Below are 57,671 nucleotides of genomic sequence, written 5' to 3'. Positions count from 1 at the left end.
GATCAGTTGTTGGCTGAACTCCAGCCCCATGAGGATCAGGCCATTGTTGATGAGACCGATCATCAGCGCGCCGACAATCGTGCCGATCACCGTGCCGGAACCGCCGAACAGGCTGGTGCCGCCAAGGACCGCCCCGGCGATGACCGACAACTCGTCGCCTTGGCCGAGCTGGAAGCGTCCGGATTGCAGCCGCCCTGCATAGAGCATGCCGGCCAGCGCCGCCGCCATGGCCGAGATGATGAGGACGCGGAATTTGATCGACTTGGTGTCGATGCCGGAATAGCGCGCCGCGATCTCGCCGCCACCGGTGGCCAGCACGCGCCGGCCGAAGCTCGTTCGCCTCAGCACGACATGGCCGACAGCGCCCAGCACGAGCATCCAGATCAGCAGCACCGGCACCGGTCCGACATTGCCGCCGCCAAAAATCCAGGAATAGCTCTTCGAGATGATCGGTACCGCAGCCGTATCGCTGATCCACATGGCTGTGCCCGTGGCGATGCCCATCGTGGCCAGCGTGGTGAGGAACGACGGTATGCCGATCCGCGTTGTCAAAAGGCCGTTGAAGGTTCCGACGAGGGCGCCGGTGGCGAGCCCCGCCAACACACCGGTGAGCGGTCCTCCAGCGTCAATCGCCATCGCTGTCGTCACGGAGGCCAGCCCGGCCACGGCGCCAACGGAAAGGTCGATCTCGCCGGCCGAAAGCACGTAGGTCATGGCCGTCGCCATAACCGCGATCATCGCCGTCTGGCGCACGATGTTGAGCAGATTGTTGGGATTGAGAAAGCCCTTGTCGAACAGCGTGGTCGCGAAAATGATGAAGATGATCACGAAGCCGATATAGATGATGTTCTGCCGCCAATTGGTGAGGCCGAGCCTCGCCGTGAGCGAGGGTGCGGATGCGCTGGCACTAGTGGACATGTGTCCCTCCCTGGCTTTTGGTCAGAGCGTTCTGGATGACGATCTGCAGCTTGCGCTCGGCGGCCTGCAACTGCGCGACCGGATCGTCTTTTGGCGCCGACGGATCGTCGAGATCGGCACGGCTGATATCGTCCATGACACGCCCATCCGAGATAACGAGGATGCGGTCGCAGGCGGACAGCATCTCGGACAGCTCGGAGGAGATCATGACGATTGCCTTGCCGGCCTTGGCGAGCTCGCGAACCAGCATGATTATTTCCGACTTCGAGCCGATATCGATGCCGGAAGTCGGCTCGTCGAGGACAAGGATTTCCGGCTCGGTCGAAAGCCATTTGCCAATGACGACCTTCTGCTGGTTACCGCCCGAAAGCGTACGCACCGCGCTGTCGCGCGACGCGGTCTTGACCCGCAGTTTTGCGACCTGATCGTCGGTCACGTCGCGCACCTTTTTGTTCGACACGAACGTGTTGCTGCTCAACCGGTCGAGCACGGCGAGCGTCATGTTGGAGGCGACCGAATGGTCGGCGATGACGCCTTGGCGCAGCCGATCCTCCGGCACCAGCGCCACGCCGGCCTCGATAGCATCACTTGGCCTCGTGATCACCACCGGCTTGCCGGCGATGCGGATCTCGCCTTCGATGATCGGGTCGATGCCGGCGATGACGCGCGCGATCGCCGAACGACCGGAGCCGAGCAGGCCGGCAAGGCCGACAACCTCGCCACTGTGGACGACGATGCTGGCATTCCTGGGCTTCAGCGCTCCCGAAACATTCTCGAGCTCAAGCAGTGGCTTGCCGATACTCGATTCACCGCGCACCACATCCGACAGGCCACGCGAGCGTTTGCCGACGATGTGCTCGATCATCGCTTCGATCGGTAATTCCGACAGCGGTGCCGTGATGACGTGGCGGCCATCGCGCAGGATGGTGGCGCGGTCGGCGATGCGGGCGATCTCGTCCATACGATGCGAGACATAGATGATGGCGACACCTTCCGATCTCAGCTTGCGCAGGAAGGCAAACAGCCGCTCGACATCGGATACCGCGAGCGCCGTCGACGGCTCGTCGAGCACCAGCACCTTGGCGTTCTGCGAGATCGCCTTGACGATCTCGGTCAGTTGCCGCTGGCCGGCGCCCAGATTGCCGACCATCGCCTTTGGATCGACCTCAACCTTGAGCATGTCGAACAGGTCCCCGGCGCGCTTCTCGGCGGTGCGGTCATCGATCAGGCCGAATGGGCCCTTGGCTTCGCGGGTAAGAAACACGTTCTGTGCCACCGTCAGCGTCGGTATCAGGCTCATTTCCTGAAAAATCATCGCGATACCCGCCCGGCGCGAGGCCTCGGGCGAGATCTCTGTCAATGGCTTGCCGTCAACCAGAATGGTGCCGGTGTCCGGCACATGCACGCCGTTCAGCACTTTCAGAATAGTCGACTTGCCGGCACCATTTCCGCCCAGCAGCGCGTGGATTTCGCCCTTCTCTACCTGCAGGTCGACGTCGACCAGCGCCTTGACGCCGCCGAAAGATTTGGTGACGCCCTTCATTTCCACCGCATGAACAGGCGCCGCACTATTCATGACCGCACTGTGGTCCACAGCCCGGATTCACCGGATTCGATCAGCGCGTCGGCGACGCGCTCGGTCTTATAGCCATCCTCGAAATTGGGTGAAGGCTGCTTGCCCGAGGCGATGGCCGAGAAGAAATCGAAACACTCGACGATCTTGGTTTCGGAATAGCCAATGCCGAGCGCCGGGATTGGCCACAGGCCTGCCCCATAAGGGTGCGCCGGACCGGAATAGACAGTCCTGAAGCCGCGCGCATCGGCAGGATCATCGGCAAACATCACCTGCAATTCGTCGCGCCGTTCGTAGTTGAAAGCAATCGAGCCCTTGGTGCCGTGGATCTCGAAGGTGATGAAATTGTTGCGGCCATAGGCGTTTCGGGTGGCCTCGAGCGAGCCGATCGCGCCGTCGGCGAATTTCAGCAGTGTCACCACCTCGTCGTCGACATCGACCTCGGCCCACGCGGCGCCGGTGTTCTTCTCGGCTGCCCCCAGCCTGTCGAGATTGCCGCGCTGGATCGGCCGCGTCTTGTTGTAGGTGCGCACCAGCGCGCTGACCTCGGCGATCTCGCCAACCAGGTAGCGGGCAAGATCGACGACGTGGGTGCCGATATCGCCGATAGAGCCCGAGCCGGCGATCTTCTTCTGGAAGCGCCAAGACAGAGGCGAATCCGGATCGGCTGACCAGTCCTGCAGATATGTGCCGCGGAAGTTCAGGATCTTGCCGATCCGCCCCTCCTCTATGTACTGGCGGGCGAGCGCCACGGCCGGTGTGCGACGGTAGTTGAAGGCGACCATGTGGATGACGCCGGCCTTCTTCACCGCGTCGAGCATGGTCTTTGCCTCGTCGCCGCCGCGCGCCAGCGGCTTTTCGCAGATAATATGCTTGCCGGCTTCCGCCGCCGCGATCGCGATCGCCGCATGGCTGTCGTTCGGCGTGACGATGTCGACGACGTCGATATCGGGCCGCTTCACCACCGCCCGCCAGTCTGAAGACGATTCCTCGAAACCGTAGCGGCGACGCCCTTCGTCGGCCAGCGCGTCGGTGACGTCAACCACCACCTTGCGCACGGGAATGGCGGGCGCCGGCCAGAAGAACATCGGCATCGCCGCATAGGCAAGCGCATGGGCCTTGCCCATGAAGCCGCCGCCGATCATCGCCACGTTGAGCGTCCGGGTCATGATAGTCTCCTGTGGAACTGAAGTGGAGCGGCCGGCAGGGAGTGCGCCGGCCGTAGGGTGCGCTACATGCTGCCCTTGATCTTGTCGGTCGCCTCGGCGTGGTAGACGGCCTTCCAGCCCTCGAGCAGCGTGTCCTTGGTGACCGGGAGCGCCGGCAGGGCGACGAAGGCCGGAGCCGCCTTACCGAGCAGGCCGTAGCCGGCGAGCAGGGCTTCAGTGACGCCCTGGTCGAACGGACGCTGGGCGCCCAGGCCCTTGACGAAGCCGCCGTTCGCCATGTTGATGGCGACGTTCTCACCAAGGTCGCAAGTGGTGATGACGAGGTCGTCGCGACCGGCGGTGCGCGCCGCCGAGATGACGCCTTCGGCCGGCACGTCCCACACCGCCCAGATGCCGTTGATGGTCGGGTGAGAGGTGAGGATCGCCGAGGCCGCCTTGTCGGCGTCGCCGGTGAAGTCCGGCCCGCCAATGCCTTGTTCGGCGACGATCTTGATGTCGGGATAGTTGTCGGCGATCGTCTTCTTGAAGCCGTCATAGCGCTGCTTGGTGACGAAGAAGTCGGCGGCGTGGAAGACGAGGCCAATGTCGCCCTTGCCGCCCAGCGCCTTGGCCATCAGATGCGCCGCCGCGACACCATTGCCGTAATTGTCGGCGGATACGATGGAGACGTAGTCCTTGCCGGCGACAAAGCCGGTCGGCACATTGTCCATGAACACCAGTTTCACGCCCTTGTCGGCGACAGCCTTGTAGGCGGAGGCGGTTGCCGACGGATCGGTCGGGATTGAAACGATAATCTTGGGGTTCTGCGCCATCACCGTTTCGAGGTCGGCGACCTGCTTTTCCGGTTTGAAGCCGGAATCGGTGGTGGCGATCACCTCGATGCCCATCTTGCCGAACTGGTCCTTGAGCCCGGCGATCTGCGCGCGCGACCAGTCATTGCCCCCATAGTGCATGACGATCGCCGCCGTCGCCTTCATGTCCTTGATCTTTGCCAGTTCTTCGTCCGTCAGTTTGACGGATGCCGCCGACGCCGGGGTTTCGCCGTTCGGGCCCTTGGAGAGCACCGTCTTCTGCAATTCAGCCAGCGCCGAATCCGGGTCGGCGAAGGCGGGGGCTGCGGTGTAGAGGCCAGTGGCCAGCAGTGCGCCTGTGAAAGCTCCGGCTATTGTCTTGAAACGTGTCATTTAGGTCTCCTCCCTGTGACAGGCGCGCTATGCCCGTCGGTTCAACTCGGCCCTATGGCCTTCTTCAGATAGCTCATGCTCAGTTCCGCCCCTTGCCTGGGGTCGGGCCAGGCGTCGAGTTCGGTAGCGATCCAGCCGGAATATCCGGTGTCCTTGAGCGCTTTGACGATGGGCGCCATGTCGAGATCTCCACGATCGAGCGGCGTGAAGGCAAAGGGCTCGCGCTGCCAGCCCTTGAGATGCACGTAGCTGATGCGGTTCCTGAATTCGCGGATCTGCGCGGCCGGATCGCCGCCTGCGGCAGCCAGATGCGCCGTGTCGGGGCAGAAATCGATTGCGGTGTGCCCAAAGACCTCGCGGACCTCGTCGGGACCTTCGACGATGGTCGACAGATGCGGATGGTAGTGCGCACGCAGGCCCGCTTTGGCCGCGATGTCGATGACCATGTCGAGTGCAGCGCCGAGGCGCTTGAAATCGCCGGGCTGGCGGCCGTTGGCGCGCTTGGCGCCGCCGCCGACGACCAGATGTTCAGCGCCGAGTTCGGCCGCTGCACCCGCCGCACGTTCGATGCGCGCCAATTCCTCGCCAAGGATATCTTCAAAGACGAAGTTGGCGCCGGAATAAGCGGCAACAAGCGCGACACCGGACTGCTTCAGTGCACTGCGCAGCACACCATAGCGGCCTTCGTAGTCCAGAAGATTGCCATCGAAGAGTTCGGTGCCAATATATCCAGCCGCGCCGATCTCGCCGATCGCCTGCTCCATGTCGCCAAAGGTGCGATAGGTTAGCTGGGTGATCGAGGTGACACCGACGGCATTGCCACCGAGCGCGCCCCAGCAATTGGCATGATAGGCCAGCTTCACCTGCATGTCGTCTCCTCCAAGCATAGCCGATTGGCAACCACGCTGCGTGTGGATCCCGGCATTATCGGCTTGAAGAGATGCCGTGACTGCCCGTGCGGCAATCCCTGTCCTTGGCGTCGGGGCGTAGGCTCTCCTCCGAACCTCGGCCGAACTTATGCGCGGCTTACACGATACGTCAACATTTAAAATGCAAAAGTTGGCAATCTTTTGCTGATAAACGACAAAAGTTGCCACTTGATCCGTAAATGAGGTCACGTTACCCATGCCAAATGGCCTGACGACAACCATTAAAGCGATCCCTTTCTCGCGCGATGGAAGACGTGATGCGCCGGATCAGGGAACGAGACGCGGCAAGGATATGGACGAGCGCAGCACCGCAGACGGAGAGACCGCCCAGCCGCGTCGTACCGCCGGCCGGCCTCGCGCCAGCGAATCCGCGCATGGCAGTCTGGCCTCGCTGCTCAACCTCGTGCGGAACGGAGTGGCGACGACCCGCCAGGAGCTGGAGAACCAGTCCGAGCTTGGACGCGCCGTCGTCACCGATCGCCTAGCAACTCTGCTTCGTATCGGGTTGATCGAGGAAGGCGAACTCGGGCCGGCGATCGGCGGACGGGCGCCGCGCCATGTTCGCTTCCGGCCGCGCATGGGCATGATCCTTGCCGCCGTACTCGATCATTCCTCGCTGGCGGTCGGCATTTCCGATCTTTCCGGCCGTCTGCTGGCGGAGCATCACGAGGCCGTGGAGCTGGCGGCGGGACCCGCGCCGGTGGTCCAACGGCTGGCGACGCTGTTTGCCTGGATGCTGGAGGAACACGGTAGCGAGGGCGGCATCTGGGGTATTGGGCTGGCCGTGCCTGGTCCGGTCGAGAAGCCTGACGGTCAGCGCCTCTTTGCCCCGGCGCTGAGCGCCTTCCAGAACTGGGATGGATTTCCTTTTGTCGAGCAGTTGGCCACGCTTGTTGGCGCACCGGTCTGGGTGCGAAGCGGCGTCCAGACGATGACAATGGGCGAGCTGAAATCGGGCAGCGGCATCGGTCTGACCGATATGATCTTCGTCAAGCTCGGACGGTCGATCAGTGCCGGTGTTGTTTCGGAAGGCGCGCTGCACCGCGGTGCCCAAGGCGCTGCCGGCATGATCGGCTACACTTTCATCGACGGTGGAAACCTCGAGGCTGTCGCCGGTAGCGAGGCGCTGGGCCGCGAGGCCCGCCAAGCAGCCGAAAGCGGCCGCAGTCCCTACCTGACCGAGGTACTGGCGCGTGCTGGCGAGGTCACCGTCACCGATGCCGGCCATGGCGCCCAGTTAGGCGACGCTTTTTGCATCGACCTGCTCGGGCGCAGCGGCCGGGCGGTTGGCGAGGTGCTGGCGCCGATGGCCAATCTGCTCAACCCCGCGCTGATAGTGCTCGGTGGCAGCGTCGCCCAGACTGGGGATATCCTGCTGGCGGCCGTGCGCGAGGCGGTCTATCGCCAGTCGCATCCGGTGGTCACGCGCGACCTGCGCATCGTGCGCTCGCAGATGGGCGGTTCGGCCGGACTGGTCGGCGCCGCGCAGGTCGTGGCCGAAGCGCTGTTCGATACGAGATTCCTGCAGGGATGGATTACGCTGGGCTCGCCACGTGAGCATCCCGAATTCAAGGATTTTCTCTCACGGGCAGCACTCGACACCAGCGCCAGGCCGGCCAAACCCCGGCCACCGGGTGGGACGCTTGCATAATATCCGCAGAATCGATCGAGCGCTGCGAGCGCCTCAGGAGGATTGAGCAATGGCAATCACCGGCCTGGGGCCGCATGGCGAACGAGCGGTTCCGGCCGACCAGGTCGGCCTGTCGGATGCGGATGCCGATGCTGCCCGCGGCCGGCACTTTTCGGTCGCCGTCGTTCTCCACACCACGATGAGCGACTGGGCCAAGGAGGAACTGGCCGGGATCGTCACCACGCTTGGCCGCTATGGCGCGGCGGTGGTCGAGGTCATCGACTGCGCCTTCGATATCGACAGGCAGATTTCCGAATTGAAGCGGCTTGCCGGCGAAGCCGTGGATGCGGTGGTTTCCATTCCGATCGGCAGCAGCCGGGCCGCCGATGACCATCGTGCCATATCGGCGGCGGGAAAGAAGCTTCTGCTACTCGACAATGCTCCCACCGGCATGCTGCCCGGCAAGGACTATGTCAGCGTCATCTCGGCCGACAATTTCGGCCTGGGCCAGATCGGCGCGGAATTGCTGGCGCCGCACGTAACCCAAGGCGGCAAGGTCGGCGTGCTGGCCTATGGCGTTGATTTTTTCGCGACCCACGAGCGCGAGATCGCCTTCCGCAAATGGATGGCAGCCCACCGGCCTGACCTTTCGCTGGTGCGCGGCAAGTTTGCCGATGTCTCTCACGCGAAGGCTGCAACCGCAGGTCTGCTGCAAGCCAATCCCGATCTTGCCGGCCTGTTCGCTGTCTGGGACGTGCCGGCGACCGGCGCCGTCGCCGCGATCCATGATGCCGGAATGGCGATCCCGATCACCACCGTCGACCTCGGCAACGATGTCGCGGCCGACCTTGCCAGTGGCGGCTTGATCAAGGGCATTGCAGCGCAACTGCCTTACGACCAGGGTGTTGCCGCCGGAATTGCCACTATTCTCGGGCTTCTCGGGCGCCAGCCGCCGCCCTGGATCGCGCTTCCCGGCCTCAGCGTAACCGCGAACAATGTCGTAGAGGCATATCAGGTCGTTTGGCGCACGCCGGCCCCCGCCGCCCTGCTGCGGGCGCGCAAGCCGCGAAAAAGCATACCTTAGCGCAAGACTGCAGAACGCAGTTTACCTGCGATGCGATCTCTGCCCGTTGCGCCTAGCGGGGCCATGAGCCCCAGCTCAAAGTTCTGCTTTTAGGAAGTCAGTTGACCCAGTAAGATCAGCAGTATTCTCAAGCCCTCGGCTTACTGCTAACGCGCCTCAATGTACGAAACTTCCCGATACAACAAACCTGATCGCCACCAAAATATATAAAGCCATATTTCAGCGTCCTCTTCGCGCTGTCGGACGCCAAAATGTCTGTCGAGATGCAACGCCGCACCGCCTCGCAAGTTGATTTGAAAGGATTTTTTCTAGAATTCCATAGCGATTTGTATCACAGTTGTACCTCAGTCCGTATCGCACGACGCGGACCTGGCCACTTTGTAAGTCGCCCTTCTTACGAGGAGCCGAAACGACATTCAGCGTTGTCGTGCTTGCGCCAAGAGCTGTTCTCGCCGAGCCAACCCCCAAGTGTCGCGTTTGTGGGCCGGGAGCCGTCGGTTGCTTCGGATCAGCGGCTGGCCAAAGCCGACGTAGCTTGTCGGAAGCTCGCGAGCAAATGCCGGCTTCCTGATTTCCACGCCCGGAAGCGAACCGTCACAAATCCGCCATCTCAGGCATCACCTTGCAGACGGCCGGTTCGCCTTTTCGACGGCATAGGGTGTATGGAGCACCCGACGCCCCACCCCTACCTCTGAAAATGCCCCAACCCGTTCTCATTGAGATAGTCCACCGTCATCACCCGCGCGCGAATGCCGCCGGAGGAACCGACGAACTTCACCGATGACAGCGAGCCGGTCGGCGCGTTTTCTCCGCGGGGCGTGAGGGCGTAGGTGTCGCCGTCCCAGTGCTCGAGCGTGAACTGCATGGGCTTGGGGCCGAGTTCGAGCATCAGCTTGTCGCCATCGGCCCGCACGGTGGCGGTGTCGAAATAGCTGCTCGTATATTGGCCCTCGTAGAAGGATGGACTGCCCGCCTTGGCGGGGTTCGTCGGCTTGACCTTGCCGGCGAGGTCGCCCACCGGCTTGTAGTAGCCCATGAACCGCGGCTTGATGTAGGGATACCAGTCGCGGGTGACCTGGCCATATTGCACGATGTCCATGAAGCTGGCGGCGACCGCCTCGGCGGCGCCGACGGGGGAGCCGTTGGTGAGCACGACGATGCCCACATCGGCCGAGGGCAAGATCTGGAAGGTGGTGCCGGCGCCGAGCAGGAAGGCGCCGGAATGGCCCATGGTGGTGCGCCCATTGGCGTTCACCGCCACATTGAAGCCATAGCCATAGGAGCTGGCCCGCGTATCGGGCGTCTCGCCGCGGTAGGTCACGCTCTGCGGTGTGATGGCGGGCTGCAGGATCTTCGGGTCGATCATGGGCTGGCCGCTATAGGTGCCGTCGCCAAGCAGCAGGATCATCCACTTGGCAAGATCCTGGGCGCTGGAGGAGACGCCGCCCGCCGGCGCCTGCTGGTCGGGGTCGCGGTCATAGAGCGGCTCGAACACATTCTCCGCCACGCGCGCATGCAGCAGGGCGCGGTTCTTGCCGGCGGCAATGAAGTCCTCGTGCCGATAGCTGCTCGAGCGCATGCCGAGCGGATCGAACAACAGGCTCTCGGCCAGCGGCTCCCAAGGCTGTTTCTCGGCGTGGGCCACTGCCTCGGCGCCGATCGTCGTGCCAAAATTGGCGTAGTGATAGGAGATGCGGAAGGGATCGAGCGGCACCATCCACAGGCTCCCGACGATCTGCTTGCGCTGGAAGCCGAGATCCTCGAGTTCGTCGCCCGCCGCCATCGGCAGGCCCGAGCGATGGGCGAAGAAATCGCCGATGGTGGCGTTGCCCGAGACATAGTCGAGATTGAGGCGAAAGCCGTCCCAGACCTTGCCGACCGGGGTATCCCAGTCGAAGCTGCGGTCCTTCGTCATGGCGATCGCGGCCACCGTGGCCGAGATCGACTTCGACACCGAGGCGACCTGGAAAATGGTGGTGCTGCTGACCTTAGAAGTGTCGTCCCGGTTGTCGCGAAGGCCATAGCCCTCGTCAAAGATCATTTTGCCGCCATGCACCACAGCCACGGCGAAGCCGGGAACGTCGGATGCTTCCTTGACTTTCTTGACGATGTCCGGCAGCGCGGCCAGCGCCTTCTCGATACCGCCGGGATACAGCTGCACAGCATCCTGCGGCGGCGATGGCCCAAGCTCCGGCACGTAGGACTGGGCGGCTGCCATGGCGGGCAGCATGGTAACCAGGGAAAGCACGACGAGAGCAGCGGCCTTGTTCATTGCATGTCCTCAAACTTGCACGGCAGATGATCGGATCATACGCGGCAAGATGAAAGATGGTTACAGCTATTTTCTACTGATATGTTTAAGTCCAAGGATCGGACAGAGACGGCGGCTGCGTGTCATGTGATTTCGGGACCTGGCGAAGTATCCGCGTTACCTACGCGCCCGGCAATTGGATGGGATTGCGCGGGAGAACGTCAACTTTCCAAGCCCGAGCGGCAAATGGCATCCGATCACCAGTTGTTCGCCAACGGGCAGGCGGCCAACCAGAAAGTCATCGAAGCCGACTATATGAGGCAGATGGCCTGTACCCAAGGGTCCTAATGGCCGAGGGGCCGGGACGCTTCGTCTTCGCCGATCCTGCCTGCCGCACGAGGCCGGAGATCGGGATAGGAACCCCTCGCGGCGCCGCCTCTCCCACACCACCCGGCATACGGATCACGTATCACGGCGGTTCGACCGGATTAAGCTTGGACAGAGACATAGAGACGGGGGAGACCGAGCGACTCGAAGTGTTGGTTGGGCAGGGCCTGTTGGACTGCCGGGTGTCCTGACATGCGCCAGAATCCCGTCGGTGAACCGGCAGCAACCGCGGCCCGGAGCTTTGGCACGCCACGACGGCGCAACTCCTTGTAGCGGTTGTGGCCGTTCCCCATTGCCGCCAAAGATACCTACGCAATCTTCGGCGGGTCCACGCTTCCAAGTTGGTAAGCACCCGCGGGGTCTGGCCTGCAGCGGTCATTCTGCTGCTTCCTGGTGTCAGGGAAACGCATAGTTTCGCATCGATCGGTGATGTGAAGCCCGACGCGCTGTTGCCGCTTTGACGCCTGCGCATCGTCCTATCGATCAGACAAGTGTCCACACGACGTAACCGGTAGCCAGTGGGTGAGGATGTCTTCGTTCACATAGGGCGTGGCCACCGTTGTCGTTCAACTATGTCAACCTTACCCCTATAGACTTGAGACACGCGCCCTCTGCGTTGGAAAGCCATTTCCCGCTACCGCATCGCAGACTGGCCCAGCTTGATCTCAACCCTCATGCTCGCTTCCCGATCGAGATGGTCGCTCGCGTCATCAAGCTTTGTTGAATCTCGCCATCGCATGTTGCGCGGATGTGACCATTGTGAAGACCAACATCGAAAGCTTGGTCATCGGTCCGAAGATACGGACGCGTGCGGTCGAGCTTGTTCTCTGGCTCGACGGCGCAGAAACGGCCGAGGATTACTTCCAGACCAGAATTGATCGTTCGGTGTTCGGCTCGAGGATTGCTGCACGCACACACTTCGTCGGACCAAGGCCCTCGATCATCTACAAGGCAACCAGGGAAGTGTAGGAACTTTCAATTGTTCGCCGGTTCAAGTACGTTTATTCGATTGCCATGTCGAACGCGCGGCCAAGGAGGAGGAGGAAGGCATGCTTCGGATCGCCACTCTTGCGGCTTTCAGCATAGGGCTTGCCGTTTTCGCAACCATATCAGCGTCACAATCCCAAGCCGCACCTTGCGGTATCGTGCACAAGCAAGCCCGCCAGCCGCTGAGTGATCAAAATTTCTGGTTGCTCGCTGAACATGACGGCAAAGCTTTCGTCGACCAACGCACTTGCCTCGTTGCCCGGCTAGACAGGCTTGATCAACCCGCAACGCTGAGCGATGCGATGAGGTACTGCGCTACGCTCGGGCAAGGTGGGCCGTACGGCGACATGGGCTGGCAGCTTCCAACGATGGCGGAACTGACGAGCCTCGATTCGGCAGACTGGCCAAGGCAGCGCGAGGCCTTCGCGCAATACAAGCTGCCGCCGCTCGCACGTAGCGAAACCGAATACTGGACCCGCACTGAATGGCCGGGCCTGGCAGGGTCCTTTGCGGTCGTTGCGTTCAGTGCCCCTACCACTCTGGTGCGTCCGCTTGAAGCGTCCAAGAAGGCAGGCGTATGGTGCGTTTTTGGGGCGCCCGCCACGGGCTTGGATTAGCTGCCTGGCAGGCCGCGCAGATTGGTTGAGGTTAGGGCCCAAGGCCAGATCGTGACCTCCCGCATTCGAACCGTGGGCGCCGAACGATGCTTGGACGGGGCCAAGAGAGCGGAAAAGACAACTCTTTACGATGCGTTAACTGCATCAACACTTAGGCACGCATTTCCGTAACGGAATGCAAAAAGCCACGTGTATCGACAGACAAACCGTTCTATCTTACTTTAGCAGTGCATTTTAAAGCGAAGCTGAATTTGAATTGGCCACGCCTTCGGCGGCCAATTTCCGCTGTAGCGAACAAATACCAAAAGTAGCCTGCTAGCATATTGCCAGTAAAGAGCAATGAGGCCGCCGTTTCGACGGTGGGGGAGGCTTTTGTGCATTTTCCTTTGGTCGTTATGTTGAAGAGGTACATCTTCAATCGAGCGATCATCGTCGCGGCGTTTCTTGTGCACGGCGAAGGAATTGACCCCGCTGCAGCCCAGCAAATCTGCGGCCCCGCGCTATCGCAGTGCGACCTGCAGACCGACCCCGCATGCCTTGAACGCACCTATGCGTGCGGTGAATACGATACCGTTATCCAGTCGCTCTTCGTCGAGCGGTTCGAACCGACGCCCGACCAGAAATACTTCGTCGGCGCCTCATTCTACGGCCGCCACATTCGCGAACGTGCCGCCGGCGTGCAGTGCGAGATGGTGAAGTTCGCGCGCGAATACCTGACCGACTATCTGTCCGGCGTCGAGACCGAGTTCACCACCAGCGGCTCCTTCGGCACGGTGCGACAGATGGATCAAATCTATCATGCCGCGCAGATGCTGACCGACCTCGGCAGCGTAACCGGTTGCCCGGAATCGGCACTCACACGCGCCGCCGTCGAGGACATCGCCCGCAGTGAGGCCGTACGCTATGCGCGCTCGGTGTTCCTGCAGCCGCCGCCGGAAGCCCGTTCCTCGTTCGAAACGCTGCAAGGCGCGCTGAGTGGCTTCGTCAGTCGGGCGTCAGACCTCGAAACGGGCATCGCGCTGCGCCGCGTCGAGACTAAGTCGGCCGACACGCACTTGAAGGCGATCCGCGCCATTTTCGCGGAGATCTTCGGACCGGTGAGCGGTGCGGGCGCGACGCTGGTCGCCAACACCTCAATCCTCGACGGGTTGGCAGCGAAGACGACGCAGATGCTGCGCTCCGTCGAAGTTTCGGAGGAAGAGTTCAAGCGGGCGCTCGGCAACGTAACGCCTGAGCAATACGCCAATCTTAATCGCAAGACCGTCGCTAACGCTGAGGACTTTCTCAAAGTCTCCGCCTTCCACATCAATATGATCGGGGTGCTGCTCCCGACCGATCCGGCAAAGCCCTTCTGGCGACTGGATGCCGAGGTTCATGCCGACAACGCGGCACAGGGCGCATTCAATGATCTCACCAAGATTAAGGCGGACTGGAAGGCGCACGGCGCTGCGACCGGCATCTGCGCCCAGGCAGGCGCAGCCGACAGGGTGTGGTACTGCCGATGACAAGCTTCCGAGACATCGCGTTATTCGTCATCGTCAGTTGCGTGTTGGCCAGCGAAGCCGGCGGCGCATCGATTCTGGAGCGCGCTTACACATCGGAAAAACTTGACGGCTTCTGGAACGCCACGCTCTCGAACGCGACGCCCGAAACGACCCGGTTCAGCTTGCTCGCCCCCGGCCCCGTCGCCGTCGAACCGAGTCACGAGGCGACGCAGCCCGATTTCGGCCTGCCCTTCGCCGGCGAGGTGATCGGCGAGGCATCTGCCCCCTCGGGCGGCAGCCGCAGCGTCGGCTTTCCGGTCATCCCGCTTTCGGCCGACGACGCCTCGGTGCTGATGCGCCGCCTCGCCTGGGCGGAGATCTATCTCAGCCGCTACCGCTTCTTCGCCCCGGTCTCGACCGATAACGCTGAAGAACTCGCCGCCCTCGTCGGGCGACAATACGCAGCCGCGATCGAGGCTTACCTGATCACCGGGCGGCTTTACTTTTCCGGGGCCGACTTGCAGGAGAAATGCCGGCATCTGACGCGTATGAACGAGATCGATGCTGGACCTTTGTCGGGCGCAAGCGCGGATGCGCTGCCTGCTGCCTGGCGCCCGCTATTCCCGATCGTTGGGGCGGTGCGTGCACGGCTCGGCTCGGACGCGCTGGCAAAGCTGGTCTGTTCGGCCAAGCCAGTGCGTGGGCGGGCCGAGACGACCGGCCTCATCGAGACGCGGGTGCGCGAACAGATCGTCAAGGCGGTCAGGACGAAGGTCGACGACACGCTCAACCTGATGAACGCCGCTTCGACCCAATATCAGTCGCTGGTCAACGAGATGGACGTGACGATCAAGTCGGCCGAGGTGATGGAGTTGGAGCGAGTACTCGGCAACGCTCAGGCCAACATGGTGCTTGTCAAGGAGGACCAGCTGAAAGCAGCCGAGGCGATCGCCACGCTGCAGGCCGTCGATCTCTCCAGCCTCAACCAGCCGGATTCGCTGAAGGAGTTCGAGGACGGTAAGGCAAGGATGGCACAGATCGTCGGACAAATCGAAGGGGTGATGACGGCTCTGTCCGGCCTCGCGCATGTCGTCGACGATCCGACGATCACGTCAGAGCTTTCTTCCTGCGCAGGACTGGCCGGCGCGTATTCGACGCTCGACCTCACGCTGGACACCGGCGCGCTGACTGCGAAGATCAAAGGGCCCTACGAAGACTGCATCAATCATGCCCGGGCGGTGGTCGGGCGGTTCCAGAATCCTTCGCTTTCCAAGGCGCAGATGGCCGAACTTGCCCGGCACGTGCGCCAGATTTCCGAGGTTCTTCTGACGACGGGGCAGCCATGAGACGGTTTTTCCTGCTTTGCGGACTGGTTGCCGGCGTCGTCTTCGGCGCTGCGGGAATGGCGCGCGCACAGGACTGCATGGCGCTCGACGTCGACGCGGCGGCCGGCCATGCCGGCGAGCTGACGACCCTGCTGAAGATCGCTAATTTCCGCGCCGACGTAAAATATATGGGTGAAGTCGCCACCGAACTCGAACAGTTCCTGACGACCTGCGGCGACGAGGCGACCGGACGGCTGGCGATCGTGTGCGATTTCGACTGCCATCTGCAACTCGGGCGCTACCGCCTGTTCCTCGCGGCCGACATGCCCTTCCTGTCGTCGGCGAGCGGTGTCAGCCGAAACGATACGCCGGTTTCGCCGCAGGCGGCGCAGGAATTCGGCCGGCAAGGCATCGAGATCGTCGACAGGGGTCTTCGCATTCTCGCGCGGCAACAAGGCAACGACCAGGGAGCCGCGGCGGGAGCGGATGCGAGTTACCGCAGCTTCGTGCGGCAGTTGACGGCGCTGTCCTCGCTGAAGATCCAGTTGCTTATGAACACCGGCGACGTCTGGTACCAGACCCTCTCGGAGGCGCGCGTCAAGGCGCTCGACTTCCTGGTCCACGATACGTTGGGCGCTGTCGGAGGCGCCGGCCTCGACAGCCAACCCAACCTCTCCAAGGCCTACACCAATTACGAGGCCGCAATGTGGGTGCTGGTCGAGACGCAGATGGATATTCCGGGCGAGTCCACCTACGACGACTTGCGCGCCGACCTGCTGCTGCAGCAGAGCGACCTCGATGCCCGCATGGACAGCGCGCACAAGGGTTTCCTGTTCCTCAACATCGACCCCATGCAGTTCACGACGATCCCGTTCGAAGAACTGCAGCAGGCCTTGGCCGAAAGCGAACAGCGACTGACCGAGGTCGAGCGCAATGTCGAGGCGCTGGTTGAGCGGTGGTACGCGAACAAGGAAGGCCAAGCGACCCGCGCGATCGATGAGGAGCGGACGATCCGCAGCCAGGAAGTCAACCTGATCGCCCACAAAATCGGCAAGCTGGAGCACGAGGCACAGACCTTCGCCACCACTGTCCAGCAAGAGATCAACGCGGTCGACGCCGAGAAAGACACGTTCGGCTATCGCCAGCAGATCAGGTCGCTGGAGATCGAGCTCGGCACCAAGATCGCCGAGTTCGAGAACCAGCGCCGTCAGATCAATGACAGGCAGGAACTCGACCTCATCGTCCTCTCCAAGGAGGCCGAGGTCGAGCGGCGCAACGAACTGCGCTGGCTGCTGAATTGGGAAATGACGCAGATGAACCTCGATCTGCAGATTTCCTCGCTCGAGAGCCAGATCACCGAATATGCCCGCCAGACCGAGCGCAACGCCAACCAGCTCGAACAGGCGGTTCGCCAGCGGCAGATCCTCCAAACCCAGATCACCAACAACCAGGGTGCGATCGCCCGCGCCAACGACGCTATCACCGAACTGCAACTGCGCCAGACCGATCTCTATCAGCGCCGCCGGGCCGTCGACCGCGAACAGCTTTGCGGCATCGAGAACCAGCTCGCCCTGATCGGAGAGGCGCCGGCTCATCCATTCACCCCGCTGCTTGCGGGCGAACAGCCGTGCCAGACAGTGACGCCGGCCTTCACGCGCAACCAGTATGTCGCCCAGATGTGCGGCCCTGATGGACAGTCGGGCCTCAGGGCTCAGCTCTTGGCCACACAGACCCAGGCCAGGGCTTTCCTGATGAAGTGCGTCATCGGTGACGCCGATTTCGCCGACGTCGAGCCGCTGATGTCCGACCAGCAGATGATCACGTCGAACGTCTCGCTGCCGCAGGAACTGGCGAACGTCAGTTGCGGCTCGTTCACACAGACGGAAACCGACTTCGCCAAGAAGCTCTATGAAGCCGAGCGTGACGCCTATGCCAAGAAAAAGGCGGACCTTGAGGAAGCTCGCGACCAGGTCGACGGCCAGTTGACCGAAGTGATCGCCTGGTTCGCTGCGTTCAACGGCACGACGCAGGCCGCGCAGATCACGCTCACCGCCATCCAAGCCGCCTACGCGATCTCCGCGGCGATACCCGAGGTCAATGTCTGCGCCTGCGGGCTCGCCAGCGGCGCGGCGACCAAGATCGACACTTCCAAGGTCGTCAAGGCGTCGCTCGAAGCGGCACAGTCGATCTTGTCGACGATCATCGCGACCGGGCGGGTGACGCAGGAGAACATCAACCAGATCAACGGCCTGCAGCAGAGGATCACGCAGCTGCGCCAAGCGAATGAGGAACTCGACCTCGACAAGGCGCTCAAGGCCCGGGCGCTGATCGACACGCATTTCCAACTCGCCGGCCGGCTGGCGCAAGGGGCCGAAGAGATCAAGGAGCTGACACTGCAGGGCTCGATGGCGGCGGTCGACTGCCAGAGCCAGGATCTCGGCATCGACGAGCAGGTGGCGCGGCTCACGTCCGACCATGAACGAATACTTGCCGGACTCGATCTTCAGGCGCGCGAAAACGACATGCTCAGTTTCCAGATCACCGATCAGCAGCGTACGATCGACCGGCTGACCAACGAGATCGCGATCCTCAATCTCGAACTCGACAAGCTGTCCTTGTCGGAAGCTCAGCTCAACGAGGACAATGCACGTGTTGCCGAACTGGTCGCGGCAACCAACGGCCGCATCGAGCGCGTCCGCGCTGCGCAGACAACCGTCACCGGCCTCGCCGAGAGATCAAATGCCTCGACCAACCTGATCAACGAACTACGCGACAGGCAGAGGGACAAGATGCTGGCGCTGAACGATGCCGAACTCGCCTTCGTCGAGCAGCGCATCACGCAGTCGCGCGGCAACACCGAGGAACTCGTCGCGGGCCTGAACCAGGCCAAGGATCTCGGTCTCAAGAGCCGCGCGCTCCAGGACAGCATCCTGAAGTTCCAGGGCAATATTCAGGCGGAGGTGACGAAGCAGCAAGAAGACATGACCAAGCTCGTTACCCAAATCGACAATCCGGCGACGGGCAAGAATCTGTTCATCGCGACCCAGGACACCGTAGCCGACCTGATGAAGGGCATTCCCGAATATCTGGTGACCAAGCGGCGCGTGCTTGAGACCGCCAACCGGCTGATGCACCTGATGCGCCGCCGCTTTGAAGTGGTGCAGGCCTTCACCGGCGAGGCCGCGACTGTGCCCGAGGTCTATGTGCGCAACGCAACCCAGCTGCAGGCAATGATCGACGACATTGTCGCCAAGCGCTTTTTCGACGAGCGGCAGATCAATATCGATGTCGCCCAGATCGTAGTGCCCGCCAATTCCGGTTTCGCCCGCAAGCTGGCCCTAGACGAGAATGTCGAGTTCGAGGTTTCGCCCTTCGCATCGACCGACGGGCTGATGAAGGCGAACGGCTATTTCGCGCTATGGGCGCCCAACAAATTCCGCGAGCGCAAGAACCTAACCCTGATCGATGTCTTCGTCGGCACCGACTACCAGTGCACTGGCGCGCAGTGGAACCGCTTCGCCTTGCAACACCGCGGCAGCGGCTTCGTGTTTAAGCCGCTGACCAAGGGGTCGAACGAGGTCCGCGCCGACATTTCGGTCGGGCCGGAGCGGGTCGCCTTGCAGACCTTTTTCAACCAGGCCGACAGCGGCGACGAGATCAGCCGGATCATCCGCTACTGGGTTCAGGATCGCTACCAGGCGCGCAAGTTCCCGCGCGCACCCGGACCGTCGAACGACACCAGCCTGATCCTGCCCTATCTCGGCGCGCCGCTGATCGGCTCGTACCGGCTGTCGCTGCAGCCGAGCGACTGCCCCTTCGACGGCGCTGTGTTCACCCTCTATTTCATCTTCGCGAGCGCGCCATGAGAGCGATCATCGCCACAGCGGCGCTCGGTCTGGCGCTTGGCGCGACGGGAGCGGCCGCGCGCGACCTCTTCGTCGACAATCTTGCCGGCTATACGATCGAATCGCGTGTTCTCGACGCTCCAAACTGCGAGGGGCCGGCCATTCCGGACGGCACGCTGAAAACCTTCGAGCAAGGCCTCTGCGTCTTCCACCGCCCGGCCCGCAGTCCCGAAGACAGCCAACGCGCCGCCAATCTAATGCGGGAGGCGCAGACACGCGGACTGCCGCCCGTCCACCAGCAGCTTGCCGGGCTGATTTCAGGTCTGGCGACCTGCGCCGAGGCGACGCGTCACCTCGACGCCTACCGCGCTTCGGGGAACCAGAGCCGGATGGAGCAGACGCTGTTCTGCCGCGACCGGCGGCACAGCCAGGCTGACTTGAATGCAATCGAATGGAACCATGCGCTGTTCGAGTATGCCGACGGGCTCGCTTCGAACCGGACGCTCGATCAGAGACTGGCGGAGATGAGCGCCTGCCAGGCCGGGCCATTGAGCGCCGATTTCGACGCCCAGTGCGGCCTGATCTCCAATCTGTCTGACACCGAGATCAATGCCTTCGCCGACGGAGCGGCCGGCAAGGTGATCGAAAACTACTTCGCCAGCGTCGAGAGCCCGATTACGGCGATGTTTTCCCGCAAGCTGAAGCGTGCCGAGGGTCTGGTGCAGAGTTCGCGCGCCGGCATCGACGGTATCAAGGCGGGCGCCGACGCGGTGAACAAGGAATACGCTGCGCTAAACCAGGTTTACGAGGCGGCGCGCGACACCAAGATGGGGCCGATCTACAACGCCTACCGCGAAGCGATCCTGAGGGCGACCTCGATCCTCGACGAGTTCGACCGCTGGAAAGGCGGCCTGTTCATAACCTCGGAAAACATCAACCTGATGCCGAAGATCACCGAACGGTCGGGCGAGATCGCGGGCGAGAAAACTCGCGTCGAAGGCCTAGCATTCGCAGCCAAGGCGAGCGGCCTGATCACCGACATCAAGCGCATCATCAATGCCGACGCCGAGAACCGCGCCGCAGTCGCCGCGCTTTGCCGCATCTACTTCTGCGAACTGACCAACCGCCGGGCAATGGCCGACGTCATCCGCACCTGCCGTCGGCCGGCGCTCGCCAACAATCCGCTGTGCATCGGCCAGAACGGGCAGATGAGCAATGGAACTCTCAAGGTCGATTTCCAGGGGCCGCACTCGATCTCGGTCAAGGAGCTGTGCCAGTCGGCCGGCCTCGATCCGTTGATGACCGAAGTCAATATGGAGCCCACCCGTGCGGCAAGCTGCCTGAGCGAACTGAGATGAGACAGGCGGCCGCATTGCTCACCCTGTTTCTCGCCAGCACTTCGGTGGCCCCCGCCGAGCCGCAGCTTGACGCTTTCGTCACCGATCAGAACAAGGACGTCTATGTCGCGCTTTTCGACGGCAAGGCGGTGGAGCTTGCCGGCTGCGCCAGCGCCGGCCAGGCGAAGCGGCTGCTGCACCTGCCTGACACCGCTATCGTCTCGGAGGCAACGTTCGCCAAGCTTCAGACCGAAAACGGCTTCGGCGCGCAGCCGCGCTTGCCATGCCCCGGCACGGCCTTCGATATCGACTGGCCGGCGACGACCGCCATCTGGGCCGATGTCGAGGCATCGGGCAACTACTATCTCCCCGCCGTCTCGGGCAGCGGTTATTTCGCCGTCCCCGCCGCCTGCGCGGAGATCAAGGCAGCGCTCGCCATCCGCGAGCGGTTGCAACTCCCTGGCGTACTGCAGGGCTTCGTCGCGCCGCCCGATGTCGGGACACCCTTCGTGTTCGATTGCGGGCGCGCCGATCTTGGCGGCACATCGAATGTAGCGGTGGCGAGTGCGGCGCGCTGGAGTCTGCACCGGTTTGAAACCTTCCTCAGCGCCGAAAGCATTGGCGACACGATCTATGTCGTGCGCTACGCGCCGCCGGGCGAGGGTGCGCAGCCCTCCTACCTGCCGATTGTGCGCCTTGACGGCAAGGCGACGCGCGACATCATTGCCGATGCAGCCGCAGCGGAAGCGGCGGAGAAGAAGCTGCGATCATTCTTCGGCATCGCTGAGGCCGAGGCCGTAACCCTGCTCGGCGCCGACGCGGTGGCGGCGCTTCGTTCGGCGCCCTTCGTCGACCTGTGTCTGTCGAATTGCGATGGCTATCAGCGCGAGCACTCGACCTTCGCGCAGCCGGGTATCGACCTCGGCCTGACGCCGCTGTCAGCCGGCCTGTCCATCACCTCGCTTGACTCCCTCGGCAATGCGCGGCTGGATTGGATCTTCGCGGAGGGGCGAAGCCTGTCATTTACGGGTTGCCCGCGTCTGACGTTGGCGCTCGGCCTCTCCGCCCCCGGCATTGGCGACTGGATGGGCGAGACGGATCGCGCGCTGACAGCCGCTCCGGCGCCGGGTACCGGGTTCGACTGTCGGGGTTCGGCCGGCGATACGTGCCTTCGCCGCATCAATGATGGCGGCACGCTGACGCTGGCGCAATTCTCTGCCGAGGGCGATTGCGCCGGGCGGGCGAATCTCAGGCTCGAACTGCCCGCATCGGTCCAGATGCCGCAGACGCTAATCCTGAAGGGATTGCCGTTCAAGACCGTGCACATGGCGCCGGCCCCCGGCGTTGCCCGCACGCGGCTCGTCGGCACCGCCAACCGAGTGCCTGCCGGCACGTCGTCATGCATCCTGTCAGCCACAGGCGTGATCATCGTCGCCGATGGATTGCCGCGGCTCGAACTCGAGCGGATCGATCTGGCGCGGGCAGCCGCTCAAACGACCGACGAGGTCGTCGCCGTGATCGCGCAGAATGGCGCGGTCGCGCTCGACGATGTGACTATCGGCACCGTGGCGGACGGACTGTCGCCGATCGCGCGGGGCGCGTCGCTGTGCCTGGCGGACCTTTATGCGCGCGGGCTCAGGGTCGAAGCAGACATGCTGGCGATCCAAGGCGTTCGGGCACGGCTGCTGATCTCGGCCCAAGCGCCTGCCCGCTCCAGCATTGTGCGCGCACGCTTCGGCGCGGTGCTCACCTCCGACAGCCTGATGCGGATGGCCTTCACCGACATCGCCGCCGCTAATCCGCTAGTTCTGCGCGGCGCGGTCGTGGCGGGTCGCTCGGACGGGCTCGCGCCCATGGCCGCTGGCCTTACGGTCGGCTCCGCCATCCAGCTCGAGCGCGGTTCGTCGGCGAATTTCACCACCTCGACGGTGTCCGGCTTCCGCTGCGCGGTCAGTTTCGCCGACAGCGCCTCCAGCGCCAGTTTCCTGCTGCCGGGCAACGACATTGCACACGACAATACCAGCCGGGCCTGCGGGCCAGGCCGCTTCAGCCTGGTCGAATAGAGCGGAAAGGAGAAACCAGATGACCCGCATAGCCCGATCGCTGCTCCTGCTGGCGCTGCTTGCGGTGATCGGCGCCGGTCGGGCCCGAGCCGAGGAACCGAAGCTCGTTCTGTTGGAGGACCCGACGCTGAACGCCACTCGCTTGGACTATCCCCTGCTCATCTCCGAAGGACGCGGCTACCGCATTCGCTGCAGTGTTCAGGCGGACGAGGAAGCAGTGATCCGCGGACTGGGCTTAGTAACCGTCCCGTGGCAAATGCTGAGCGCCGTCGACAATGCGGTCATCGCGGCCGACCCAGCCGCCAATCCGCTGTTGTGCCCATCCGACGAGCACTACCCGATCAAGGTCTTTGCGCATGATAGCGGCAGCGGGCTCGTCTACTACCTGCAGTTCCCGACCGATTTCGGGTCAACATCCTTTTCCGACCAACTCTACATTCCCGGCTGCGCGCCGTTGGTCGAAGGGTTAAAGCTCAACCTCAATCAGGCGATCGAGGCCGACCCCACCCCTTTCTTTGCCGGAAAGGTCCATACCATCGCATGCCTGGCGGGCCCGCCGCTTGTCGGACGGCCGACGACCTTTGCCAGTTGGTGCATCAAGAACGACCTTGATCCTGCCCAGCAGACGACGGTCGAGGAGCTGCTCGAGCTGACACCCGGCGGTGCCTCCGCGTTGGGCAATCCGGCGGCATGCGCAAGCGCGCAGGACTTTCTCGCGTCGAGCACGACGCTCGACCTTGCCGGGCGACGGCTGACAAATCTCGAGCCGCTGGCGACACTTACCCATCTGACGCGCCTGACCTTGTCCGGCAATGAAATAGCCGACACGCGCGACCTGGAAAAGCTGACCAAGCTTACCTTTCTCGATCTGTCGCGAAACAGGATCAGCAACATCAACGTGACTGGCGTGATGAAGGATTTGGCCGACGCCGACCTCAGTTCCAACCAGATCGCCGACCTGCGGCCGCTCGCCTCGGCGCGGGCGCTGACGCGACTGGTTCTGGCCAGCAACAAGATCGCCGACGTGTCGCCGTTGCGGTTTCTGCAAGAGCTCACGGCGCTCGACCTGTCGAAAAACCGCGTCACGGATGCGCGCGCCTTGATGGGCCTTACCGAACTCACCTCTCTTAACCTGCGCGCGAACCGTCTGGCCACGGTGCAGTCCGTCAGCGCCATCCTGCCATTCAAGCCTTCGCTGGACGGCAATCCGGTCTGCATCAGTCGACCGGAGCAATCGACCGCGGCCACCGGGAAAATTTTCGAAGCCTGCATCACGGCGATCAAGGAGGGAGACGTGGTGCTGGCAAACATGCAGACCGGCAAATGCCTGGCAGTTTCCGAGGGGCGCCTCGACAACAACGCGCCGGCCGTACAGTTCAACTGCGACGGCGACCAGTGGCGCCGCTGGAAGCTGGTCGAGACGAATGACGGTTTTCAGTTACAGAACGTGCGGACCGGAAAATGCCTGACGATTGCCGGCGGTGTCAGCACCGACAACAACATACCGGCCCTTCAATTCGACTGCGACCGAGATCCGTCGCGGCGCTGGAAGCTGACCGCAACCGGCGACGGCTTCCAGGCTGAAAACATGCAGACGAGCAAATGCCTGACCATTGCCGGCGGGGTGAGCACCGATGACAACGTCCCTGCCCTCCAATTCAACTGCGACCGCGATCCGTCGCGGTTCTGGAGCATCCGGGCGGCCGACCCGGAAGTGTTGCTGGTGAACCGGCAAACCGAAAGGTGCCTTTCGGTCGCGGAAGGACGAACCGACAACAATGCACCGACGGTGCAATTCGACTGCGACGGCAGTCAATGGCAGCGCTGGAGGCTGGTCGAGACGGGCGATGGCTTCCAGGTGGCCAACGTCCGGACAAGCAAGTGCCTGACGATTGCCGGCGGAGTCAGTACCGAAGACAACATCCCGGCCTTGCAGTTCAACTGTGACAGCGATCCTTCGCGTCGTTGGAACCTTGTCGAGACGCGCGACGGAGTTCAGGCGGAAAACGTCCAGACAGGCAAGTGCCTGATCATTGCCGGCGGGGTTAGCAACTTGAACAACATCCCGGCCCTTCAGTTCACTTGCGATCGCGAGCCGTCGAGCTTTTGGACCATCAAGACCGCGGACGAGATGTAGCGCTGCCATTGGTTCGGGCTGATTGAGCCGCATCGATCAGCCTGAGCCTCGAAAGGAGAAACCAGATGAACCGCATCGGCCAATCGCTGCTCCTTGTTCTGGTCATGCTCGTGGCCGCCGCCGCCGGCCCGGCCCGCGCGGACGAGCCGAAGGTTGTGCTGTTCGAGGATCCGGCGCTGGAGGCGAACCGGCTGCATTATCCGTTGCTTATCTCCGACGGGCGCGGCTACCGCATCCGCTGCAAGGACCAGGCGGACGAGGAAGCAGTGATCCGCGGACTTGGCTTCGCGACGGTTCCCTCGGAGGTGTTGACCGCCGTCGACAGCGCGATCGTCGCCGCGGATCCGGCCGCCAATCCGCTGCTGTGCCCCTCGGGCGAGACATACCCAATAAAGGTGTTCGCGTACGATAATGGCAGCGGCCTCATCTACTACTTGCAATTTCCCTCAGACTTCGGCGCGACGACATTTTCCGACCGGCTCTACATTCCATCCTGCGCACCGCTGGTCACCGAGTTGAAGCTCAATCTCGACCAGGCGCTGAACGCCGACCCCACGCCGTTCTTCGCCGGCAAGATCCACACCATCACGTGCCTCTCGGGCGCGCCGCTGGTCAACAAGCCGACCACCTTCGCGAAATGGTGCATCAAGGGCGACCGCACGCCGGCTGAAACGGCGACCGTGATGGCGGTGCTCGATTCAACGCCCGGCGGAGTCTCCGCGCTCGGCAACCCGGCCGCCTGCGCCACCGCACAGACCTTCCTGGAATCGATCACGACGCTGAACCTGAGCGGCAAGGGCGTGCAATCACTCGAGCCGATTGCGGTGCTGACGAACCTCACCAGCCTGTCGATCGCCGGCAACAACTCGATCGCCGAACTCGGGCCGCTGGCCAAGCTCAAGACACTGACCTTTCTTGATATTTCCGGCAATCACGTCAGCAACATCAACGCCCTGGCGCCACTGATCGCGCTGACGCGGGCCGACGTCTCCGACAACGACATCACCGACATCCGCGCGCTGTCGGCGCTGGCGTTGCTGACGAACCTCACACTCGACGACAACAAGATCGCCAGCCTTGAGCCGCTGCAATTCCTGCAGGCGCTCTCGATCCTGTCCATCGCCAACAATGGCCTCACGGGCGACATGCTCGATCCGCTCAGCGCGCTCGGCGGCCTGACCAGTCTGAACCTCGCCAACAACAAGATCGAGACCTTCGCCAATCTCGGCAGCTTCCCCTCGACGCTGGCCATCAATCTCAGCGGCAATCCAATCGTGGCGAATGGCGGGCAGAGCTTCGTTGACCTGTGCGTGCTGCACCGCGACGCGGCGACCCCGCTTGGGCAAACCATACGAGCCATGGTCGAACTGGAGGGTGGCGGGACGTGCTTGGTGGTCGGCAACAAGCTGCTGGCGACCACCGCACTCGATCTGTCGTCGAAGATCGTCAGCGACCTGCGTCCGCTCGCCACCTTACCGCAACTCACCTCGCTCAACCTGTCCAACAATGCCATCACGGACGTCTCGCCGCTTGCCGGCCTGACCAATCTCGGCACACTCAACCTGTCGAAGAATTCGATCGCCAATGTCAGACCGCTGGCAGCGCTGTCGGGCCTGATCAGTCTCGATCTTTCCGACAATCCCGTGCAGGCGAGCGACTTCCTGTCGGCATGCATGATGCGGAACCAGACCGACTTTCTAACGCCCGCGCAAACTGCGGAAGTGAACGCGCTGCTATCGATCTCGGGCAAGACTGTTTGCGGCAGAGCCTATGACGATCTCAGTTCGCGCCAGTTCGCCGATGCGAAGAACCGCGGGTTGACCAGCGTCTCGCTCTTCCCAGTGATGGGAAATCTGACCTCCATCGACCTGTCCGACAACCAATTGTCCGACGTCTCGGCGCTGTCGGCGGTACCGGGGCTGACGAAGCTTTGGATCCGCAACAACCAGATCCCCTCGATCCAGGGCATCCTCCAGCTGCGCCGCCTCGAACAACTGAACATCGACGGCAATCCCCTGTCGAACCTGATCGGCATCGGGATGCTCAACAAGCTGACAAAGCTCTATTTCTCGAACACACACGTACAATCCGTGACGCCGTTGGCGGACCTGCCGCTGCTCGAGGATGCCGGCATGCGCAATCTGCCGCTGCAATACGCCAGCTTCGCTGAATACTGCATCGTCTACCGGTTCGATTCTATTGCGCTCGGCGACGCCCGCGGCTTCATGGCGGCGCTCGACAGCCGCATGCAGGCCGACCACGTCGACAGCGCAGATTGCAGTGCAGCGCAGAACTGGGCGCAGTCACTGACCAGCCTGACTCTGAACAAGAAATCGATCATCGCCGTCAACCCCGTGGTCCATTTCCGGGCGCTGGGCGAACTTAACCTCTTCGACAATGTGATCACCGACGCGTCGCCGATCGCTTCGCTGACAGGACTTCAGAAACTGAACCTCGCCACCAACCGGCTATCCGCGATCCCGCGCTTCGGATCGAGCGGGCTCAAATACATCTACCTGAACGACAACCAGATCACCAATGTCGGCAATCTATCGAACATGCCGGCGTTGTCGGATATCGATCTGCGCAACAACCGGGTCTTCGATGCGCTGCCCCTTGGCTCGCTTCCGGCGCTGTCAGTCGTCGATCTGAGAGGCAATCGGATCGAGAACTTCGCTAGCGTCCATCCGGTGATCGGAAAGACCTATCTGGGCAACAATCCGGTCTGCTCCTTCCCGCAGCCGCTCCTCCCTCAAGTCGCCGAAGCCTGCAACCGCGAGCCGTGGCGCATCTTCGATGGAAACATTCACCTGCACGACGCGATCGCCGTCCAGCCCTCGGTCATCTGTCCGCGCCCGAACTGCTTACAGCTCATCATCGTGGGTCCGCAAATTCATCAGTAGTGCCTGCATCCGGAGAGGTAGTCCCATGTTCATAAAGACCCTTACCGCCCTCGCAGCCCTGGCCGCTGGCGCCGCAGTACTCGGCTCACCGGCCCGCGCCGAAGACAAATCTGCGACGTCGATTGTGCAGTTGCCCGCTGCGGGCGGCACTGTCACGCAGGAGGAAGGCAGCTTCACGCTGAACAACAATACGGGATCGGCGAACTTCACCGTGCCGCTACCCACCCTGCCGACGCGCGGCCAGTTCGGGCCGCAACTGAGCCTCACCTACAGCCAGTTCGCGGGCGATACCGGCAACGGGCTCGGTATCGGCTGGCAGTTCAATACCCAGGCGATCGCCGTCAATGACGATCTCGGCACGGCCGTGCCCGGCACCAAGCCAGGCGGCGATTTCTTCTCCCGCCTGTCGTATATGGGCGCGCGACTCATCTTCCTCGGCAACCAGAACGGCGTCTGGGAGTACAAGCCCGAATATGCCGAGGATTTCGTCAAGATCCTCTACCACACTGGCGCGTTCGACGTCCTTTCGCTCGACCTGACGGGCGGCCTACACACCGACACCATCTCCTCCGGTTTCGAGGTGATCAACGCCAACGGAACACGGCTGATCTTCAGCGGCGATTCCTCCGTGGCGGAGGGCAATTTCGATGTAGCCGCGCCCTACGTCACGAAATGGCCGCTGGTGCTGCAGCTCAATGCAAACCGCGAAGCCATCCGCTACGAGTACCAGCGTTTCGGTGGACGCAGCTACCTGACAAAGGCCAGCTTCGCCGGCGGTCAGAGCAGCTATCAGTTCGAGCTGATCGAGACGCAATCGACGCTCGTAAGCCACACCAATGGCAGCAAACAGGAGAACGCCCGGCTCTACGGCAAGGTGACGGCCAAGTTCAAAGACACCGTCTACGCCCAATGGTGCATGGGATATGTCGGCCGTGATACCAGTGACACGTCGAAGTTCGTCGTCCGGGCGCATCCGGACTGCCTGGCGAAGGCTCAGGCCGACCTCACGCCGCTCATCGACGCGCAGTCGGTCAATGTGCTCGACCAGCTTCGCGTGCTCTACCGGTATGGTGACACCGGCGGCGAGGCGCTGGCGCAATCGACGCTGAAGTTCCCGGACATCCATTTCGGCTATTCATCGTGGACAAGCGCCGAACTGGCGTCGCGCCCCGTGGTGTTCGAAGCGCCGAAAATGGCGTTCGCCGGCGACATCCCGCCGCAGAATTTCGAATTGGCCGACCTCAACATGGATGCACTGGTCGACATCGTGCAGACCAAGGATGACGGCGCGACAGTGCATCTCGGAAGCGGCGACCTGAACAGCGCCTTTGGCGACACCAGCCAACTCGTGCTGTCGCGTCCGACCGAGGCTGGACTAATGCGCCAGATCGCCCCCCGGCTCACCGACAATCGCTTCGCTTTTGCCGATATCCTTGGCGACAGCTTCGTCGATATCGTCGAAATCGAAGACGGGCTGATGCACGTCTATGACGGCAAAGCCGACGGGACCTTCCCTTATCTCGGCCGCTCGATCCCGCTGCCCGGCGTCTCGCCGACGACATTCGCGGGCGGCAACGGCCGCTTCGCCGACGTTAATATGGACAGCCTGTCCGACATCGTCACGACGCGCCTCAATGCTGATGGCCGCACGGAATGGCGGATATTTCTCAATCTCACCCGGCGGCAGGCCGATGGGGGTTACAACGTCAATTTCGGAGCGCTTACCAAAGCGTTCCCATTCAACAGTCAGGACGGCCAGATACTCGGCCGCAACAATGTGCGGATGGTCGACATCAATGGCGACCGGCTGCCCGATCTCGTCGTCATCCGCCCGGCTGACCAGGGCTTCTGCCTCTATGAGAACCAGGGCAACATGTTCTCGAAGGACCCGAATGCGCTGCTGTTTGGCGACGCCGCGATCAACGATCCGGTCTGCGGTCACGGCAGCTTCTCGAAGATTGGCGGCATGCAGCCCGGCGATAACCTCGCCACAATGTGGTACATCGACGCCAACGGCGACGGCATCATCGATTTCGCGTCGATGGGCGAGCGCACTGACCAGATGCGCGTCTGGCTCGGCTTCGGCGACGGGACCTACCTGAAGGATCCGCTCAGCATCGCGCTCAATCTGCGGGTTCAACTGGGCGCGTCGACGCAGACCTTCGCTTCGCGCGTCGCAGACATCGACGGCGACGGCCAGAGCGAAATCATCGTGTTCCAGAAGCCGTCCGGCGACGAGGTGAAGCCCGTCGTCGTGATTGACTTCAACCGCACCGACACGGTGCAGTTGGTCAAGGCCAACCTGCTCACGGTCGTCGACTTCGATTCCGGCCGCCGGCACGACATTCGCTATGCGACTTCGATCGACGAGATGCTGCGCGACCGCGCCAACGGCCAGCCGACGCGCAACCTGCATTTTCCCGTTGTCGTTGCCAAGCAACTCGTCACGTCGCAGGGCATACCCGGCCAGGTTCGCGCCCAAGTGCAGACGGACGAATATTTCTACCACAATCCATTTTACGATGTGATCAATCGCCGTTTTATCGGCTTCTCGGACGTCGAGAGGATCGCGTACGGCGACGAGAACGCGGCCGGCCAGCGGGTCACGCAGCGCTCAAGCCTCGATCGCGAACAGTATTACACCTTCGCGGAAACGGCGGCTGACCTGAACCTCGCCGGCAAACTGAAGATCCGCAAGACCTATGAAGTGAAGCCCGAGGCGACGCTCGTCGCGAGCGCGGAGACGACCGAGACGCTCGATCCGTCGGCGGCGGCGCTGCACTCGCTGTCGACCGCCACGCGCACCCAGAAGCTGCCGACGACCGGGATGATGTTGAAGTGCGAGTCGTCGGTGTGGGAGACGTTTTCGCGTGGCGACGGCTCGTCCTATCTCAGAAAGGTCAAGGAGACGCTGACCGGTTCCGCCGGCGACGCCGAACAGCAGGACCCGGCCGATCCCGAATGTAAGGACCCGGTGAAGGTCCAGACGTATGCCGATTTCGACGAATTCAATATGCCCGCCTCGGAAACTGTGCAGGTTCGCGATATCCCGGGACCCGCGGATTTGACCATTCAGGGCTTTAGCCGCACCACCCAGACCGGGTATGCGCAGTCGCGTGCCGATCTCGCCGCGCTCAGCATTGTCAACGCCGCATCCGAGCGCCGTATCCTAACCGGAACGCGACTGCTCAGCCGTGAAAGCTTCACCTATCTAGCCGACGCGGGCGGTCGCATGGGCACCCGGACACTCGAAGTCTTTTCCGGCCTCAGCAACTTGCCGGCGTCGCTCGAGCAGTTCCGCAACGCCACCCGCACCCTCACCAAGAGAATGGGCTATGACGTCTTCGGCAACACCACCGCGCTGTCGGACGACCTTGGGCAGACAGAGGCCGTTCTCTACGAAGAGACCGGCACCTTGCCGATGAGCCACACCAAGATGGCGGGTGGTGCGCCTGAGCTCAACCAGATCACGTCAATGACCTACGACGGGCCACGGGCCGGAGCTGTGCGAACGATGACGACTCCCCTCGGCATGGTCGTCACCAACGACTATGACGCGCTCGGCCGTAGGATCCATGAGGTGGCAGCCGACGGTGCGGAGAAATTCTACAGCTACAAGATCGGCGAGAGCGGCCTGCCCTCACTGATCTTGACATCGAAGCGCCGTTACGCAAGCGCTGCCCAAACTCCGGAAAGCGAGAGCGAATTCATTGCCGAGCTCGCCGCCTACAACGCCCGCGGCAACCAGATCGCCGACCTGGAAAGCGTTGCCGAGGGGGGCGTGCGGGTCCGCAACTTCGCGCTCTACAATCGCAACGAGAAACTGGTCTTCCGCTGGACCCCATTCGTCGTCAGGAGCTTCGGCGGTATCGACGATCTGAACCTGCAGAAGGTCTTCGAGCTGGGCGACGTTCCGCGTCCGGATCACGAAATCGGCAACACATATACCTACGACGCAACGGGCCGCATGGTGCGTGAGTCTTACCCGTCGGGCAAGGTTTCCGAGATGACTTTCGGGCCTTGGGGCACGCACACAATAACGACCTATGCCGATCAGTTCGACGGTACCGTGCGGAGCGAGGAATATTCGCTCAGCAACGAGAACGGGGTGACCGGCTTCATCGCCGCCAATGGCGACGGCGTGATGCAAATTTCCCGCTTCGTGCGCGATTCCTTCGGCTATTTGAGCGAGATTTGGCTGCCGGGCGAAACTGCGCCTCGACGGTTGATCTACAATTCGGTCGGCGACATCGAATTCCAGTCGATCCCCGGAATGGGCGACCGGTACGCCTTCTACGACGCGCGCGGGCGGCAATCAGCGATCGCGCGCGTCGGCGTGAACGGCGAAGCTTCCGTGCAGACGTCCACCTACGACTTCCTTAACCGCAAGCTCACAGAGGTTGACGACGGTGTCCTCCATCTCGAATACCGCTACGACCGGGGCGTCGAGATAGCCTCTGCGGCCGGGTTCGAAGTGCCGATCGCGTTGCCGCTCGATAAAATAACCGAGGTCATCATCCACGATCCCAACGGCCTGTTCGATGCGGCCGAACGCTACGCCTACAACGCGAACGGCCGCATGACCGCCAACGAGGTGGAGATCAACCACGCAAAGTATGCCGATCGCTTCCATCACACGCTTGATGGCCGGATCGATTCATCGATCGGCCCACGCGGCCTGACGTCGAAATTCGCGCTCGGACCGGACAAGAATCTCCGCTCCGTGACGGTATCCCATCCGGACTTCGCCGGCCCGCAGAAAGTGATCGAGAACATCACGTACAATCCGGAAGGACGGGTCGAGCGCGTCAACTACCGGCTCGGCGCCTTCACGCAGATGACCTACGATCCGACGACGCTGTTCCTGACGCATATCGTCTCGCAAGCGGGAGGCGTTCCGCTGCAGGACTTGACCATGGCTTTCAACTCGAACGGCTCCATCACACAGATCGTCGATGCGCTGGGCAGTGGCGCCGGCGACGCGACCCATGTCGACCGTTCCGGCACCTTTCACTATGACTTCAAGAACGAGCTCGTGAGTATCGATCGCTATGGCAAACATGCCGAATTCGGCTATTCGCCTGCCGGCACCTTCGCCCGCAATGACGAGCTCGATCCCGGAGCACGGATTGTCCCGGCGGCAGCCAGCGCGACCGGCCTCATTCCGACCGGCAGCGCGTCCAAGCCATATGGTTTCGATGGCTTCGGCCAGCTGGCGACGTCGCCGAACCTTACCGGCACTGTCTTTGACATCAACGGCCGGCTCATCCGAGCGCAAACCGCGACCAACGACGTCTTCTACGGCTACGACCAGACCGGTCGACGCCTATACAAGAAGATTGTCGCTCCGGACGGATCGAAGCCAGACCAGCTTTATCTCTATCCAGTGGAGACATTCGAGGTCGGCCCAAAGGGCGAAGAGAGCTATGTCAACATTGCCTCGACCAAGTTGGTGCGGCTCGAGCACGGCACCGGTAAATGGTTCTATTACCTCAAGGATCATATCGAGAGCAGCGACTATGTGATCGCCTCGGGCGGCGCCCCGGTCGAGCAAATGCTCTATCGGGCATACGGAACCGAGCACAAGCCAGAAGTACTGGCTCCTGCCTGGGCCGATCACTTGACAGACATTTCGGGCGAGTTGCCGCGCGAAAAAACCCACCATCGGTTCACCGGCAAATATCTCGACGACGATACCGGGCTCTACTACTTCGGTGCCCGCTACTACGATCCGGCCCTTGGCCGCTTCGTGTCACCCGACCCGCTGTATGTCGGCGATCCTGAGCGCTGCACCGGCAACCCCACATCATGCAATCTCTTCGCCTATGCCAACAATAATCCGATGGCCTATATCGACCCGACAGGTCTCAAGGAGATCGTGGCCGGCGATGCCGCCTATCGGCGGCAAGTTGAGGAGGATATCCAACGCACAGACCCGACTGCCCGAGTCGACAGCAAGACTGGCGAAGTTTCGCAAAGCTGGCTCCACGGGGCCTGGCTCGACGTCAAGGACTTCTTCGTACCCGGTACCGGGATGGATACAGGGCGCGAACTCACCAAGAGGATTGTCGACAGCCCAGAAACGGTGACGATCCAGAACGTGGCCGGCCGCACCGGAACCGATCTCGCCGATCATACGAAGGATCCGACGACGACACCGGGAGGGGCGGTCATCTCTTACGATCCGGCGGCAGCCCGTATCCGCACGTCGAGCGAGTTCGACAAATCGACCGGCACTGTCGCGACAAACCCGGCCGATCCTGGCATCGTGCTCGCCCATGAGCAGATCCACGCCTCCCACATCCAGGCGGGACAGATTTCCGGCATGGGTCCAGCCACCTACAACGGGCTTGATGGAAAGCCACATACCTCCATGGACGAGGAAGCGCGGACCGTCGGTGTCGGCGGAACGCCGCGGCCTGACGACATAACGGAGAACCAATTGCGCGACATGCTCGGTATCAAGCCGCGCAACCACTACAACTGATTCGCGGCAACGCAGAAGGACGGAGGCATGACATGCGTAACTTCCCTCTCTCTACGGCAGCGCTGGCCGGGCTGGCGATGCTCATCACTGCGGCGGCCCTCGCTCAATCCATGAACCCGCAGATGAAGGAGCCGCAAGCGATGCCACTCGATTTCCTGACCTGGATCGATCGTGACGCAGACTGGCTGCAGAAGCAAATTGCCGCACTTGGCGGGTCGGGAAAGCTCACCATCGATGGCGGCATTCTGGAGACGACCGACCTTGATACGTTGAAGGCAGCCAATCGCATTCGTGCCTTTGCCTACCTCGCGACCAAGGGGCTGAGGCCTCCCTATTTCGATCTGACGATCGCTGCGGGTGACGCGACGAAGCGGTGCGTCACGCAATTCCCCCGCAGCATTGCTCCAGGCATCGGTCCCATGGATTTCGCAAGGAAGAGTTTCCCGGCGGACGCTGCCGACCAAACCGAACTGAAATCCTGCACGGTCGCAGGTCAGGGTAAAGACTATGCCGGGCTTGACCGGGCGACCTTTCGAGATCGCTACTTCGATGCATCAGGCACATTGAAGCCGGAATTTCGCAACCTCGGCGACGATCCCGCTTTCAGAGCCAAGGCTATCGACGAGGGCTTCTTCCTGGCGACGGAGGATTATAGCGGGCTGTTGCAGCTGGACCTGCGGTAGGCCAGCCGCGAGGTAGCAAGCAACACCTGGCGCCGGCGAAACGCTAGACTTGTATTGTCCACGTGCTTTGTGGGGCCGACCAGCGCCAGCACCAGGCGGGGCCGGTCCTTGTCGCCTTCTCCGCGCCCTCCCAGTGTGCCAATGCCAGAGATAGGAATATCGGAAGACCTGTGCGACCTTGGACTTTGGTTTTGGCTCAGAGAGCTCGTCGTGAGATGGTCGAGACTGGGCTCCATGCGGAGACTTCGACCGCAGCGATATCGTCCTTGTTGAGCTCCGCTATCAACTCGACCCGCCTGTCGCGCTTCAACAGCCGGACAAAAACCTCGTAGGCCAGCAGCACGGTGCGTGCGATGACGACCGGATTGCGGACGGAGGTATCTTCATAAGCGCCGAAGTTTTTCTCGAGAGGGCGGCGGCGGTGACGGTGGCGGTCATCGGCGTCACGGGTTTAACCCGGAATAGAGGCGCTTTTCGCGCTTTCCGCGAGTGCCTGGCGCCAACCAAATGGAAACGAGCCCGTGACAAGGCTGCTTGCAAGATCCAGCTGAAATCGCGGCGAGACGGGCTGAAGCCGTCTACGCGCTCAACTGCTTGCCGTCCTTCGACCGCCGGGATCTAGCCGGAGTTTTGACCGACGACGACCACGCCGGCTCGCTCACAAAAACAACAAGGCCCACTCCCGGGCCTTGTCGTATCACCTCTGCTGTCGGCCCTGCCCTCAGTTTCCCATCATCTGCTTGGCATTTTCCGGCGTGATCGCGGTCGTGTCCACCGTAACCGTCGGCTCCACCGACGAAGCACACTCAAGCAGGATCTTTTTCGACATCTCGATCGCTTCCTTGGCGCCGGTCGGGTAGGTGAAGGTTGCCGCCCAGTCGCCCTTGGCCACGGCCTCGATGCCGCCGGTCGGACCCGGCAGGCCATCGGTGCCGATGATCTTGACCTGCTTGCCCGCGCCCTTGGCTGCGAGCAGCGCACCCGCCGCCATCATGTCGTTCGAGGCATAGAGCACCTTGATGTCCGGGTGCGCTTGCAGCATGGCGGAAAAGGCGGTCTGAGCTTTGTCGGGCACCCAGTCGGCGGCCTGCTCGGCCACCACTTGGATTTTGGCATTCTCCTTCACACCGTCCTTGAAGCCGTTGAGCCGCTCCACCGCTGGCGTCGAACTCGGCAGCCCTTCAAGCACCGCCGCCTCGCCGCCTTCCGGGAGCAGGGTCTTTGCGGTGTACTTGCCCGCTTCGAGCGCGATCTTGTAATTGTCGCCGCCGATGAAGGCGGTGTAGTCCTTGCCGGGGTCGCCTACCGTTTTGCGGTCTAGTTCGATGACGGGAATGCCGGCATCCAGCGCGCGCTTCACCGCCGGGGTCATGGGTGCTGCCTCGAAGGGCGAGATCAACAGCAGATCAACTTTCTGGGTTATGAAGTTGTCGACCTGCGAGGTCTGCGTGTTGACGTTGCCGGCGCCGTCGGCGATCTGCAGCGTGAACTGCGGCACATCCTTGACCGCCGCGGTCAGCTCGTCATTGACATGCTGGCGGTAGGGCTCGGCATTGTTCGCCTGCGAAAAGCCGATGATGAACTGGCCGTCCTTGGCGCAGGCCTTGACCATCGGGTCGGCCGCTTGGGCAGCACCCGCCATGCACAGGCAAGAGCCTGCCAGAAAGGCGACCTGCAGGGCGCGCCTCGATCCTTTTTCCATCGTTGTCATGCTTGCTCTCCTCCTCGTCGGGCCTATGGCCAGACCTTGGTTTCATGGTCTTCCAAATGCTGCCGCCGGCCTCCTATCGTCCCAAACCCTCGCGGCGGCGAACGAGGGATTGAAGCACTGCCGCCAGAACGATGATCGCGGCGGTCGCGAGCAGCTGCATGGCGGGGGTAATGTTGTTGAGCTGAAGGATGTTGGCGAGCGCGCCGAGCATGATGGTGCCGGCAACGGTGCCGACCATCGAGCCGGCGCCGCCGAACAGGCTGGTGCCGCCGATGACCACGGCCGCGATGGCCGTGAGCTCATAGCCCATACCGTCATTGGCGCTGCCGAAGTTGAACTGACCCGCATGCACGATGCCGGCAAGGGCGGCGGCAAATCCGGTAATGGCATAGACCGAGATCCTGACCATAGAGACCGGAACGCCCGAAATGCGCGCCGCTCGCTCGTTGCCGCCGACAGCAAAGACATAGCGGCCGAAGCGCGTGGTATTCAGTACCAAGGTAGCAATCGCGGCGAAGACGATGAAGACGATGGTCGCCACCGGCACTGTGTTGTTGAACAGGCGCTCGCCCAGTACCGCGAAGACAGATGGCGCCAGGCCGGGCCCCTCGCCATAGGAAATATTAATGTACTGGTTGCCGGAAACGACCAGCGCGAGACCTCGCGCCGCCTGCAGGCCGGCGAGCGTGACGATGAACGGCTCAAGCCGAAAGCGGCTGGAAATGGTGCCCTGGATCACGCCGAAGACGGTGCCCATTACCAGCACCGCGAGAATGGTCGGGATAAGCCCGAAGCCGCCGGAGATCATCATCGTCGCGGTGACGACGCTGGAGAGACCAAGCACTGCCCCCACCGAAAGGTCGATGCCGGCGGTGATAATGACGAAGGTCATGCCGATGGCGATAATGCCGGTCTCCGACACGGCGCGCACGATGTTGGCCATGTTGTCGGGCGCAAGGAACAGTATCTCGCCATGGCGCCTGGGCGAGAAGATGACGCCGCCGATCGCCACCAGCACCAGGCCGATCAAGCTCTGGAAGCGCACGATCAGCGCGAGTGGATCGCGATGCTTTGCGGCCGGTGCGGCTAGCACCGGACCGCTGGCAACCGAAATCTTCTGTTCGGACATCACGCCTCCCTGCCATTTGCCGCTGCCATCACGGTGTGCTCGTCAACGCCACCGGTGAATTCCGCTACATTGCGCCCCTGGCGCAGCACCACGATGCGGTCGCACAGGCCAATCAGCTCCGGCATTTCGCTGGAGGCAACTAGGATGCCCAGGCCTTGTGCAGCCAACTGCCGCAGCCGCTGATAGATCTCGCCCTTGGCGCCGACATCGACGCCGCGCGTCGGCTCGTCGAGCAGCAAGAGCCGGGGATTGCCAAGTATCTCCTTGGCCAGCACCACCTTCTGCTGGTTGCCGCCGGACAGCGCGCCGACCGCGATGTCGGGATTCTTCGGCCGAATGTCGAACTGGCCGAACGATTGTTTCACCGCCTCGGCCTGGCGGCCCGGTGACATCAGTCCGCCCGGCGATATTCGCCGGATCACCGACATGACGAGGTTGAGGCCAACCGCCATCCTCAGCATTAGGCCACTGCCACGGCGGTCGTCGGTGACGAAGGCGATGCCGGCAAGGCGCGCGGCTCTGATCGAATCAAGCTTGATCGGACGGCCGGAAATGACCACGCCGCCCTCCCATTGGCCGGAAAGGCCGGTGCCGTAAAGCGCGCTCAGGAGCTCGGTGCGCCCTGCCCCCATGATGCCGGCCAGCCCGACGATCTCGCCTTCATGCACCTCGAGTGAAAGCCCTGTCGGGGCCTGCCAGCCGGCGCTTTCGCGCGCTAGCCGGAAGCTGGCATTGCGCAGGCTGAGCAGAGCCCGGCCGACGGCCGTCGTGCGCTGGGGATAGAGTTCGTCCAGTGGGCGCCCGACGAGCAGCCGCACCAGTTCGGCCTGCGGTGTGTGCGGATCGGTGATGCCAGCTACACGTCCGTCCCGCATCACCGTCACCCGGTCCGCGATCTGCGGCACTTCCTCCAGACGGTGGGAGATATAGACGATGCCGACGCCACTGGCGGCGAGCTTGCGCATGATGTCGAACAGCCTCTCGACCTCGCCCACCGTTAGGGCCGCCGTCGGCTCGTCCATGATCAGGACCCGCGTCGCATAGGACAACGCTTTGACGATCGCAACGACCTGGCGTTGCCCTATCGAGAGGTCGCCGACTAGCCCGGCGGGATCGATAGCCAGTTCGATAGCTTCCAGACGCTTGCGAGCTTCGCGGCGCATCCCCGCCACATCGAGCAGTCCGCCCGAGCGCATCAATTCGCGGCCAAGGAAGAGGTTTGACGCCACATCGAGCGTTGGAACGAGATCAAGCTCCTGAAAAATGGTCGCAATTCCGGCCGTCTGCGCCTCGCGCGGGTTGTTGAACCGCACCGGCTTGCCGTCAATCTGGATTGTACCTTCGTCGGGTGCGTAAACTCCCGACAGCAGATTCATCAATGTCGATTTGCCGGCGCCGTTCTCGCCCAGCAGGGCGTGGATCTCGCCTGGCTTGAGATCAAAATCGACACCGCGTAGTGCCTGAACGCCGCCGAAGCGTTTCACGGCCCCTGTCACCGATAGAAGCGGCGCGCTCATGCCGGCCTCCCGCAGGATTGACGGGCATGCAGCGTCGCCTGAAGCCGCACCGAGCGGGGCTCTGTATCCGTTGATGCAATTCGGGCGCTAAGCAGCGATGCGGCCTGCCGCCCGATTTCGGCGCAAGGCTGCGCAATAAGGGTCAGTTGCGGCTCAAAACAATCGGCCCATTCGAAGTCGTCAAAGCCGACAAGTGAAAGATCCCGAGGTATTTCGAGACCTTTTTCGCGAACCGCTCGGACCGCTCCGATCGTCGCCATATTGTTGCCGGTGACCAAGGCCGTAGGCGGCGAAGGCAACGACAACATCGCGCGGGTCGATGCCGTAGCGCTCGCCGTGTCGACGTTCCCTGGCTGCAGATATTCCGACACGTAGGCAAGTCCGTTAGCCATCAAAGCTGACTTGAACGCATCGATACGTTCGCGAGTCGTAGCAAGGCCCGGCTGCCCTGCAATGAACCCAATCCGCTGATGGCCGAAGGATGCGACGTGATCGATAAGAGCGCGCATCGCAGATTGGTTCTCAACGCCGATCTGGTCAAATCGTTCGTCGGCAAACCGGTCGATCAGAACGCAGGGAACCATTTTCTCGGCAAGGTAATTGGTGGCTCGCTCTGGGGCACCCGAGGGCGCCAAAATAACGCCGTCAACACGTCGTTGATGGAAGGCGCGAACGACCGCAAGCTCCCGATCAGGATCGTCCTGCGTGTCGGAAAGGAAAACCATGAGGCCAAGACGCGCGCATTCCGCTTCCACGGCACAGATGATGTCAGTGAAATACGGGTTCGAGATCGCCGAAATCGCCAAGCCGACGCTGTTGGTTGAAGCGACCTTGAGGGAACGCGCCAGCCCATTGGGCTGATATCCAAGCAAAGCAATCGCTTCGTTAATGGCTCTCGATTTCGCAGGCGAGACAAAGCGCGTGCGGTTGATCACATGTGACACCGTTGAGACCGACACCCCGGCACGACGGGCTACCTCAACCATCGTTGCCATTGCGGCTCAAACGGAGTGCTACTCGCAAGCGCTCCTCCCTGATGTTGCGCTTTAAACCCGCTCTGTCCTGGCGGATACAATAACCATAGTGCCATCGAAACGTTTGCGCAATCGATTCGATAGTCGTTTTGATCTGATTAGACTAATGTTGTCTGGAATGGAGCAAAGCAGACATACGACGTCCGCTCGCTTACCACCCGAACTTTGTGGGCACGTTTAGGAACGGTGCGCGAGCAGATACCAACCCGTCGGAAAGATCACGGTCCCGAGAGACGCTTCAATCTGGCGTCACGCGCCTTATCGGCTCGCTGGCGGCACTGGCGGGACATCGTCGGCTATCTCCTGCCTGAGCCTTGGTCCTTTGCTGAGCCGGCGACCGAGCGCATCGACGAAATTGTCGTAGCGCTGCAAGCCCTTGGCGCGCGCCTCCGCTTGCGCCGATTCCGGCAAGGCTGGAGTCGAGTTGAGCCAAAACCGGACGAACAATGCTAGCGTCTCAATAGCAATTCCGACGTCCCGCTCGACCCGCTGCACGCGTCGATCGATCTGGTCGAGGCGGCGAGTGATCGCCGCTTGCTTTCGTTCTTCGGCATCAGGCGACAGGAACGACGCGAGCGCAGCCTCGGCGACCAGTGACAGCGAGACCTCGCGCCGCCCAGCGTAATCCGCCAGTGCCCTCATTATGTCAGGGTCGAGATAGGCAGACAGACGTCTTTTCTTGGCGTTCTTCATGCGCTCAAAGCTCAATGCCATCATTGGGGTCAAGGGCGGCCTGACGAGCTGCGCGTCTCATGGCTTGATCGACACTGCGGCGACGAACGGCGTCATCATCGGGCTCGTCCCTGTCGAGGTCGAACTCATCGTCGCAGCGTGGCGTTCGTTCCGGCGCGATGTCTTCGTGTTCGGGAAGCTCGGGCTGGCGGCGAATGCCGCCATTGGCCGGATCCTCGTCCTGCTGATCCCTGGCAAGCCTCAGCTTGCGAGATTTGCCTTCCGGCCCAGCAAGAAGTGTCGTGTCGGTCCAGTCGTCAGGGCGAGCGTTCTGCGTTGTCCCTCCGGTCCTTGGTGGCGGCAAGACACGCTCGGCAAGACGCGGGTCGGCAAAGTAGCGTGCCTTCTTCGCACGGATTGGGAACTGGCCCGAGATCATAATGATCGCCTCGGTCGGCGGCAGTTGCATGATCTCGCCCGGCGTCATCAGTGCACGCGCCGTTTCCTGCCGCGACACCATCAGATGCCCGAGCCAGGGCGACAATCTGTGCCCCGCATAGTTCTTCATGGCGCGCAACTCGGTCGCGGTCCCCAGAGAGTCTGAGACGCGCTTGGCCGTCCTTTCGTCATTGGTGGCGAAGCTCACCCGCACATGACAATTGTCGAGGATGGAATTGTTCGGTCCGTAGGCCTTCTCGATCTGATTGAGCGATTGTGCAATCAGGAACGACTTGATGCCATACCCGGCCATGAAGGCCAGCGCGCTTTCGAAGAAATCGAGCCTGCCGAGCGCGGGAAACTCGTCCAGCAGCATCAAAAGACGCTGCCGGTGATCCTTCGCGTGAAGATCTTCGGCGAGCCTGCGGCCGATCTGGTTAAGCACGAGTCGCATCAGCGGCTTTGTGCGACTGATGTCCGATGGCGGTACGACCAGATAAAGCGTCGTCGGCCGTGCCTCCTCGACAAGGTCTGCGATCCGCCAGTCACAGCATGACGTCACCTTGGCCACAACTGGATCGCGGTAGAGGCCCAGAAAACTCATGGCTGTCGAGAGCACGCCGGAACGCTCGTTCTCGGACTTGTTAAGCAGTTCCCGAGCAGCCGACGCCACGACGGGATGCGGGCCTGCATCACCCAAATGCCGCGTCAGCATCATGGCGCGCAGCGTTGCCTCGATTGGCCGCTCTGGATCGGAAAGGAAGTTCGCCACGCCTGCGAGGGTCTTGTCTTTCTCCGCATAGAGCACGTGCAGTATTGCGCCGACCAGCAACGCATGGCTGGTCTTCTCCCAGTGGTTGCGGCGTTCCAATGTGCCTTCTGGGTCGACCAGGACATCCGCCACGTTCTGCACATCTCGAACTTCCCACTCGCCCCGTCGCACCTCCAGCAGAGGATTGTAGGCTGCTGATCCAGCATTGGTCGGGTCGAACAGAAGCACGTGGCCGAAACGGGCCCGCCATCCGGCCGTCAGTTCCCAGTTTTCGCCCTTGATGTCGTGGACGATTGCCGAACCCGGCCAGGTCAGTAGTGACGGCACGACCAGGCCGACGCCTTTGCCGCTTCGGGTCGGTGCGAAACATAGCACGTGTTCCGGACCGTCGTGGCGCAGATAGTGTCGGCCCAACATACCCAGGATCACCCCATCCTGACCGATCATCCCAGCGGCCTTGATTTCGTCTCGCGTCGCCCAGCGCGCCGAGCCGTAAGTCGTGGTGTCCTTTGCCTCGCGCCCCCGCCACAGCGACATCCCGATCGCTGCGACGATAGCCATGAGGCTTCCGCTCGCCGCAATCGCCGCGCCCTCCAGGAAGACCTTCGGCGCGTAGGCGTCGTAGAAAAACCACCACCAGAAAAAGGCTGGCGGCGGATAAACGGGCTGTCCAGCCAATTCGAACCACGGCGGACCGAGTTGGCTTTGAAAGCCGAGCCGCCCTGCCGTCCACTGTGTTGCTCCCCATGTCGTCGCGACGACGATCAGAAAGGCGGTGAGTATCTGGCCCCATAAAACCTTGCTTGCCGGCATCGATCGTTTCCCAAATGGATGATCGGAACAACCGAAAAGCTCGAATTCCTAAATCCGCAAGAAGAAAGGGGCGGTCGAAGCAGCATGGCGTACCCGGACGTGGAAAGACTTGCCCGATGCGGGCTCGAATGTTGAACGAGCATCGGGGGGCTGCTTTCTTCTGGAGCCGTTGAGCCGCTACTTTGCCCAATGATAATTAGTTGTCTCGGCTCAGATGGCATTTGACGAGATGGACGGGTTCTTGGAGAACCGCGGATTGCCCACGACCAAATGAACAAGAGCCCTCAGCGGCGCGCCGAGCCGGAGAACGCTCTAGTCCCGGCAAGTGGTGGTCAGCCGGAATTGCCGTTCTGCTGAGCTCGAATCTTACCGCCTCCCTGATCGGTAGCGCGATAGATCCAGAGCCGACTCGATGAGCAGACCCATCAAGTCTGTTCAATTTTGTTAATCAATTCAGTCACATAAACTATTGCCATGGACTTTCGTTGGAACTGTTGCGCGCGCCGGCCTCACGGGTCGCGGAATCTATTGGGCCGCACCAAAGTTCCAGATGTCCCGATGCAGGCGCCACGTCCCGTCGTCCCCTTTTTTCCAAACGACAATGTACTTGCCCGCAACGGTGGAAGGGGCACCGCCTTTGCTCGGCACACCGAGCGTAAATGCGCCAACTTCGTAGGCGAGATTCCCGCTCTCTTCCACTTCCAGCGCCTTCAGGGTGAGATTCTTCATCCCGGCCTTGATTGCGCCCTGCCAGAATTCTTCCACGCCCTTGCGGTCATCGACGCGTTTGCCGTCGGGTGGCAGCAGGGCGGCATCGTCGGTATACATTTGACCTACCGCTGCTGCGTTTCCGCTGTTGAAGGCGTCCATGAATTTTACCAACGCCGCTTCGATGTCCTCACGAGCCGAGTGGGCGGCCGCAGACAATGCAGACGAAAGAAGCAGCACAGCAGCAAATGCAAATGACTGAACCAGTCTCATTTCGTCCTCCCTTGCGTGCCCGACATGCCCACCCGATGAATAGCGCCGACCCAAGGGCGCCGCGGCGCGTTCGATGGCCAGGCGCGTATTTTATTAGACTTATCTGATATGACGGCGCAAGCGCAACTGCGACCCTCGGAATGACCAGCGTAGCAGCTGCCGGAGAACTTCAAAGCGGCGGCTACCGCCTCACTGCCCTCCTCGTCTCGACGAAAGAGTTCGTTCGAATGATGCTTTTCCGTGGCTTTGCTCGCAAGTTTTCGTCAGCCAGCACAGGGCCTCCTCTTACGGTCGCTGGTCGTCAAGGCCCAGCGGCCACTAGCTGACAGTCCCCCCCGTAGCCAAGCCGCTGGGCCCCTCGACGTGGGGAACGAGCATTGGAGACGATGTCGCGCTTTCCGTTACAGCCCGAAGGCGGGTGACAGATGACCGCGTCAGCCTCTCCACTCCGAGCTACGATTTCACGCATTCGATCAGGCACAGCTCTCTCGGGCACCAAGCATGAGTCAGCTCCCGAATGAGCAGGTGCCGCCCAGTTCAGCTTCGGCCCTTGCGCGCGCAAAGTATTGGGCGAGATCGATCGGCAGTCCGATCGGCAAATTGGGGCAGCGATGGCGAGAATGAATGCCAGGAACTTCCCTTCGGTGCCGCTTCGTCGATCTGTTTGCCGAGAAGACGCGCGCTGCGTGCCGCCCCCCATACCGCAGAGAACTCACTTCAGGTCACACACACACACGACGCCACCGAGATCCTGCATCACTTTTCTACTCCGACGCCGCCACGTCACCAAGATCAGTCGCGAGCGTGATCGCGGCTATCAAATCGGGATCGCGCACCGGAGCGCTCTATGAGTGAGCCCCGAACGGCGCGCTCGAGCAATCCGGCTCGACGTAAGGCGGGCCATCCGTGCCGGCCTCGTGACTAAGACGGGCGAATGGCGGTTCCTGGACTCACCTTTTTGGTCTGAAGTCGCTTCCTTGAGCCGGTGGCGGAGTTCTTGCTTGATCGACCTCAGCACTGTTTTAGAATCGGTTTTCGGAAAATTTGTCTTGTGGCATCATTTTTCATGGGATAGGATCATTTTTCATAGGTTTTGCCGACTAAACCAAAATTCAATGGAAGGATTCGCGTTTCATGCCTGCGGTGCAACAGCACCAATTTTCAGGTCCTGTTACCGTTTTTCAGGAAATCCGCCTTCCTGAAACGGCGACCCCGGCCGGGTACAGCGCCCTGATCGGAGCCTACAGGCTCGCCGCGCCCTTGCCCCGTAGGTTGTTCGCCACTGGCGAGCATCATCGCATTACCGAACGGGATGGCTGGCGGATCATGACCCCCCGCCATGCCCCAAATCCTACCCTCGAAGGCCACCTGACCTTTGCGCTCAAGTACGAGGGACTGGACCTTGCCGTCCTCAAGCGGCTGTTCCAAGTGACCGGTCCCGCGCCGATCGAGGCGCTGGTCCGTGAAAGCCCGACCGGCAGTTATGCCCGCCGCATCTGGTTTTTATATGAATGGCTGAGGGACGCGCGTATCGATCTGCCGGACGCGGAGGCCGGACGATACATTCCGGTTGTCGATCCCGAGCTGCAGTGGCCCGGACCCGACAAGACCGCTTCGCGCTATCGCGTAAGGGACAATCTCCCCGGCACGCGTGAGTTCTGCCCTCTGGTGTTCCGCACCAAGATTCTCGAAAAATTCATCGGCCTTGAACTACCGCGGCGCGCGGAGGCAATCGTAGCGGACGTGCCGCGCGACCTCCTTGCTCGGACCGCCGCCTTTCTTTTGCTCAAAGACTCGCGATCAAGCTACGCGATCGAGGGCGAGCACCCGCCGCAAGATCGCATCCAGCGCTGGGGCCGCGCCATCGGCGAAGCCGGCCGCTGGCCGATCGATCGCGATGAGCTGCTGCGTCTGCAAAGAATTGTACTTGGTGACGCTCGTTTCGTAAACCTTGGCTTCCGAAAAGAAGGAGGTTTCGTCGGTGAGCATGATCGAGACAACGGTACGCCCTTGCCCGATCACATCAGCGCTCGGCCCGAGGACCTGCCGCGGCTAATCGATGGAATGGCGGCGTTCGATCAGGGCCCCGCGCAAAAGCTTGATGCAGTCGTAGCCGCCGCAATCCTCGCCTTCGGCTTTGTCTATATTCACCCGTTCGAGGACGGAAACGGCCGCATTCACCGCTACCTAATCCACCACGTCCTTGCCATGCGCGGCTTCAATCCGCCGGGAGTGGTCTTTCCCGTCTCGGCCGCGATCCTGGACCAGATCAACGAGTACAGGGGCGTGCTCGAGAGCTATTCGCAGCGCCTTCTGCCGTTGGTGGAATGGGAACCGACGCCGCAATTCAACGTCCGGGTGCTGAATGACACCGGTGATTTCTACCGGTTCTTCGATGCAACCCCGCACGCCGAATTCCTCTATGCTTGCGTTCAGCGGACGATCGAACGGGACCTTCCCGAGGAAACCGCATTTCTGCAGCGCTACGATCAGTTCCGGCAGCAGGTGGACGCCTTTATCGACATGCCCGAGCGGTTGACCGATCTGCTCTTCCGTTTTCTTCACCAGAATGATGGCCATCTATCGAACCGCGCGCGCGAGAAGGAATTCGCCGCGCTGACCAGTGACGAGGCAGGAAGAATCGAGGCGATCTACGCGCAAACCTTTGGTGCCCATTGAAGGTGTGATCATCAGGATCGATTTTAGTCCGACGGTTTGCGATTCCCTTGTCCCTGCCTTCATCTCCGATGCTTGACTTGTCGCCGAGACATGCACGATTTTTTCCGCACGGTCTGACCGGCCGCCGATCAGCCGCGGCCAGAACGCGCTTGACAAACCGGAGCGGTCCCGTCCAACCTCACGCATTCACCAGGGGAGTCCCGGCAAGGGGCTGAGATACTGCTGGCTTTCGCGGCGCAGTGACCCGTTGAACCTGATCCAGTTCATACTGGCGTAGGGACGGTGCAAGCGCTTTGCGGGAGTTTACGCCCGAGGTCCTGTTTCGGCAGGTCGACAGAAGCGTCTTTTCATCCTTCCGGCACAGAACTGGGTCTCCAATGCAACGAGCAAAGGAGCCTCAAGATGAATGCCCTCACCCCCGCCGTCTCGACGGGACCGCTGCCTGCCTCACGCAAAATCCACAAATCCGGTACCATCCACCCGCAGCTCAGGGTGCCGATGCGCGAAATCTCCGTCCATCCGACGGCAGGCGAGCCGCCGGTGACCGCTTACGATCCGTCCGGCCCCTATACCGACCCGACTGTCGAAACCAGCATCGAAAACGGCCTTGCACGGCTTCGCCATGAATGGGTCACCGCGCGCGGCGATGTCGAAGCCTATGACGGCCGCCACGTCCGGCCAGAAGACAATGGGTTTGCGGCAGGCGAGCGCCTAACACCGGAATTTCCAGTCCGCAACCGGCCACTCCGGGCCCAGACCGGCAAGGCGGTGACACAGCTTGCCTATGCGCGCGCTGGCATCATCACGCCCGAAATGGAGTTCGTCGCCATCCGCGAGAACCTTGGTCGCGAGATCCTGCACGGCAAGCTTGAGCGCGACGGCGAGGCCTTCGGCGCGGCGATCCCCGACTTCGTCACGCCTGAATTCGTCCGCCACGAGGTGGCGCGCGGACGCGCGATCATTCCCGCCAACATCAATCATCCCGAGAGCGAACCGATGATCATCGGCCGCAATTTCCTGGTCAAGATCAACGCCAATATCGGTAACTCCGCCGTCACATCGTCGATGGCTGAAGAGGTCGAAAAGATGGTGTGGGCGATCCGCTGGGGCGCCGACACGGTGATGGATCTGTCGACCGGCCGCAACATCCACAACATCCGCGAATGGATCGTGCGCAACTCGCCGGTGCCGATCGGCACGGTGCCGCTCTACCAGGCGCTCGAAAAGGTTGGTGGCATCGCCGAGGACCTGACCTGGGAGGTCTACCGCGACACGTTGATCGAGCAGGCCGAGCAAGGCGTTGACTATTTCACCATCCACGCCGGCGTGCGGCTGCATTACATCCCGCTGACCGTTGACCGGGTCACGGGTATCGTCTCGCGCGGTGGCTCGATCATGGCAAAATGGTGCCTGCACCATCACCGGGAAAGCTTCCTCTACGAGCACTTTGCGGAGATCTGCGACATCTGCCGCGCTTATGACGTCTCCTTCTCGCTCGGCGACGGCCTTCGTCCCGGCTCGATCGCCGATGCCAACGACGCGGCGCAATTCGCCGAGCTGGAAACGCTCGGCGAGCTGACGCAGATCGCCTGGGCGAAAGATTGCCAGGTGATGATCGAGGGGCCCGGCCACGTGCCGATGCACAAGATCAAGGCGAACATGGACAAGCAGCTCGCCGTCTGTGGCGAGGCGCCGTTCTATACGCTTGGACCGCTGACGACCGACATCGCGCCGGGCTACGACCACATCACTTCCGGCATCGGCGCGGCGATGATCGGCTGGTTCGGAACGGCCATGCTCTGCTACGTCACGCCCAAGGAGCATCTCGGCCTTCCCGACCGCGATGACGTCAAGACCGGCGTGATCACCTACAAGATCGCAGCGCACGCGGCCGACCTGGCGAAGGGCCACCCGGCGGCGAAAGTCAGGGATGACGCCCTTTCCCGCGCGCGCTTCGAGTTCCGCTGGGAGGACCAGTTCAACCTGTCGCTCGACCCCGAAACCGCACGGTCCTTCCACGACCAGACCTTGCCCAAGGAGGCGCACAAGCTGGCGCATTTCTGCTCGATGTGCGGACCGAAATTCTGCTCGATGCGTATCTCTCACGACATCCGCGCCGAGGCACAGAAAGAGGGCATGGCGGCGATGGCGGCGAAATACCGCGAGGGCGGCGATCTCTACGTGCCAGCGGACGAGACCGTCGCACCGCTCACGCCTCAGCCAGGTAAGCCGTCATGAAGGTGCTGATAAAGGGGGCCGGCGTCGCCGGCCTCACCGCCGCCTTCGAACTCGCCGCCCGCGGCGCGACGGTCACGGTCGCCGAGATCCGGCATGGCCTTGGAGGCAATGCGTCGTGGTTCGCCGGCGGCATGCTGGCGCCATGGTGCGAGCGTGAAAGCGCCGAGCAGCCGGTGCTGGACCTTGGACGTGACGCTGCCGACTGGTGGGATGCGGTGCTGCCGGGTCAGGTGACACGGGGCGGAACACTTGTCGTGGCCGCCCCGCGTGATGCCGGCGAGCTCGACCGCCTCGCCAGCCGCACGTCGGGCCATCGGCGTGTCGACGAAGACGAAATTGCGCTCCTGGAGCCCGACTTAGCCGGCCGCTTTCGCCGCGGATTGCTCTTTCCCGATGAGGGCCATCTCGATCCGCGCCAGGCGATGGCAGCACTTCATGACAAGCTCGCAGCCATGGGTGTCAAATTCCACTTCGGCACCGACGCCCGGCATGTTTCCGGTTTCGATCGTCAGATCGATTGCACGGGAATGGCAGCCGCCGATGACAGGCTTCGCGGCGTTCGCGGCGAAATGCTGATCCTAAACACGCCAGACTTCTCGCTGTCGCGCCCGGTCCGGTTGCTGCATCCGCGCTTTCCGCTCTATGCGGTACCGCGTGCCGACGCCCAGTTCATGATCGGTGCGACGATGATTGAAAGCCGGTCCGCCAGACCGGTCACGGCGCGCTCCATGATGGAGCTTCTGGGTACCGCCTATGCCCTCCATCCGGCCTTTGGCGAGGCCGAGATCGTTGAAACCGGTGTCGGCGTCCGTCCAGCCTTTCCCGACAATCTGCCGCGCGTCGAAATGAGCGGAGACACCGTCGCGATCAACGGGCTCTATCGCCATGGCTTTCTTCTCGCCCCCGCCATGGCGCGCCTGGCGGGCGAAATTGTCTTCAATCACGACAAACCCGTGGAGCTTGCTCATGAAACTGATGGTCAACGGCAAAGTGCATGAGGTTGCCGCCACCACGCTGGCCGAGCTGCTTGCCGCGCTTGACTATGAGGGCGATTGGCTCGCGACCGCGGTCAACAACGACCTCGTGCACAAAGCCAGCCGGGCGGAATTCCAATTGAACGACGGCGACCGGATCGAAATCCTCTCGCCCATGCAGGGAGGCTAGCATGTTCGATCTTCTCGGGACGACGCTTCCCTCCCGCCTGCTTCTCGGCACCGCTCAATATCCTTCGCCGGCCATCCTTGCCGATGCAGTCAGGGCATCGGGCACCTCGGTGGTGACCGTCTCGTTGCGCCGTGAAATGGCAGGCGGCAGGGCTGGCGAAAAATTCTGGTCGTTGATCCGGTCGCTTGGTGTCAGAATCCTGCCCAACACTGCTGGCTGCCACTCCGTCAAGGAAGCGGTCACGACCGCACAAATGGCGCGCGAAGTCTTCGGCACGCCCTGGATCAAGCTCGAAGTGATCGGCAATCACGACACGCTGCAGCCGGACGTGTTCGGTCTGCTCGAAGCCGCCCGCATCCTGTGCGAGGACGGTTTTGCGGTGTTCCCGTATACTACCGACGACCTTGTCGTCGCCGAGCGGCTGCTTGCGGCGGGCTGCAAGGTCTTGATGCCCTGGTGCGCACCGATCGGTTCCGCCCTCGGGCCGGTCAACATCATGGCGCTGCGCTCGATGCGCGGACATTTCCCTGATGTCCCGCTGATCGTGGATGCTGGTCTCGGACGGCCATCGCACGCGGCAACAGTCATGGAGTTCGGCTTTGATGCCGTGCTCCTGAACACAGCGGTCGCCAAGGCGGCCGATCCGGTCGGCATGGCGCGTGCGTTCGGCAAGGCGGTCGACGCCGGTCGAGAAGCTTTCAGCTCGGGGATGCTCGAACCCCGCGACGTCGCGGTGCCATCGACACCAACATTCGGCAGGGCGGTTTTCTCATGAAGCTCGATCCCTTCTACCTGATCGTCGACAGCGCCGCCTGGATCGAACGGCTGGTGCCACTTGGCGTCAAGCTGGTTCAGTTGCGCATCAAGGATAGGGACGAGGCCACGCTGCGGACGGAAATCCGCCGCGCGAACGGCGTCTGCGCGGTCCATGGTTGCCAACTGATCGTCAACGATTATTGGCGGCTCGCCATTGAGGAAGGCTGCGACTTCGTCCATCTCGGCCAAGAGGATTTGGCTGCGGCCGACCTGCTGGCGATTAAGTACGCCGGATTGAAGCTCGGGCTCAGCACGCACGATCATCTCGAACTGGAAACGGCCATCGCTGCCGAGCCCGACTATATCGCGCTCGGCCCCATCTATCCCACCATCCTGAAGCAGATGAAATGGGCGCCGCAAGGGCTCGAGCGGATCAGCGAGTGGAAGCATCGAGTGGCGCCGATCCCATTGGTCTCCATCGGCGGCCTCAACCCCGACCGGCTCGACGGTGTCTTCGAGGCTGGTGCGGACAGCGCGGCGGTGGTCACCGACATCACGTTGAATGCCGATCCCGAAGCGCGCACGCGAGAATGGATCGAAAAGACAAAGCCATGGCGCTGAGGCGAGAACCGCATGTGCTCGTGGTCGGCGGATCAGACCCCAGCGGTGGGGCTGGAATTGCACGTGATATCGAGACGATCTCTTCCATTGGCGTGCGCACCTGCCTGGCTGTCACAGCGCTGACGGTGCAGACGCACGAAGCCGTAATGGAAATCCATCCTTCGCAGCCCGATCTTGTGGCCGATCAGATGTGCGCCGCGCTACAGGCCAACAAGGTGGCGGCAATTAAGATCGGCATGCTCGCAACGGCTGAGATCGTCGTTGCCATTGCCGGCGTGCTGCGCGAAAATCCGCAGGTGCCGGCAGTGCTCGATCCGGTGCTGGCCTCGAGCTCCGGCCGGGCGCTTCTGGAAGCAGGTGCCATCGCTGCCATGAGGCGCGACCTGATGCCGCTTTGCTGCCTTGTGACCCCCAATCTCCTGGAGCTGGCGCTCCTTGTTGGTGCGGAACCGCCAGCCGACGAGAGCGACGCGGTGAGACTGGGACGGAAATTGCTGGCAGCCGGCGTGCCGGGCCTGCTGATCAAAGGGGGCCACGCATCAGGACCTCGATCAACCGATATTCTGTTGCGTTCCGATCAAGAACCAATCCGCTTCGACGCACCTCGTCTTGTCGCATCAATGCGCGGGACGGGTTGCATGCTGGCTAGCGCGATTGCGGCGCATCTGGCGAAGGCGAAGCCGCTCGAAGACAGTGTGCGCGAAGGCAAGCGGCTTGTCTTGGCCATGTTTAAGAAGAATGCAGCAGACCGACGAAATTTGTAAGATTTTCCAACTCTCGAAAGACACGCCTGCCTCTCGCGGGTCCGGGCTGGTAATTTACCCTCGTAATTCACCTCACTCGACAGGAGTAGTTTGACGGCCTCGCCAGGCGGCGACCGCGAGATCAACGATGGCGAGGCGGCCGTCGTGCGCCGTATCTAGTGCGTTGTGTGGCATCCTTTCCTCCCATCCGACTGCGATCCTGGAATTCACCTTGGTCGTGAGCTCCTGCTAAACGATGCCCCTCGACGGGAGCGGTCGATCCCGCGTCTCGGCTGCGGCGGCGCTAGGCTGACGCTCCTTATGCCGTCCTGTTGAACCGGACTCGGGATCACGAACTGCTCCATGCGGCACTCGTTGACAAGCCTGCCGTGATATGAACAGGATTATACAGGATCACTGAACAGGTACCCATATGAAGCGGCGCTCGGTTCAACTGTCTCCCGGCACGGGCAAGCCCGAACAGATCGCCACCGTTCTCGAACATGAAATCCGCTCCGGTGTTCTCGGCTTCGGCGACCGGCTGCAAAGCGAGAACAAGCTCGTCCAGCGTTTCTCCGTCAGCCGCAACACCGTCCGCAAAGGCCTCGAGGAACTGTCCAACCGCGGGCTGATCACGACCAAAGTCGGCATCGGCTCTTTCGTCACCTTCGATGGCAAGCCCGTTGATGACTCCATCGGTTGGTCGCGGGCGCTCGCCAACGCCGGCGCCAACGCCGAGACGCGGACGCTGCGGCTCGAGGTGATCGAGGACCCCCGTCTTGCCGCACTGCTTGGTATAGAAAACCCGTTTTTCATCGCTGTCGACCGGGTGCGCACCAATGCCAGCGACGGCCACGCCATCTCCATCGAGCGCAGCCGCCTGCCATTGTCGCCGGAACTGGAGGACGTGCCGTTGCGCGGCCTGCGCGAAGGCTCGCTGCACCAGACGCTGCGCGGCGCGGGCCTCGTTCCCGACCATGGCGAGGAATGGGTCGGCATCGAAATGCTCAACGCCGAGGACTCTGCAATCCTCGGTTGCCCGCAAGGCACGCCGTTCCTTCGCGGTCGCCGGTTGACCCGCGCCGCCGATGACCGGCCGATCGAATATGTGACCAGCCTGCTCAACCCGGCGCATTTTGCGCTGCATATGAGGTTCTGAGAGATGCCGGACGACACCGGGAGCATAACCGATCGGGCCATGGGAGCGCTTGTGGGCGGGGCACTGGGAGATGCGCTGGGAATGCCGACGCAGCTTTTGTCGCCGGCGCGGATTGCCGAACTCTACGGTCATGTCGAGGACTTCATTGCTCCTTTCCCCGACCATCCGGTGTCGAAGGGACTCCCGGCCGGGACGATCACCGACGACACAGAACAGGCGCTTCTGCTTGGCCGTATCCTGGTCGAATCCGGTAACCGGTTCGACCATGCGAGGTGGGTCAGCGCGCTGCTCGACTGGGAACGCGATGTCAAGGCGCGCGGCAGCTACGATCTGCTGGGACCATCAACCAAACGCGCCATCGACGCGATCAATAACGGTATGCCAGCCGAGGAAGCGGGACGCAGCGGCGACACAAATGGTGCAGCCATGCGCATCGCGCCGGTCGGCATCATGATGCCGCCAGAGCCGCTTGACGCATTGGTCGGCAAAGTGGCCGAAACTTGCAGGGCGACGCACAACACGTCAATCGCAATCGCTTCGGCCGCAGCGGTCGCTGCCGCCATCAGTCGCGGCATCGCTGGCGGTGACTGGCGCGCCGCTTCCGACAGCGCCATCGCCGGGGCGAGGCACGGAGCAACGCTCGGCTATTGGGTGACCGGCGGTGACATCGCCGCGCGCATTGGGTGGGCGCAGAAGCTCGTACGCGGCAAGGAGACGAGTGACGCGATCCGGCTGATCACCGATCTGGTCGGCACCGGCGTCGCCAGTCAGGAGTCCGTTCCGGCTGCATTCGCGGTGCTGGAAGTCGCCGGCGGCGATCCCTGGCAAGCGGCAGTCATCAGCGCCAATCTCGGTGGCGACACCGACACGATCGGCGCCATCGCGGCCGGCATGGCCGGTGCCTGCACTGGCTTTTCCCGATTGCCACAGAAACACATCGCCCGGATCAAAGGCCTAGACATTGGGCGGGTGCGCGCGCTCGCCGCCGACTTGGTCGCCCTGCGGGCGGCGAAGAGCAGGTCCGGCAAGGAGGCGGCAGCATGAGCGGGCGTCTCGTCCATATCGGCAGCGCGGTGGTCGACTATGTCTACCGCATCGATGCCTTGCCGGCACCGGGCACGGAGAAGACCGCGTCAAGCTATGCACAAGTCGCCGGCGGCGGCTTCAACATGATGGTCGCGGCCAGCCGCACCGGCATGAAGGTGGTGTTCGGCGGCCAGCTCGGCAGCGGACCCAATGGCGACTTCCTGCGCGCGGCCTTAGCCAGTGAGGGGATCGAGACACTGACGACGCCATCGGCGGTTATGGACAGTGGCAATTGCGTCGCCATGATCTCGAGCGATGCCGAGCGCACCTTCGTCTCATGGCCTGGTGCGGAGAGTGTGCTCAGCCTTGACATGATGGCGCTCATCTCGGTCGCACCGGGCGACTGGGTGTTCACCTCCGGCTATACGCTTAGCTATCCGGGAAGCCGAGAGGCGCTTGTCGACTGGATCGAGGTGCTGCCGGCGGAAATTCCTTTAGTCTTCGATCCGACGCCGATCATCTCAGACATTCCGCGCACCATTCTCGACCGGGTGCTGGCGCGCACAAGCTGGCTGAGCTGCAACGCCGCCGAAGCGGCTGAGATCGCCGGCACCGGCGATGTAAAGGCTATTGCTGCCCGGCTGCTGGCCAGCCACTGCCCCAACGCGGCAGGCGTTGTCGTCCGCGCTGGCGCAAAAGGCTGCTTCGTGCGGCTGGCCGACGGCACCGCCCAAGATGTGCCCGGGTTCAAGGTCGCGGCGGTAGACACTAACGGCGCCGGCGACACTCATATCGGCGCCTTAGTCAGCGCGCTGTCGCACGGCGTGTCGCCGTTCGAAGCGGCGCGTTACGCCAATGCGGCGGCGGCGCTCTCGGTCACCCGCCATGGCGGGTCGTCGGCGCCGAACGACCAGGAGATCCAGCGATTCCTCAGCCATGACGATCGACCGACGACCGTGCATGGCCGGAAGCAAGAGGCCCATTTGTGACAGCCTAATGGGATAACAAGCCCGCCAACCGGGCAATAATGAGAGGAACGAACATGCGCATGCCCAAACTGACTGCTTTTCTGACGGCAACCGCTGTCTTCGCTTCGGCGCTTACGCTGGCCGCCAGGGCCGACGAGGTGCACGTACTCAACTGGAAGGGCTATGGCGCCGACGAGCCGTGGGCCATAGCCGCCTTCGAAAAGGCAACCGGCAACAAGGTCGTCAACGACTTCTTCAATTCCGAACAGGAGATGCTGACCAAGCTCAGGACCAATCCCGGCCTTTACGATGTCGTCATGATCAACGCCGCCTTCAACGATCAGGCGATGGCGGAAAAGCTCATTCAGCCGATCGACACGTCCAAGCTGCCGAACTATGCCGACATCAGCAAGGACAAGGCCGGATCATCGATGCTTGTCCATGACGGCAAGGTCTATGGGGTGCCGTGGGTTTGGGGGCTGACGGCGCTCGCCATCAACGACAAGTCATTCGACAAGCCGCCGACGAGCATCGCCGAAATGTGGGATCCCGCTCACAAGGGCCGCGTCACCATCCGTGATGATGCCGTCGAGGCGGTTCAGTTCGGCGCCATTGCCACCGGCCAGAACATCAACGACATCAAGGATATCGAGGCGGTCAAGGCGAAGCTCACCTCGCTGATGCCGCAGATCAAGACGTTCTGGAGCTCGGAGAACGACTGGAACCAGATGGCTGCCTCTAACCAGATCGACATCGGCACCTATTGGAGCGGCTCGGCCGATCGCGCCAAGACCCATTTCAAGCTGCCGGTCTCGCTCGTGATCCCGCAGGAGGGCGCTGTCGCCTGGCTCGACGCCTTCTCCATTCCGGTCGGTTCCAAGAATGTCGCCGGCGCCGAGGCCTTCATCAACTACATGATCGACCCGAAGTTCTATGTCGAATGGGTCACCAAGGTCGGAGCCCCGGTATCCGCCAACACCAAGGCTGTAGAAGCACTTCCCGGGGATGCGTTCAACCGCAAGGTGATGGGTGACCCGGCAGTCGCCAAGCGCATTCAGTTCCAGGCGCCGATCACAGACGCCCAGCGCGAAACCTATCTGTCGCTCTGGCAGCAGCTCAAGGTCGACGTGAAGTAACAGCAGAAGCCGGGATCAGCCGACCATCCATGTCGGCTGATGCTTCCCCATCCTGGGAGGAGGATGTCATGGCAGCACAGGTTGCGGCCGCGTCGCGCAGCGGATTGAGATCGGCCTTGCCACTGCTGGCGCCTGCCTATCTCTGGCTGACGGTTGCGATCTTCCTGCCGCTCTCAGCCATGGTCTTCTTCTCCTTCATGACCGACCTGCCGCTGTCGGGAAAGCCGTGGGCGTTCACGCTCGAAAACTATGCCGCCTTCTTTTCACAAAGCCTTTATCTGACATTGCTTTTGGCCTCGCTGCGCCTCGGCCTCGAGGTGACGCTGTGGTGCATCGTCATCGGTTATCCCGCCGCTTATGTGCTGGCCAAGGTGCTGAAAGGCCGCAGCCGAGAGGCGATTTTCCTGCTCGTCATCCTGCCGTTCTGGTCGAACGGGCTGGTGCGCATCTTCTCCTGGGCGATGGTGCTGCGTGAAGGAGGCATGCTCGACACCGCGCTGAACGCAGTGCTGCCGTTCAAGATCAACATCGACCTAATGTATTCCTATCCGGCCGTCATCATCGGGCTGGTGCACTCCTACGTGCCTTACATGGTGCTGACGTGCTACTTGACCCTGCAGGCCATCGATGACTCGCTGATCGAGGCCGGGCGCTCGCTCGGCGCCTCGCGGCTGCAGGTGCTGAATCGAGTCATCATTCCGCTGTCGATGCCGGGGCTGGTGGCGGGCGCAGCGCTCGTCTTCGTCCCGGTTGTTGGTTCGTTCATGGAACCGCGCATTCTCGGGGGCCGTACCGGCACCTTTTACGGCACTGTCATCGAGGACCAGTTCGTCGCCGTGTTCAACTGGCCGCTGGGTGCTGCGCTCTCCTTTATCCTGTTGGCCGTCGTGCTGGTCATCCTGGCGGTTGCCTCGCCGGTGCTGCGGAGGGCTACGTGATGGCGACGACACGAGTTCTCGAATGGCTCGGCCGCCTTTACATCTGGCTATTGCTCGCCTTCCTCTATGTGCCCATCATCATCATGGCGCTAATGTCTTTCAACGTTTCGCCCTTCTACCAGCTGCCGTTCGAATGGACGGCGGAATGGTATGTCTCGCTGTGGCAGAACGACCAGCTTATCT

General features: G+C 62.2%; 40 protein-coding genes and 1 riboswitch (2 of these 41 running past the window's edge). Of the genes, 26 read left to right on the top strand and 14 right to left on the bottom strand.

All coding sequences use genetic code 11. The features are described from left to right. The 5 genes from NKH04_RS07680 to NKH04_RS07660 form a co-directional block, all read right to left on the bottom strand. On the bottom strand, nucleotides 1-918 hold the 5' portion of the coding sequence (locus NKH04_RS07680) for an ABC transporter permease (protein WP_352470491.1). The gene continues 54 nt to the left of window position 1, outside the view; only the first 918 of its 972 coding nucleotides appear in the window; the start codon lies at nucleotides 916-918; the stop codon falls past the left edge of the window. Next, nucleotides 908-2,494 (bottom strand): sugar ABC transporter ATP-binding protein, encoded by a 1,587-nt coding sequence (locus tag NKH04_RS07675; protein WP_353020945.1) that lies wholly within the window; start codon nucleotides 2,492-2,494, stop codon nucleotides 908-910. Before NKH04_RS07675 ends, NKH04_RS07680 begins: the two co-directional genes overlap by 11 nt. Then, complete coding sequence (locus tag NKH04_RS07670) at nucleotides 2,491-3,660, bottom strand: levoglucosan dehydrogenase (RefSeq protein WP_353020946.1); 1,170 nt, start codon at nucleotides 3,658-3,660, stop codon at nucleotides 2,491-2,493. The genes NKH04_RS07675 and NKH04_RS07670 overlap by 4 nt, the downstream gene beginning before the upstream one ends. Nucleotides 3,661-3,722: 62 nt before the next feature. After that, on the bottom strand, nucleotides 3,723-4,844 hold the full coding sequence (locus NKH04_RS07665; protein ID WP_353020949.1) for a substrate-binding domain-containing protein: 1,122 nt from the start codon (nucleotides 4,842-4,844) through the stop codon (nucleotides 3,723-3,725). A 41-nt stretch (nucleotides 4,845-4,885) separates the two neighbouring features. Beyond that, a complete protein-coding gene (locus NKH04_RS07660) occupies nucleotides 4,886-5,713 on the bottom strand; it encodes a sugar phosphate isomerase/epimerase family protein (RefSeq protein ID WP_353044172.1) in 828 nt (275 codons plus the stop codon). Between the two features lie 352 nt (nucleotides 5,714-6,065). On the opposite strand from NKH04_RS07660, the gene NKH04_RS07655 reads away from it, so the two are divergent. Together NKH04_RS07655 and NKH04_RS07650 are read left to right on the top strand one after the other, a co-directional pair. Beyond that, nucleotides 6,066-7,424: an ROK family protein gene (locus NKH04_RS07655; RefSeq protein ID WP_352997916.1), complete on the top strand. Its 1,359-nt coding sequence runs from the start codon at nucleotides 6,066-6,068 to the stop codon at nucleotides 7,422-7,424. 49 nt (nucleotides 7,425-7,473) lie between these two features. Then, nucleotides 7,474-8,487, top strand: coding sequence for a substrate-binding domain-containing protein (locus tag NKH04_RS07650; RefSeq protein ID WP_352540051.1), 1,014 nt, complete (start codon nucleotides 7,474-7,476; stop codon nucleotides 8,485-8,487). A 685-nt stretch (nucleotides 8,488-9,172) separates the two neighbouring features. On the opposite strand, the gene NKH04_RS07645 is transcribed toward NKH04_RS07650, so the two are convergent. Further along, a complete protein-coding gene (locus NKH04_RS07645; RefSeq protein ID WP_353020951.1) occupies nucleotides 9,173-10,759 on the bottom strand; it encodes a serine hydrolase in 1,587 nt (528 codons plus the stop codon). Between the two features lie 1,116 nt (nucleotides 10,760-11,875). Between NKH04_RS07645 and NKH04_RS07640 the strand changes: the two genes are divergently transcribed. The 11 genes from NKH04_RS07640 to NKH04_RS07590 all read left to right on the top strand — a co-directional run bounded on the left by NKH04_RS07640 (nucleotide 11,876) and on the right by NKH04_RS07590 (nucleotide 34,993). Continuing rightward, the gene (locus NKH04_RS07640) at nucleotides 11,876-12,094 is read left to right on the top strand and encodes a hypothetical protein (RefSeq protein WP_353044171.1); all 219 of its coding nucleotides are present in this window, start codon (nucleotides 11,876-11,878) and stop codon (nucleotides 12,092-12,094) included. An 80-nt stretch (nucleotides 12,095-12,174) separates the two neighbouring features. Further along, nucleotides 12,175-12,729 carry an Lcl domain-containing protein gene (locus NKH04_RS07635; RefSeq protein WP_352993703.1) on the top strand — a complete coding sequence of 185 codons (555 nt, stop codon included), beginning with the start codon at nucleotides 12,175-12,177 and terminating at the stop codon, nucleotides 12,727-12,729. A 374-nt stretch (nucleotides 12,730-13,103) separates the two neighbouring features. After that, nucleotides 13,104-14,234 carry a hypothetical protein gene (locus tag NKH04_RS07630; RefSeq protein WP_353044170.1) on the top strand — a complete coding sequence of 377 codons (1,131 nt, stop codon included), beginning with the start codon at nucleotides 13,104-13,106 and terminating at the stop codon, nucleotides 14,232-14,234. Then, nucleotides 14,231-15,559, top strand: coding sequence for a hypothetical protein (locus tag NKH04_RS07625; RefSeq protein ID WP_353044169.1), 1,329 nt, complete (start codon nucleotides 14,231-14,233; stop codon nucleotides 15,557-15,559). The genes NKH04_RS07630 and NKH04_RS07625 overlap by 4 nt, the downstream gene beginning before the upstream one ends. Further along, the gene (locus tag NKH04_RS07620) at nucleotides 15,556-19,404 is read left to right on the top strand and encodes a hypothetical protein (protein ID WP_353044168.1); all 3,849 of its coding nucleotides are present in this window, start codon (nucleotides 15,556-15,558) and stop codon (nucleotides 19,402-19,404) included. The genes NKH04_RS07625 and NKH04_RS07620 overlap by 4 nt, the downstream gene beginning before the upstream one ends. Beyond that, nucleotides 19,401-20,741 (top strand): hypothetical protein, encoded by a 1,341-nt coding sequence (locus NKH04_RS07615; protein WP_352470511.1) that lies wholly within the window; start codon nucleotides 19,401-19,403, stop codon nucleotides 20,739-20,741. Before NKH04_RS07620 ends, NKH04_RS07615 begins: the two co-directional genes overlap by 4 nt. Continuing rightward, the gene (locus NKH04_RS07610) at nucleotides 20,738-22,783 is read left to right on the top strand and encodes a hypothetical protein (RefSeq protein ID WP_352470512.1); all 2,046 of its coding nucleotides are present in this window, start codon (nucleotides 20,738-20,740) and stop codon (nucleotides 22,781-22,783) included. The genes NKH04_RS07615 and NKH04_RS07610 overlap by 4 nt, the downstream gene beginning before the upstream one ends. Before the next feature lie 112 nt (nucleotides 22,784-22,895). Further along, nucleotides 22,896-24,920: an RICIN domain-containing protein gene (locus tag NKH04_RS07605; RefSeq protein WP_353044167.1), complete on the top strand. Its 2,025-nt coding sequence runs from the start codon at nucleotides 22,896-22,898 to the stop codon at nucleotides 24,918-24,920. Between the two features lie 65 nt (nucleotides 24,921-24,985). Continuing rightward, entirely contained in the window at nucleotides 24,986-27,823 is a 2,838-nt protein-coding gene (locus tag NKH04_RS07600) for a leucine-rich repeat domain-containing protein (RefSeq protein ID WP_352540059.1), read from the top strand. A 25-nt stretch (nucleotides 27,824-27,848) separates the two neighbouring features. Then, on the top strand, nucleotides 27,849-34,310 hold the full coding sequence (locus tag NKH04_RS07595; protein ID WP_353044166.1) for an RHS repeat-associated core domain-containing protein: 6,462 nt from the start codon (nucleotides 27,849-27,851) through the stop codon (nucleotides 34,308-34,310). 32 nt (nucleotides 34,311-34,342) lie between these two features. Beyond that, on the top strand, nucleotides 34,343-34,993 hold the full coding sequence (locus NKH04_RS07590) for a hypothetical protein (protein ID WP_352502906.1): 651 nt from the start codon (nucleotides 34,343-34,345) through the stop codon (nucleotides 34,991-34,993). 196 nt (nucleotides 34,994-35,189) lie between these two features. Here the strand turns inward: NKH04_RS07590 and NKH04_RS07585 are convergent, their stop codons facing one another. The 8 genes from NKH04_RS07585 to NKH04_RS07550 form a co-directional block, all read right to left on the bottom strand. After that, the gene (locus tag NKH04_RS07585) at nucleotides 35,190-35,336 is read right to left on the bottom strand and encodes a hypothetical protein (protein WP_352819364.1); all 147 of its coding nucleotides are present in this window, start codon (nucleotides 35,334-35,336) and stop codon (nucleotides 35,190-35,192) included. A 378-nt stretch (nucleotides 35,337-35,714) separates the two neighbouring features. Then, on the bottom strand, nucleotides 35,715-36,704 hold the full coding sequence (locus NKH04_RS07580; protein ID WP_353044165.1) for a substrate-binding domain-containing protein: 990 nt from the start codon (nucleotides 36,702-36,704) through the stop codon (nucleotides 35,715-35,717). A gap of 73 nt (nucleotides 36,705-36,777) precedes the next feature. After that, nucleotides 36,778-37,833, bottom strand: coding sequence for an ABC transporter permease (locus NKH04_RS07575; protein ID WP_353044164.1), 1,056 nt, complete (start codon nucleotides 37,831-37,833; stop codon nucleotides 36,778-36,780). After that, complete coding sequence (locus NKH04_RS07570) at nucleotides 37,833-39,350, bottom strand: sugar ABC transporter ATP-binding protein (RefSeq protein ID WP_352502908.1); 1,518 nt, start codon at nucleotides 39,348-39,350, stop codon at nucleotides 37,833-37,835. Before NKH04_RS07570 ends, NKH04_RS07575 begins: the two co-directional genes overlap by 1 nt. Beyond that, nucleotides 39,347-40,345, bottom strand: coding sequence for a LacI family DNA-binding transcriptional regulator (locus NKH04_RS07565; protein ID WP_352540063.1), 999 nt, complete (start codon nucleotides 40,343-40,345; stop codon nucleotides 39,347-39,349). The genes NKH04_RS07570 and NKH04_RS07565 overlap by 4 nt, the downstream gene beginning before the upstream one ends. A 297-nt stretch (nucleotides 40,346-40,642) precedes the next feature. After that, nucleotides 40,643-41,077 carry a CopG family transcriptional regulator gene (locus NKH04_RS07560; protein WP_352502910.1) on the bottom strand — a complete coding sequence of 145 codons (435 nt, stop codon included), beginning with the start codon at nucleotides 41,075-41,077 and terminating at the stop codon, nucleotides 40,643-40,645. A 4-nt stretch (nucleotides 41,078-41,081) separates the two neighbouring features. Continuing rightward, nucleotides 41,082-43,079 carry a conjugal transfer protein TraG gene (locus NKH04_RS07555; protein ID WP_353044163.1) on the bottom strand — a complete coding sequence of 666 codons (1,998 nt, stop codon included), beginning with the start codon at nucleotides 43,077-43,079 and terminating at the stop codon, nucleotides 41,082-41,084. A 525-nt stretch (nucleotides 43,080-43,604) separates the two neighbouring features. Beyond that, nucleotides 43,605-44,060: a YybH family protein gene (locus NKH04_RS07550; protein ID WP_352470526.1), complete on the bottom strand. Its 456-nt coding sequence runs from the start codon at nucleotides 44,058-44,060 to the stop codon at nucleotides 43,605-43,607. Between the two features lie 1,134 nt (nucleotides 44,061-45,194). Here NKH04_RS07550 and NKH04_RS07545 point away from each other — a divergent pair. The 13 genes from NKH04_RS07545 to NKH04_RS07485 form a co-directional block, all read left to right on the top strand. Further along, nucleotides 45,195-46,739, top strand: coding sequence for a Fic family protein (locus tag NKH04_RS07545; RefSeq protein ID WP_353020983.1), 1,545 nt, complete (start codon nucleotides 45,195-45,197; stop codon nucleotides 46,737-46,739). 181 nt (nucleotides 46,740-46,920) lie between these two features. Next, nucleotides 46,921-47,037: riboswitch (TPP riboswitch) on the top strand. A 104-nt stretch (nucleotides 47,038-47,141) separates the two neighbouring features. Then, entirely contained in the window at nucleotides 47,142-48,977 is a 1,836-nt protein-coding gene (gene thiC, locus NKH04_RS07540; protein WP_352517564.1) for a phosphomethylpyrimidine synthase ThiC, read from the top strand. Then, the gene (gene thiO, locus NKH04_RS07535) at nucleotides 48,974-49,975 is read left to right on the top strand and encodes a glycine oxidase ThiO (protein WP_352470529.1); all 1,002 of its coding nucleotides are present in this window, start codon (nucleotides 48,974-48,976) and stop codon (nucleotides 49,973-49,975) included. Before thiC ends, thiO begins: the two co-directional genes overlap by 4 nt. Beyond that, nucleotides 49,944-50,141, top strand: a complete 198-nt coding sequence (gene thiS / locus NKH04_RS07530) for a sulfur carrier protein ThiS (RefSeq protein WP_023679205.1) — start codon at nucleotides 49,944-49,946, stop codon at nucleotides 50,139-50,141. Before thiO ends, thiS begins: the two co-directional genes overlap by 32 nt. Before the next feature lies 1 nt (nucleotide 50,142). After that, a complete protein-coding gene (locus NKH04_RS07525) occupies nucleotides 50,143-50,916 on the top strand; it encodes a thiazole synthase (protein WP_352540067.1) in 774 nt (257 codons plus the stop codon). After that, nucleotides 50,913-51,518 carry a thiamine phosphate synthase gene (locus tag NKH04_RS07520; protein WP_352470532.1) on the top strand — a complete coding sequence of 202 codons (606 nt, stop codon included), beginning with the start codon at nucleotides 50,913-50,915 and terminating at the stop codon, nucleotides 51,516-51,518. The genes NKH04_RS07525 and NKH04_RS07520 overlap by 4 nt, the downstream gene beginning before the upstream one ends. Next, nucleotides 51,509-52,282: a hydroxymethylpyrimidine/phosphomethylpyrimidine kinase gene (locus tag NKH04_RS07515; RefSeq protein WP_352540153.1), complete on the top strand. Its 774-nt coding sequence runs from the start codon at nucleotides 51,509-51,511 to the stop codon at nucleotides 52,280-52,282. Before NKH04_RS07520 ends, NKH04_RS07515 begins: the two co-directional genes overlap by 10 nt. A 412-nt stretch (nucleotides 52,283-52,694) precedes the next feature. Next, nucleotides 52,695-53,420, top strand: coding sequence for a GntR family transcriptional regulator (locus tag NKH04_RS07510; RefSeq protein ID WP_352540068.1), 726 nt, complete (start codon nucleotides 52,695-52,697; stop codon nucleotides 53,418-53,420). A 3-nt stretch (nucleotides 53,421-53,423) separates the two neighbouring features. Continuing rightward, nucleotides 53,424-54,464, top strand: coding sequence for an ADP-ribosylglycohydrolase family protein (locus NKH04_RS07505; RefSeq protein ID WP_352540069.1), 1,041 nt, complete (start codon nucleotides 53,424-53,426; stop codon nucleotides 54,462-54,464). Next, entirely contained in the window at nucleotides 54,461-55,435 is a 975-nt protein-coding gene (locus NKH04_RS07500; protein WP_352917956.1) for a PfkB family carbohydrate kinase, read from the top strand. Before NKH04_RS07505 ends, NKH04_RS07500 begins: the two co-directional genes overlap by 4 nt. Before the next feature lie 53 nt (nucleotides 55,436-55,488). Further along, a complete protein-coding gene (locus NKH04_RS07495) occupies nucleotides 55,489-56,550 on the top strand; it encodes an ABC transporter substrate-binding protein (RefSeq protein WP_352540071.1) in 1,062 nt (353 codons plus the stop codon). Nucleotides 56,551-56,618: 68 nt separating this feature from the next. Next, nucleotides 56,619-57,488: an ABC transporter permease gene (locus NKH04_RS07490; protein WP_352540072.1), complete on the top strand. Its 870-nt coding sequence runs from the start codon at nucleotides 56,619-56,621 to the stop codon at nucleotides 57,486-57,488. Further along, on the top strand, nucleotides 57,488-57,671 hold the 5' end (the start) of the coding sequence (locus tag NKH04_RS07485; protein WP_352540073.1) for an ABC transporter permease. 605 nt of this gene lie beyond the right edge of the window; the window shows 184 of its 789 coding nt (coding positions 1-184); its start codon is at nucleotides 57,488-57,490; its stop codon lies beyond the right edge, outside the window. Before NKH04_RS07490 ends, NKH04_RS07485 begins: the two co-directional genes overlap by 1 nt.

This window comes from Mesorhizobium sp. M1365 (assembly GCF_040317865.1).
In the GTDB taxonomy this organism is placed as follows: domain Bacteria; phylum Pseudomonadota; class Alphaproteobacteria; order Rhizobiales; family Rhizobiaceae; genus Mesorhizobium.
The sequence above is the reverse complement of the archived record's forward strand: the minus strand, read 5'-3'. Positions and strand labels throughout refer to the sequence as shown.

Bases quoted from the DNA above. Each gene is read 5' to 3' on its own strand.
- NKH04_RS07675 (WP_353020945.1), bottom strand. From the start codon at position 2,494: ATGAATAGTGCGGCGCCTGTTCATGCGGTGGAAATGAAGGGCGTCACC.
- NKH04_RS07670 (WP_353020946.1), bottom strand. From the start codon at position 3,660: ATGACCCGGACGCTCAACGTGGCGATGATCGGCGGCGGCTTCATGGGC.
- NKH04_RS07665 (WP_353020949.1), bottom strand. From the start codon at position 4,844: ATGACACGTTTCAAGACAATAGCCGGAGCTTTCACAGGCGCACTGCTG.
- NKH04_RS07660 (WP_353044172.1), bottom strand. From the start codon at position 5,713: ATGCAGGTGAAGCTGGCCTATCATGCCAATTGCTGGGGCGCGCTCGGT.
- NKH04_RS07655 (WP_352997916.1), top strand. From the start codon at position 6,066: ATGGACGAGCGCAGCACCGCAGACGGAGAGACCGCCCAGCCGCGTCGT.
- NKH04_RS07650 (WP_352540051.1), top strand. From the start codon at position 7,474: ATGGCAATCACCGGCCTGGGGCCGCATGGCGAACGAGCGGTTCCGGCC.
- NKH04_RS07645 (WP_353020951.1), bottom strand. From the start codon at position 10,759: ATGAACAAGGCCGCTGCTCTCGTCGTGCTTTCCCTGGTTACCATGCTG.
- NKH04_RS07635 (WP_352993703.1), top strand. From the start codon at position 12,175: ATGCTTCGGATCGCCACTCTTGCGGCTTTCAGCATAGGGCTTGCCGTT.
- NKH04_RS07625 (WP_353044169.1), top strand. From the start codon at position 14,231: ATGACAAGCTTCCGAGACATCGCGTTATTCGTCATCGTCAGTTGCGTG.
- NKH04_RS07620 (WP_353044168.1), top strand. From the start codon at position 15,556: ATGAGACGGTTTTTCCTGCTTTGCGGACTGGTTGCCGGCGTCGTCTTC.
- NKH04_RS07615 (WP_352470511.1), top strand. From the start codon at position 19,401: ATGAGAGCGATCATCGCCACAGCGGCGCTCGGTCTGGCGCTTGGCGCG.
- NKH04_RS07610 (WP_352470512.1), top strand. From the start codon at position 20,738: ATGAGACAGGCGGCCGCATTGCTCACCCTGTTTCTCGCCAGCACTTCG.
- NKH04_RS07600 (WP_352540059.1), top strand. From the start codon at position 24,986: ATGAACCGCATCGGCCAATCGCTGCTCCTTGTTCTGGTCATGCTCGTG.
- NKH04_RS07595 (WP_353044166.1), top strand. From the start codon at position 27,849: ATGTTCATAAAGACCCTTACCGCCCTCGCAGCCCTGGCCGCTGGCGCC.
- NKH04_RS07590 (WP_352502906.1), top strand. From the start codon at position 34,343: ATGCGTAACTTCCCTCTCTCTACGGCAGCGCTGGCCGGGCTGGCGATG.
- NKH04_RS07580 (WP_353044165.1), bottom strand. From the start codon at position 36,704: ATGACAACGATGGAAAAAGGATCGAGGCGCGCCCTGCAGGTCGCCTTT.
- NKH04_RS07575 (WP_353044164.1), bottom strand. From the start codon at position 37,833: ATGTCCGAACAGAAGATTTCGGTTGCCAGCGGTCCGGTGCTAGCCGCA.
- NKH04_RS07570 (WP_352502908.1), bottom strand. From the start codon at position 39,350: ATGAGCGCGCCGCTTCTATCGGTGACAGGGGCCGTGAAACGCTTCGGC.
- NKH04_RS07565 (WP_352540063.1), bottom strand. From the start codon at position 40,345: ATGGCAACGATGGTTGAGGTAGCCCGTCGTGCCGGGGTGTCGGTCTCA.
- NKH04_RS07560 (WP_352502910.1), bottom strand. From the start codon at position 41,077: ATGAAGAACGCCAAGAAAAGACGTCTGTCTGCCTATCTCGACCCTGAC.
- NKH04_RS07555 (WP_353044163.1), bottom strand. From the start codon at position 43,079: ATGCCGGCAAGCAAGGTTTTATGGGGCCAGATACTCACCGCCTTTCTG.
- NKH04_RS07550 (WP_352470526.1), bottom strand. From the start codon at position 44,060: ATGAGACTGGTTCAGTCATTTGCATTTGCTGCTGTGCTGCTTCTTTCG.
- NKH04_RS07545 (WP_353020983.1), top strand. From the start codon at position 45,195: ATGCCTGCGGTGCAACAGCACCAATTTTCAGGTCCTGTTACCGTTTTT.
- thiC (WP_352517564.1), top strand. From the start codon at position 47,142: ATGAATGCCCTCACCCCCGCCGTCTCGACGGGACCGCTGCCTGCCTCA.
- thiO (WP_352470529.1), top strand. From the start codon at position 48,974: ATGAAGGTGCTGATAAAGGGGGCCGGCGTCGCCGGCCTCACCGCCGCC.
- thiS (WP_023679205.1), top strand. From the start codon at position 49,944: ATGAAACTGATGGTCAACGGCAAAGTGCATGAGGTTGCCGCCACCACG.
- NKH04_RS07525 (WP_352540067.1), top strand. From the start codon at position 50,143: ATGTTCGATCTTCTCGGGACGACGCTTCCCTCCCGCCTGCTTCTCGGC.
- NKH04_RS07520 (WP_352470532.1), top strand. From the start codon at position 50,913: ATGAAGCTCGATCCCTTCTACCTGATCGTCGACAGCGCCGCCTGGATC.
- NKH04_RS07515 (WP_352540153.1), top strand. From the start codon at position 51,509: ATGGCGCTGAGGCGAGAACCGCATGTGCTCGTGGTCGGCGGATCAGAC.
- NKH04_RS07510 (WP_352540068.1), top strand. From the start codon at position 52,695: ATGAAGCGGCGCTCGGTTCAACTGTCTCCCGGCACGGGCAAGCCCGAA.
- NKH04_RS07505 (WP_352540069.1), top strand. From the start codon at position 53,424: ATGCCGGACGACACCGGGAGCATAACCGATCGGGCCATGGGAGCGCTT.
- NKH04_RS07500 (WP_352917956.1), top strand. From the start codon at position 54,461: ATGAGCGGGCGTCTCGTCCATATCGGCAGCGCGGTGGTCGACTATGTC.
- NKH04_RS07495 (WP_352540071.1), top strand. From the start codon at position 55,489: ATGCGCATGCCCAAACTGACTGCTTTTCTGACGGCAACCGCTGTCTTC.
- NKH04_RS07490 (WP_352540072.1), top strand. From the start codon at position 56,619: ATGGCAGCACAGGTTGCGGCCGCGTCGCGCAGCGGATTGAGATCGGCC.